Origin of the sequence: Streptomyces sp. NPDC001549 (genome assembly GCF_042894025.1) — a bacterium.
GTDB classification, from domain to species: Bacteria; Actinomycetota; Actinomycetes; order Streptomycetales; family Streptomycetaceae; genus Streptomyces; species Streptomyces kutzneri.
Genome location: NZ_JBIAVJ010000023.1, coordinates 1 through 54719, shown reverse-complemented (window position 1 = coordinate 54719; position 54719 = coordinate 1). Strand labels below are relative to the sequence as shown.

The window sequence follows — 54719 nt, the reverse complement described above, 5'->3', positions numbered from 1 at the left end:
CCAGATCCACCGGCCGGAGTGGGGCGAACTGCCCCTGGGCCCGTACGTCTTCCCGCGCCCCGCCTACGACGAGGCCCTGGCCGCACCGGTCCCGCTCGCCCGGGACCCGCTCGCCCCGCTGCTCGGGGCGGGGTAGCCCAAGACACCCCCTACGGGACCGAGAGCCGTACCTCCGGCAGGTGGCCGGTCGGGGATCCGGCCCGCGGCGGGTTCACTCCGGGGTGCGGGCCCCCGCGAAGGCCCGCCTGGCCGCGTCAGGCCGTACCGATGACCACCGTCGCGTACAGCTCCTCCGAGGTCACCGCCCGGACCGCGAGGCCCGCCGAGGTCAGGGCCGAGGCCGTCGACGGGCACTGGCGGGCGCTCGTCTCGATCAGCAGGTGGCCGCCCGGGGCCAGCCAGGGCAGAGCCCCCGCCGCCACCCGGCGGTGGATGTCCAGGCCGTCGGCCCCGCCGTCCAGGGAGACCAGCGGCTCGTGGTCCCGCGCCTCCGACGGCATGAGGACGATCTCCTCCGTCGGCACGTACGGGGCGTTGACCACCAGCACGTCCACCCGGCCGCGCAGCGAGGACGGGAGCGCCGCGTACAGGTCGCCCTCCCACACCTGCCCGCCGTACGGGGCCACGTTGCGCCGCGCGTACTCCAGTGCCGCCGGGTCGATGTCCGCCGCGTGCAGCTCCACGCCGCCCGGCAGTTGCGCGGCCACCGCCGCGCCCAGGGCGCCGACCCCGCAGCACAGGTCCAGCACCACCGCGCCGGGCCGGGCCAGTGCCACCGCCTCCCGCACCAGGAACTCGGTGCGCCGGCGCGGTACGAAGGCCCCCGCGCCGACCTCCATGCGCAGCCCGCAGAACTCCGCCCAGCCGACGACGTGTTCCAGCGGTTCGCCGCCCACCCGGCGGGCCAGCAGCCCCGCCAGATGGTCCGCGTCGGTGGCGGCCCCGGTCAGGAGCTCCGCCTCCTCCTCCGCGAAGACGCAGCCCGCCGCGCGCAGGGATTCCACAAGTGATGTCAAAGAGCTCAGTCCTCGGTTCTCGGCAATCGGTTCGCAGGCGTCCAAGGCGGTCAGAAGACGTCCGGGCACCACGGGCGGCGCGCGGTGCGGAACACCGCGTCCGCCAGCGCGGCCGCCCCCGGCCGTTCCTCCGTGACCCTCCCCAGCGCGGCCAGCCGCACCGCGGACGCGTCCCCCAGGTACAAGGAGCCCAGCTCGGCCACGTCCAGCCGCAGGTCCGCCGCCGCCTCGGTCCGCTCGCACACGCCGGTGCCCGCGTCCAGCCGGTAGCGGCCGGCCGCCGGCCCCGTCCCGTCCGTGACCTCCAGGACGAGCACCCCGGGCACCTCGTACGTCCGCGCGCCCAGCGCCCGTACGACGTCCAGCACCCGCACCCACATGAAGTCCGCGGCGGAGACGAGCCGGGCCGAGCGCGGGTCGGGCAGCACCTGCGGGGCGAGGTCGTCGGGGGCCCGGTAACCGGTGCGGACCTTCAGCACCCAGTCGATCGAGCACAGGAACTGCCACAGCGCCCGCTCCGCCTGCGGGGTGACCGCCAGCAGGTCCCTGACCTGCACGGTGTTCTGCGGAACCTTCGCGTCCGTCCAGTGGTCGTCGGCGCTGTAGACGGCGAGGCCGGCCACCTCCCCGTCCGCCGTCCGGTACACGGCGTGGAACTTGTCCTGGTAGGGGCGGTACGACCACTGCTCCAGGCCGGTCGCCATGCTCCACCAGCGCTCGTCCCGGTCCACGGCCCCCGGCGTGCGCGCCCGCAGCCGCTCGTGCAGCTCGGGCCCCACCCGCCGCAGCTCCTCGACGTCCACCAGCTCGATCCGCCCGCCGTCCACGGGCGCCGACAGCCGCCGGTCGAGCCCGGTGCGCGCTACGTCGATCTCCCACTCCACGAGGGAGGTGGCGGGCCCGAACCCGTACCGCCCGTAGATCGGGTACTCGGCGGCGACCAGCGTCGCGAGCGCGTCGCCGCGCGCCTCCGCCGCAGCGAACTCGGCGGCCATCATCCGGGTCAGCAGGCCCTGACGGCGGTGGGTGGGCAGCACGCCCACATTGGAGATCGCGGTGGCGCGGACGGCCGCCCCGCCGGGCACGGTCAGCTCCTGCGGGAAGGAGCGCAGGGCGGCCACGCAGCGACCGCTGTCAGGGTCGAACGCCCCCTGCATCCGGGAGAAGTCGCTGTACTTGGCGCGCAGGGTTATGTCGGCCTCGGTCACCCGAGAGGTGGTCAGGAAACCGGTGTGCACGGCGCGCACCCAGTCGGGGAGTTCGGATTCGGCGATCGGCCGGACGTCAGCACTCATAGCCGCCCACGCTAATCTGCCGACCGCCGCCGGTCGCCCGAATTTCTACGCCAGCAGGTCGTCCACCTGCGCCTCACCCTCCCGGTAGCGCCGGGTGATCTCCGCAGTGCAGTCGTCCACCGTGCGCTGGAGCTGCTGGCGGCGGCGCGAGACCTGCTGCTCGTACCGCACCAGCCGCCCCATCCCGTCGTGCAGTTCGCCGTCCGTACGGGCGCCCAGGTCCGAGAGCTCCACGTCGGACAGCATCTCCGCGGCCAGCAGCCGGTACTCCTCGCTGTGCGGGGTGCCGAGCGTGACGTGCCGGGCGGAGGCGCTGCGGCTGGAGGGGGCGTCGGCGAGGATCACCGAGAGCCGGTCCACCACCGGCGTCTCGGTGTCCGTCCGCCGGGCCAGCTCCGCCCGCAGGATGTCGATGCGGCCCTGGAGCAGTCTGCGCACGTAGCTCAGATCGGCCTCGTCGCGCTGCGCGTCACGGCGCAGCGCGCGCAGTTCCGGCAGTCCGAGTGCGGTGGTCGGGCTCGGCGGCCCCTGCGTCTCGGCCGTGCGCTGCGCGGGCGGTCTTACCGCGGCAGCTGCGACGGAAGCGGGTGATGCAGGTACGGAGGTACCAGAAGTATTCATACGAACGGGTCCGTCCCCTCGACCGGTGCGGCGCACCCGCACCGCCTGTGTGCATCGTGCCACTCCCCGTGGCCCCCACGCAGTCCCAGTCCACCCGATCGGCCCCGGACGGGTGCAAGCCTGGTACACAGGTGGTATGCGAGCAGTGGTGCAGAGGGTGGACGGCGCGAGCGTCGTCGTGGGCGGCGAGACCGTGGGCGAGATCGTCGGCGAGGGGTTGTGCGTGCTGGTGGGGGTGACCCACGACGACACCCCGGAGAAGGCGGAGCTGCTGGCCCGCAAACTCTGGTCCGTACGGATCCTGGAGGGCGAGAAGTCCTGCAGCGACAACGGCGCACCGCTGCTGGTGATCTCCCAGTTCACGCTCTACGGCGACGCCCGCAAGGGCCGCCGCCCCACCTGGAACGCGGCGGCGCCCGGCCCGGTGGCCGAGCCGCTGGTCGACGAGGTCGTGGCGCAGCTGCGCGCGCTGGGTGCGACGGTGGAGACGGGCCGGTTCGGCGCGGACATGCGGGTCTCGCTGACCAATCACGGCCCGTTCACCATCGTCATCGACATCTGAGGCAGCCGGGACAGCAGCCGGGACAGCAGCTGAGACCTCCGACCTCAGCGGTCAGGGCGCTACGACGACCTCCTGCGCGGCGGCCGTCTTCCCGGCCAGCAGCGGCGCGTCGACCGGCACGTTCCGCTTGACCAGCGCGAGCGCGATCGGGCCCAGCTCGTGGTGGCGGACAGCCGTGGTCACGAAGCCCAGCTGACGGCCCTCCTCCCCGTCCGAGGCGAGCCGCACCGGGGTGCCGTGCGCCGGGAGCAGCACCTCCGAGCCGTCCAGGTGCAGGAAGACCAGGCGGCGCGGGGGCTTCCCCAGGTTGTGGACGCGGGCGACCGTCTCCTGGCCGCGGTAGCAGCCCTTCTGCAGGTGCACGGCGGTGCCGATCCAGCCCAGCTCGTGCGGGATGGTGCGGTGGTCGGTCTCCTGGCCGAGCCGCGGCCGGTGCGCCTCGACGCGCAGGGCCTCGTACGCGAGCAGGCCCGCGGCCGGGCCGTGCGCGGCGGCGAAGGACTCCAGCTCGGCGCGGGGCAGGAAGACGTCCCGGCCGTACGCGGTCTCCCGGACGATGTGCTCCTTATCCTGGGCGACCTCGGCGATGGAGCCGGCCGACAGGTGCACGACCGCGAACTCCTCGGTGCGGTCGGCGACTTCGACACGGTAGAAGAACTTCATGGACTCCAGGTAGGCGATCAGCTCGCCCTGGGTGCCCGGCTCCACGTGCGCCCATGTGGTCTCGCCGTCGTCGACGAGGTAGAGCGCGTGCTCGATGTGCCCGTTGGCGGAGAGGATCAGCGCCTCGGTGGCCTGCCCGGCGGGCAGCTCGGTGAGGTGCTGGGTGAGCAGCAGGTGCAGCCAGCTCAGGCGTTCCGGTCCGCTGACGGTGACGACTCCGCGGTGCGAGAGGTCGACGAAGCCGCGCCCCTCCGCGAGGGCGCGCTGTTCGCCGTACAGCTCGCCGTAGTGGGCGGCGACGCCCTCGTCACGGCCTTCGGCCGGTACGGCGCCGGGGAGATGGAGCAAGGGGCTGCTGGTCATGGGACCAAGCGTACGACCCTGCTACGCCTGAGCGGCACGCTGCTTGGCGGCGCACTTGCGGCACAGACCGAAGATCGCGAAGTGCTTCATGTCGGTCTCGAAGCCGAAGGTGGTGCGGAGCTTCGCCGTGAACTCGGCGGCGATGTCCACGTCCGCCTCGATGACCTCGGCGCAGTCGCGGCAGACCAGGTGGATGTGGTGGTGCCGGTCGGCGAGGTGGTAGGTGGGCGCCCCGTGCCCGAGGTGGGCGTGCGAGACGAGCTTGAGCTCCTCCAGGAGCTCCAGGGTGCGGTAGACGGTCGAGATGTTGACCCCGGAGGCGGTCTTGCGCACCTCGGCGAGGATCTCGTCCGGGGTGGCGTGCTCCAGGGCGTCGACCGCTTCGAGCACGAGCTGGCGCTGCGGTGTCAGCCGGTATCCGCGCTGCCGCAGGTCGCTCTTCCAGTCAGAGCTTTCGGTGTCCACGCTGCTCCCCACCCGGCCAGTGTATGCGCGCGAAGGGGACCGCGGGCGATCCCGCGGTCCCCTTTCGCACAGCCTTGCGTACAGCCTTGAGTACAGCCTTGCGTGCAGCCTGTGGACTCAGCGGAAGAAGGCGATGCCGTCGTCCGGCATGTCCGGGAGGTTGCGCGCCATCTCGGCGACCTCCTCGGGCGTGACGACCTTCTTCAGCTGGGCCGACATGTACGGACGCAGCTCGACGTCCGGGGTCGCCTTCTCGCCGACCCACATGAGGTCGCTCTTCACGTAGCCGTAGAGCCGCTTGCCGCCGCTGTACGGGCCGGAGGCCGCAGTACGGGCGACCGCGTCGGTGACCAGGTCGATCTGGGGCTTCCGGTCGGCGAGCTCCCCGTACCAGACCTCGACGACGCCCTGGTCACGGACCATGACGATCTCGACCTTGCGGTCCTTGTCGATGCGCCAGTAGCCCGACTCGGACTCCAGCGGGCGCACCTTGTTGCCCTCGGCGTCGAGGACCCAGGTGTGGGAGGTGTACTCCAGGAAGTCCCGGCCGTCGTGGCTGAAGACGACTTCCTGGCCGAAGTTGCACTTCTCCTCACCGGGGAAGTCGAAGACTCCCGCACCCTCCCAGTTGCCGAGGAGGAAGGCGAGGGGGACGAGGCCCGGGTTCAGGTCGGACGGGATCTGGATCATGAATGGCTGCTCAGGCGATCTGTCGGAGGGGTTCCGGGGCGGTCTGCTGGGCGGATGCTCAGCGCTGACCCTGGTACAGCTTCTTGACGGCCAGGCCGGTGAAGGCCATGACGCCGACGCAGACCAGGACCAGCAGGGAGGTGAAGACTGCCTCAAGCACGGGGTGCTCCTCGGAATTCGTTCGGGGGGTACGGGCCGGTTCCCCAGCCTACTGGCCCGGGGCCGGGCGCACTGTGTGAGGTGGCCCGAAGCCCCGGTCCGGCCCCGGTCCGGCCCCGGTCCGGGGCCGGTTCCGGCCCGGCGGTCAGCTCAGCAGCTGGCTCTGCAGGATCACCGACTGGTGGAAGGTGACGGGGGCCACCTCGCCCTTGCGGGTCTGGATGACCATGCCCAGGACATCACCCGTCCGGAGGCACCCGATCTTGGTCTGCTCCTCGCCGAGGAAGGGCTTCACTTCCTGGTACACGCTGAGGTCGGTGCCGTCGAAGTTGGCCGCCCCCGGGAAGTCCAGCGTGGTGCTGTTCATCTGCGTGTTCTTGGCCTTGTTCCAGACGTCGTCCAGATCCAGGGCCGAAACGCCGTTGAACCGTGCGTTGGTGTCGCAGCCCTTGAACGCGTCCACGAAGCCCGACGAGTGGAAGCGCAGCAGGTACACGTGCGTCCGCGTGCCGTCCGGCGTCGTCCAGCCCCGGCCGGCGATCTGCCGCAGCCCGTCCCATTCCATGGACTGCTTCAGCTTCTCGCGGGCCTCGGGCGTGTACTCCTCCAGGAAGGCGTCGGCCGACACCACCCCGTCCTTGTCCGCCTTGACCGCGTCGTCGGCCTTGGCGCCCTCGGGAGCGGGCAGGAGCAGGCCGGTGAGCGGCGCGTAGTGCGTCCCGTCCTTGTTGTCCGGGCCCTGGGGCACCGGGGCGCCGGCGGGCAGCGCGGGCCGGGACAGCACCGGGAACGTCCAGCGGCCGTCGTCCTCCGTGGACAGGCCGGGGATGTCGGTGCGCTCGGGCTGGGTGATCCCGTACGCGACCCCCGTGCCGACGGCGGCGAAGACGGCGACGGCGGCGGTCCAGCGCAGGGCGGCGAACAGCCCCCGCCGGTCCTTGGGCGGGGCGGGCGGGGCAGCCCAGACGTTGGGCTCGGTCACGGCCTCGGCCTCGGCCTCGGCCTCGGTCACGGTCACGGCCTCGGTCACAACCTCCGGGGCCTCGGGGGCTTCCGGGGCCTCGGCGACCTCGGTGGCCGCCTCGGCCGCCTCCGGGGCGGGCGCGGGTGCGGGCGTGGGCTCGGCCTCGGGCGTGGGTACGGCGGCGGTGTCGGTCTGCTCGCTCACGCGGACTCTCCGGGGGACTTGAGGTGGTCGAGTTGCTGCTTGAAGAGGCCCACGGCGTCCTTCACCGCGAATCCCTCGGTCCCGTACATCCGGAAACTCACCATGACGTCTCCCTCGACGGCCAGGCAGTCGAGGGCTTCGATCTTTTCCTTCTTCTTGCCCTCCTTCTCGATGACGATGGGGTCCACCGAGCACTTGGCCTTGGGGTAGCCGTCCACCTTCGGCGCCTCGCCGCCGGTGCCGACGAGTTCGATGAGCTTGTTGGTGAACTCACCGAACTTGGCGAGCTCCGCGGGGTCGGCCTGGAGGAGCTCGATCTCGGCGGTCGCGTTCCCGTCCCCGTCCTTGCGGGAGTAGCTGCGTCCGGCCAGGCCCTTGAGCTTCAGGTCGGCGAGGGCCTTGTCCCGCTCGGCGCGCTCGCTGCTGGACAGACCCGTACGGGCTTCCTTGAAGCTCTCCAGCGCCCGCTCGCCCGACAGGAAGTAGTAGTTGCCTTCCTTGTCGATGTCGGGGCCGGGCCAGTAGTTGTCGGGCAGCGGCAGCAGTTTGCCCGTGAGCGCGTTCGGGGGCACGGCCGGCACGGGGGCCTGGGTGCCGCCCGTCGTGTGGTCCTCCGCCATCCAGTACCGCGTCGGCGAGGTCCGGTCCGCGTCCGCGAGCGCGGCCGCGGCGCCGACGCCGGCGCCCACGAGAACGACGACACCCACGGCCGCCGCCACCAGCTTGACCACCTTGCGGTTCGCCTTGGGCGCGGGACCGGCGGCGGCCTGCGGCTGCTCCTGCCCGGGCTGGGCCGCCGCGTCGGCCTCGGTCGGGGCCTCGGTCGGGGCCTCGGTCGGGGCCTCGGTCGGGGCCTCGGTCGGGGCCTCGGTCACGGCCTCCGTCTTGGCCTCGGTCACGTTCTGCTGCTCGCTCACAGCCGCTCCATCTGTCGCTTGACCAGCTCGACCAGGGCGTTCTCGTCGATCTCGCCGCGGTTGTTCGTGTACTCGACGCTCATCACGATGTCGCCGCGCCGGACGACGGCACGGGCCCCCAGGAGCGGGTGGTAGCCGGGCTCCTCGTGCGCCTTCGAGTCGATCCACAGGTGCCCGAAGTCCTCGGGAACACCCGGGACCTTCTTGCCCGCGTTGCCCGCGAACTTCTTGGTGGGCATGTAGTCCTCGATGCCCTTCTGGAAGTCCTCGGCTCCGTCGCGGTCGTGGAACTGGAGCAGGTTGATCTCGACGAAGTTCCGGTCGGACTCGGACCACTGCGCGCTGGCGAGGCTCTGGACCCGGCTGGAGATGAGGCCGCCGAGACCGCCCGAGGCATCCTCGAAGTACCCCGCGGAGAACATGTCGACGGAAGAGCTGCCCGAGAACTCGGTCTTCGCTCCGCCCGGAACGTCCAGCAGCTTCTTGGCCAGTTCCTCGTCCGCCTTGTGCCAGCGGTTGGCGTTGATCGAGCGCCGGGTCGTGGCGTCGCTCATCGCCTGCGGCTGCGGCGCGGCCATCTTCTGCTGGGCCAGCGGCGGCAGCGGGGTGGGCTCGCGGTGGTACTGGACCGCGTAGCCGGTGACCGTCCCGGCGACGACGCCGAGCGCGGCCGCGCCCGCGATCAGGAGAGCCGTGCGCCCCACCCGGCGGCGCGGGACCGAAGTGTCCGGCTCCGGTGCACTCTCCCCCTCATTCCGCTGCTCCGGGATGGTCTGTTCGTGTTCCAAAGGGGTCCCCCACAGGACTGCAGGCGCGGGTTGGTTACCCGCGCGTACCCCTTGACCCACACCGCGGCGGAGCAGTTGTACGAGCGAAGATCACATTCTCGTCTCGTGAGGTTTCAGTCCTCGTGACGCCGCTTTCCGTCCAGTTCGTCCCACCACTCGTCGGACTTCGGATCGCCCGAGGGGTCGTCCCACCAGCGGTCGTCGGGACCGCGCCGGTTGGCGATCATCGCGGCAACCGGCGGGATGACCATGGCGACCACGCACATGGCCACCGCGGCCTCGACCGACCACAGGCGCACGACGGCCCAGGCGGAGACGAAGAGGACCAGGCATCCGCCCATGAGCAGGAAGTAGGCGCGCCGGCGCCGGGCGTACATGCCTCCAGCGTAGGTCCGGCGCCCCCGCGCGCAAGGGCGCGGACGGCACGAAGGGCCGCACCCCGTTCCAGTGGCGTCCAACCCCCGGGGGTGCGGCCCTTCGGCCGTTCGATCAGGCGATCACATGTGCGGTGCTCAGACCGCGATCGCCACGTCCGTCACGCCGCCGGCCTCGGCGACGACCACGGCACGGTCCGCCTGGGCACCCGGGACGAGCGCCCGCAGCGTCCAGGAGCCGGTGGCGGCGTAGAAGCGGAACTGGCCGGTCGCCGAGGTCGGGACCTCCGCGGTGAACTCGCCGGTCGAGTCCAGCAGGCGGACGTAGCCGGACACCGGCTCGCCGTCCTTGGTGATCTGACCCTGGATGGCGGTCTCACCGGGCTTCAGCGTCGCGAGGTCGGGCCCGCCGATCTGTGCTCCACACATGTTCTCTGTCCTGTCCTAGAGAGTTCGTACTACGAGGGCGTCGCGTGCCCGGTCGTTCGTCTGGTTACTTGTTGGGGCCGAGCTCGATCGGCACGCCGACCAGCGAGCCGTACTCGGTCCACGAACCGTCGTAGTTCCTGACGTTCTCCTGGCCCAGGAGCTCGTGCAGCACGAACCACGTGAGCGCGGAGCGCTCACCGATGCGGCAGTAGGCGATGGTGTCCTTCGCCAGGTCGACCTGCTCCGCCTGGTAGAGGGCGGTCAGCTCGTCGTCCGACTTGAAGGTGCCGTCGTCGTTGGCGTTCTTCGACCACGGGATGTTGCGGGCGCTCGGCACGTGGCCGGGACGCTGCGACTGCTCCTGCGGGAGGTGCGCCGGCGCGAGCAGCTTGCCGGAGAACTCGTCGGGCGAACGGACGTCGACCAGGTTCAGGGAGCCGATCGCGGCCACGACGTCGTCGCGGAAGGCGCGGATCGAGGTGTCCTGGGCCTTGGCCTTGTACTCGGTGGCCGGGCGGTTCGGGACGTCGTTCCCGTCGACCAGGTCGCGGGAGTCGAGCTCCCACTTCTTGCGGCCGCCGTCGAGGAGCTTCACGTCCTGGTGGCCGTAGAGCTTGAAGTACCAGTAGGCGTAGGACGCGAACCAGTTGTTGTTGCCGCCGTAGAGGACGACGGTGTCGTCGTTGGAGATGCCCTTGGCGGAGAGGAGCTTCTCGAAGCCCTCCTGGTCCACGAAGTCGCGGCGGACCGGGTCCTGGAGGTCGCTCTTCCAGTCGATCCGGACGGCGTTCGTGATGTGGTTCTTGTCGTACGCGGACGTGTCCTCGTCCACCTCGACGATGACGACGTCGGCGTCGTTCAGGTGGGCCTCGACCCAGTCGGCGTCTACGAGGACGTCGCTGCGGCTCATGGTGTTCTCCTCCGGGGCAGTGTGCGGCGGGGCTGTGCTGGTAACGCGTACTGCGTGCCTGCGGGTGCGCTCGAGATCCTGCGCGGGGAGGCGTCAGGGGTTCAGGAGGCTGGTGCGGTCACGCGGGAAGGGCCGTGGGGCCGTCGTCCGGTCGATGGAGCGGATGCGCTCACAGTTCACATGGATCGACAGAGCATGGCGGCGACGCGACACAGGTCAACTGCCCGTCGCTTCGTGAGGTCCGCCTGCTGATGCTTCATAGCCATGGATCGTAGGGACGAATCAGCCGCCCTGTCACCGGCGTGTCATATAGCGAGACAGGATCGTCCGAATATTGGGATACGGGGACCCCGGGCGGCCGTCTCGCCGCCCCCGGGGCCTGCCGTGCGGCCCGTCCTTCTGCGGATCGGACCGCGCTGTCTCACGATCCGGCCACCACCACGTTCGTGCCGCCCAGCGTGAGGTGCACACCAGCCTCGTCCGAGGTCAGGGACGAGAGCTGGAGTCCGGCCGGCATGCCGCTGCCGAGATCGCGGTCGAAGTCGGTCCTCTTCCGGATCTCCTTCTCGACCAGCGGAACACCCCCGCCGGGCACCTCGTCGGCACGCACGCGGACGATCTTGCCGCCCTTTCCGCCCGGCGCGTCCTCAAGGGTGACGGTCGACACCACGCCGTGCGTCAGGGTCTTGCCGAAGACGTTTACGGTCGCGGTGACCTTCACCTTGCCCGGCGCCCCGCCGTAGGAGAGGGTCGCGCCGGTCTGGGAGGCCGCCGTCAGGTCGGCGTACGTGATGAGCGCGCTGCCCTCGGCCCGGTCGGCGGTGCCGCCGCTGTAATCACCGTTCAGCTTCACGCCCCGGAAGCTCGCGTCCAGCTCCGACAGCCGCGTCTTGCGGTCCTCGGCGGTGATCTCGACGCCCCGCAGCTTCAGGTCGACCCGGTCGAGGTCGCGGCTGAGCACCTGGGTCAGGAAGGGGAAGCCGTGGACCTCCACCTCCGAGGAACCGGCCAGGCCCTGCCGCGCCTGTATTCGGTCGGCCAGCCGGTTCTCGACGTAACTCGCAGCCCAGCGGTCCACGCCCACGAACAGGGCCCCCAGAACCACTCCGATGATCACAACGACGCGCAGGAAACGCACGTTCCCTCCCCCTACTAATCGGTACGTGCGTTCTAGTTGACCATGCCCGTCGTCAGGCAGGGATCAGCCCACCACCCGGCCGATCAGATACACGGCGGGGGCGGCCGCCGCGAGCGGCAGGGCCACACCGGCCGTCATGTGCACGAACTTCGACGGGTAGTCGTACGCCGCCACGCGCAGCCCGACCAGCGCGCACACCCCGGCGACGAGGCCGATCAGCGCCCCGCCCGTACCGACCGGGGTCAGCCCGCCGACCGCGATGCCCGCGCCGGCGGCCGCGGCCAGCGAGACGCCGACCGAGGGGGCGGTGGGCAGCGGCAGCGCACGGGCGAAGACGGCGACCGCGACGGCCGCGGCGCCGACCGTGGCGGCGGCGGAATCGGCCGCGAGATAGCCGGCGCAGATGATGGCGAGGGCGGCCGAGGCCACCGAGGCCATCAGCCCGTACATCCGCTCGTCGGGATCGGCGTGGCTGCGCAGCTGCAGGACGAGCGTGAGCAGCACCCAGGCGCCGAGGGTCCCGACGATCGCGCCGGGTCCGTGCATGGGGTCGACGGCGAGCACGGCCACGTCGGCGACGACGGCTCCGGCGAAGGCGAGGGCGATGCCCTGGCGGGCTGGCCACATGCCGTTGAGGCGGAACCAGCCGGCCGCTGTGAGGCCCTGCAGGGCGATCAGCGGCAGGAGCAGGGCGTACTGCCCGAGGGCGGCGGCCACGGCGAGCAGCAGCCCGAGGACCGCGGTCAGTATGGCCGACTGCGGACCGGGGTCGATGATCGGCGACCGGCCCTCGGCGCGCGCCTGGGCGGGGTCGACGGCGCGCAGCGTGTTGCCGGCGAGGGTGGGCGGGGACCAGGAGGTGATCTCCTGCGGCTCGCCGGGGGCCTCGGCCGGGTCCTCGCCCGGGGTGGCCGCCGCCTGGGGCGGCAGTCCCCCGGCTACCGCTGGGAGGTACCCCCGGGCGGACTGTCCGGCGGCGGGCGCGTCCACCACCGGCGGCATGTACGCGGTCTCCTCGACCGGCGGCGACTGCCGGGGCCGGTGCTGCTGGGGCTGCTGGTCGTGCCCGGGGCCCGGGTACGGCGGCAGGTAGGCCGTCTCGGCGCCCTGCGGCCAGTCCTGGACCGGAGCCCCGGCAGGGGCCTGGGCCTGGGCCTGGACCGCATCTTGGAACCAGCCCTCCGGAGCCACCGGCTGCTGCTGGTGCTCCTGCCGGGGCTGGTACTGCTGGTCGTGCCCGGGGCCCGAGTACGGCGGCAGGTAGGCCGTCTCGGCGCCCTGCGGCCAGTTCTGGACCGGAGCCGCGGCGGGCGCCTGGGCCTCGTCCCGGAACCAGCCCTCCGGAGCCACCGGCTGCTGGTACGGCTCGGGGGCCGGGGCGTAGCCGCCGGCGGCAGGGGTGGAGCCGTCCGGCCAGGGGCCCGGGGCGGCAGGGGCCGCCGGGGCCTCCTCGCGGAACCAGCCCTCGGGCGCCACCGGCTGCCCGGGCACCGCGCCCAGCGGCGGATGCACCGGCTGGTAGCTGGTGTCCCAGGTGTCGGACTGCCAGGTCTGGGTCCCGTACGGGTCCTCCTGCTGCTGGTGCTGCTGGTGCTGCTGCGCGTACTGCCGGCGCTGCTGTTCCTCAGGGGTACTCATCGGCTCCCGCTCACCCGCCCGCGAACGGCGGGAGCACCTCGACGGTGCCCCCCTCGGTCAGCGGGACGGAATCATGCGGGCGCTTGCCCACAGGCTCGTCGTTCACGAGGAAGGAGCAGCGCAGCAGGACCCGGGTCAGCTCCCCGGGGTGGCGCTCCCGCACGGCGTCGAGCGCCTCGGCCAGTGTGCCCGCCGAGTACGGCTCCTCCGCCGTCTTGGCCGCGGCCTTGGCCGCCGCCCAGTAGCGGATGGTTCCGGTTGCCACTGCTGCTCCTATCGTCGGCTCTCTACCGTCGGCCTCCATGATGGCCCCTCCCACCGCTGACCCCGGTGTGCCCCGACGCGCCGGGTGTGCGCCCGGGCGGCCCCGAGGTACCGGTCGGCGGGCCCCCGATCCGGTGAAACCTGGGCATACGCAGGGCGGGAGCGTGGCATGAACCACAGAAGTGGAAGAGGAAGAAGCCTCGGCCACGCATCGACGGGTGGGCTATTCTGCTTGGCGAGAGGATCCGGGCAACGTTGCCCCCGGGTCCTTTTGTGCTTTCAGCACGTTGAACGAACCGAGAACAGTGGTATCCATGCGGACCCCAGGGCGCGGGGACCGCCGGGACGCCGGGCAAGACGTACGAAGCAGTACCACGCATGTCCTCGACGGGACCGAGGAGGAACCGACGTGATGGACCAGCGAACCGTGCACCACCGTCCGACCCGGGCAGGTGGTCGGTCGTGAGCTCACTCCTGCTGCTCACCAACGCCCTGCAGCCGTCCACCGAGGTGCTGCCCGCCCTCGGCCTGCTGCTGCACAACGTCCGGGTCGCCCCGGCCGAGGGCCCCGCCCTGGTGGACACCCCGGGAGCCGATGTCATCCTCGTGGACGGCCGCCGCGACCTGCCGCAGGTGCGGTCGCTGTGCCAGCTGCTCCGCTCCACCGGGCCCGGCTGTCCGCTGATCCTGGTCGTCACCGAGGGCGGCCTGGCGGCCGTCACCGCCGACTGGGGCATCGACGACGTCCTCCTGGACACCGCGGGACCGGCCGAGGTCGAGGCGCGGCTGCGACTGGCCACCGGCCGCCAGCAGCTGGGCTCGGACGACTCTCCGATGGAGATCCGCAACGGCGACCTGTCGGTGGACGAGGCCACGTACTCCGCCAAGCTCAAGGGGCGGGTGCTGGACCTCACCTTCAAGGAGTTCGAGCTGCTCAAGTACCTCGCGCAGCACCCGGGCCGGGTCTTCACCCGCGCCCAGCTGCTGCAGGAGGTGTGGGGCTACGACTACTTCGGCGGCACCCGGACCGTCGACGTGCACGTACGGCGGCTGCGCGCGAAGCTCGGCCCCGAGCACGAGTCCCTGATCGGCACGGTCCGCAACGTCGGCTACCGCTTCGTCACGCCGGAGAAGGTCGAGCGGGCGGCGGCGGAAGCCGCGGCCCAGGCGGCGGCCAAGGCCGCGGCCCAGGCCGCCGCGCAGACGGCACCGCAGACGGCCGCGCAGACCACCGCGCAGCAGGCTTCGTCCGTCACCTGATCGGCCCAACGCGTTGTGAGCATCCACTCGGCAGGACGCCCTGCCCAGAGGTAGGTCACCCCGCGTAGACTGCCGCGCGTGGCCAAGGTGACGCGGGACGACGTGGCGCGACTTGCGGGTACCTCTACCGCCGTCGTGAGCTACGTCATCAACAACGGACCCCGGCCGGTTGCCCCGGCCACGCGCGAGCGTGTCCTCGCTGCGATCAAGGAGCTGGGCTACCGCCCGGACCGGGTCGCCCAGGCGATGGCCTCGCGGCGCACCGACCTCATAGGCATGATCGTCCCGGACGCCCGCCAGCCGTTCTTCGCGGAGATGGCGCACGCGGTCGAACAGGCCGCCGCCGAGCGCGGGAAAATGGTGCTGGTCGGCAACTCCGACTACCGCACCGAGCGCGAGGTCCACTACCTGCGGGCCTTCCTCGGCATGCGGGTGTCGGGCCTGATCCTGGTCAGCCAGGGCATGAGCGAGCAGGCCGCCAGCGAGATCGAGGCCTGGGACGCGCGGGTCGTGCTGCTGCACGAGCGGCCGGAGGCGATCGACGACGTAGCCGTCGTCACGGACGACATCGGCGGCGCCCAGCTCGCCACCCGCCACCTGCTGGAGCACGGGCACGAGTACGTGGCCTGCATCGGCGGCGTCGAGAACACCCCGTCCGTCGGCGACCCGGTCGCCGACCACGTCGAGGGCTGGCGCCGGGCCATGCAGGAGTCCGGCCGCTCGGTCGAGGGCCGGCTCATCGAGGCCCCGTACAACCGCTACGACGCGTACCGGGTCGCCCTGGAGGTCCTGGCACGGCCCGACCGGCCGACGGCCATCTTCTGCGCCACGGACGACCAGGCGATCGGTGTGCTGCGCGCCGCGCGCGAGCTGCGCATCGACGTGCCCGGGGAACTGGCCGTCGCGGGCTTCGACGACGTCAAGGAAGCCGCCCTCACCGACCCGCCGCTGACCACGATCGCCTCAGACCGCCCGGCGATGGCCCGCGCGGCCGTGGACCTGGTCCTGGACGACGGCCTGCGCGTGGCCGGCTCCCGACGGGAACGGCTGAAGCAGTTCCCGTCGGCGCTGGTGATCCGCCGCTCCTGCGGCTGCCGCTGAGCGCGGGTCACGCGTCCAGCGTGCACGGCATCAGCAGGGAGAAGGCGTCCTCGGTGCCGGGGCGCAGGAGCACCAGCGGGGCCTTGGGGCCGACGTACTCCAGCAGCATGTCGTCCCCGACGGCGAGCGCGTCGAGGAGGAAGGCGGGGTTGACCCCCACCCGGTCCCCGTCGACGCCGGAGCCGTAGCCGGACTCGAAGCCGGACTCGCAGGCGTCGTCGGCGACGGACACCGTGTCCGTCAGGACGAGGGCGCACCTTTCGCCGTCCTGTCCGGCCAGGCCCTGCCGCAGCGCCGGCACGTCCAGCGGGATGCGGCGGCCCTCGGGGAGCCGCGTCAGGCGGCGGTAGTCGGGGAACTCCTCGCCCAGGCCCTGCCCGGCGACCCGGTGGCCCTGCGTCTCCAGTTCGATCGCGTCCCCGTCGACGGTGAGCCGGGCCGGGGAGTCGCCGGTCAGCAGGGCCCGCATGGCGTCCACGAGCGGGGCGGGCACGGTCAGCTGGACGCGCTCGCCGCCGTGGCCGGTGGTGGAGGCGCGGGCCACGGCCATCCGGTAGCGGTCGGTGGCCACGACGTGCAGGTCTTCCCCCTCCACGTCGAAGAGGATCCCGCCGAGCACCGGCAGCTCGGGGTCGGTCCCGACGGCGAAGCGTACGGAGTCCAGCGCGGCCGCGAACTCCCTGGCGGGCACGGTCAGCCGGGCGGTGCGGGTGGTGGTGGTCATGGTGCTCTCCTTGGGTCCGAGTCGGGCGCGTACCGCGGAGAGCGCGCCGCGCGCATCGGCGAGCTCGCGTTCGAGCCGCCGCAGGTGCCCGTCCAGCAGCCGGGGCACCAGGCCGGTGTCCCCGCCGGACCAGGCCGCCAGGACCAGCCGGACGTCCGCGAGCGGCATCCCCGCCTGCCGGAGCCGGGCCAGCAGCCGGGCCTCGTCGAGCTGTTCGGGCGCGTACCAGCGGTATCCGGTCGCCGGATCCACCCGGGCGGGCGGCAGGACGCCCGCCCGGTCGTAGAAGCGCAACGCGCTCACGCCCAGCCCGCTGTCGCGGCCCATCTCGCCAATGCTGTGCATCTCGCTCTCCACACCCGTGACTCTGGGACCTCCACCAGGTCGAGGGTCAAGGCCGGTTCTCATGTCGGTCGCAGGCGGTTCTGTCGGGCTTCTCAGGCCTGACTCAGGAAGCTCTCATGATCTCCGGCCAGAGTCGTTGTCATGACCGACAGCTTCCGCCGCGAAGGCGAGTACCCGCAGGAGAACAGCCCGGCCCAGCACGCGCCGTTCGGCGAGGACTGGCAGCGCGGGCGGGACAGGCTGGCACAGGAGGCCGGAGCCGGAGCCGGGGCCGGGGCGGCGGCCTACCCGCCGCCGCCCTCGTACCCGCCGGCCGCGCCCGGCTGGCACGAGGCGCACCGGCCGCCGGTCATCCTGGGCGAGACGGTCCCGGCGGCCGCGGGCGGCGGCGGTGAGGGCGGCGGCCCTGGCCGGCCCGCCCACGCCGCGGCCCCCGCACCCCGTGCCAAGCGGCCCGTCGCGCTGCTGGCCGCCGTCGCGCTCGCCGCGGCCCTGGTCGGCGGTGGCACCGCGGCCGCCGTCCAGCAGCTGATGGACCGGCAGGCCGGCAGCACCGGCGGGGTCAACGGCACCAACGTCTCGCAGTCCAGCTCCGGCACCGTCGCCGGCGTCGCCGAGCAGGTCAGCCCCTCGGTCGTCCGGATCGACGTCCGCACCGGCTCCGGCCAGGGCACCGGCTCCGGCATCGTCCTCACCGCCGACGGCGAGATCGTCACCAACAACCACGTGGTGAGCGGCGCCGCCGAGATCCGGGTGACGATGAGCGACGGCAAGAAGTACCCCGCCAAGATCGTGGGCACCGACCCCGACAAGGACCTGGCCCTGATCAAGCTCCAGGGCGCCTCCGGGCTGAAGCCCGCCACGCTCGGCGACTCCGGCGGCGTCAAGGTCGGCGACCAGGTCGTCGCCATCGGCTCGCCCGACGGCCTCACCGGCACCGTCACCAGCGGCATCGTCTCCGCGCTGAACCGCGAGGTGAAGGTGCCGAAGTCGGAGCAGCAGGCCCCGCAGAGCCGGCAGCAGGGCGAGGACAGCTGGCCGTTCTCCTTCGGCGGCCGCCAGTTCAACGGGGACACCGGCTCCGACACCACCTCGTACAAGGCCCTCCAGACGGACGCCTCCCTCAACCCCGGCAACTCCGGCGGCGCCCTCGTCGACATGAACGGCCGGATCGTGGGCATGCCGTCGGCGATCTACTCCCCCGCCTCCGGCAACTCCGCCGCCGGCAGCGTCGGCCTCGGCTTCGCCATCCCGGTCGACACGATCAAGGCCGACCTGGACTCCCTGCGCAAGGGCGGCCCCGGCGGCGCGGGCTCCTCCGGTACGGGCAACGGTTCCGGCGCCGGCTCCGCCGCCAACGGCTTCGGCACCGGCTTCTGACCCACCCGTGCGAGGCTGGAGACGCCGTCACGTGCCGCACTCCACGGCCGACCACCACCCCTGGGAGACCCATCCATGAATCCCGCCGAAGGCGAAGCGCGGATCCTCGTCGTCGACGACGAACCGGCCGTACGCGAGGCCCTGCGCCGCAGTCTCGCCTTCGAGGGGTACGCCGTGCAGACCGCCGTCGACGGGCTCGACGCCCTCGACCGGGCGGCCTCGTACGCACCCGACCTGATCGTCCTGGACATCCAGATGCCCCGGATGGACGGGCTGACGGCCGCCCGCCGGCTGCGGGCCTCCGGCAGCGTCACACCGATCCTGATGCTCACCGCCCGCGACACCGTCGGCGACCGCGTCACCGGCCTCGACGCGGGCGCCGACGACTACCTCGTCAAGCCGTTCGAACTCGACGAGCTCTTCGCCCGCGTCCGCGCCCTGCTGCGCCGCAGCTCCTACGCCGCCTCGCAGGCCGCCGGCGAGAGCCACGAGGACGCCCTGACCTTCGGCGACCTGCGCATGGACCTCGCGACCCGCGAGGTCACCCGGGCCGGGCGGCCGGTGGAGCTGACCCGGACCGAGTTCACGCTGCTGGAGATGTTCCTCGCGCACCCGCGCCAGGTCCTGACCCGCGAGCAGATCCTCAAGACCGTATGGGGCTTCGACTTCGAGCCCAGCTCCAACTCCCTGGACGTGTACGTGATGTACCTGCGCCGCAAGACCGAGGCGGGCGGCGAGCCGCGCCTCGTCCACACCGTGCGCGGGGTCGGCTACGCCCTGCGCGCCGGCGAGAGCGGGCCGGAGTGAGGCCGGCGGCCAGATTCCGCGCGCTGCCGCTGCGCTCCCGCCTCGCCCTGCTGGTCACGGTGGCGGTGGCGCTCGCGGTCGCGGCCGTGGCGGCGGTGTCCTGGGTGATGGTCCGCACCCAGCTGCGCGAGCAGCTCGACCGCTCCCTGGAGGCGACGAACGTCGGCGCCGAGGTGAGCCGGACCCTGATGCAGAAGTACTGCCTCCCGCCGCCGCAGCAGGACCTGCAGCAGATCGCCGGGAACCTGAGCGCGACCGTCCAGATCGTCCTGCCCGACGGCAGCCACTGCTGGGTCGCCGGGCCGACCGCCCTGCCGGTGACCAAGGCCGACAAGGAGATCGCGGCGGGCAAGCGGGGCAAGACCCTGCAGACCGTGACGACCCCCGAGGGCGTCGAGATGCGCGTCTACACGATCCCGGTGGTGGTCCCCAACACCGGCGAGGTCTTCGGCGGCGTCTCCATCGCCAAACCGCTCGCCGATATCGACAAGCCGCTGTCCACCCTGGCCTGGGTGCTGCTCCTGGTCTGCGGCGTCGGAGCGGTCGGCGCGGGCGCGGCCGGCCTGTGGGTGGCCCGTGCGGGACTGCGGCCCGTCGACGAACTGACCGACGCGGTCGAGCACATCGCCCGCACCGAGGACCTGACGGTACGGATCCCCGACGCCGGAGACGACGAGATCGCCCGCCTGTCGCGGTCCTTCAACTCGATGACGGCGGCCCTCGCCTCCTCCCAGGAGCGCCAGGCCCAGCTGATCGCGGACGCGGGGCACGAGCTGCGTACCCCGCTGACCTCGCTGCGCACCAACATCGAGCTCCTCGCGCGCAGCGAGGAGACCGGCCGGGCCATTCCGCCCGACGACCGGCGGGAGCTGCTGGCCTCGGTCAAGGCGCAGATGACGGAGCTGGCCTCGCTGATCGGCGACCTGCAGGAGCTGTCGCGGCCGGACGCCGGAGCGGGGAGCCCGCTCCAGGTGGTCGCCCTGCACGAGATCGCCGGGGCCGCGCTGTCCCGGGCCCGGCTGCGCGGTCCGGAGCTGCGCTTCGACTCGGACCTGCGGCCCTGGTACGTACGGGGCGAGGCGGCCGCGCTGGAGCGGGCGGTGGTCAACGTCCTGGACAACGCGGTGAAGTTCAGCCCGCCGGGTGGCACGGTCGCGGTGACGCTGCGGGCGGGCGAGCTGACCGTACGGGACCACGGTCCGGGCATCCCGGCCGAGGACCTGCCGCACGTCTTCGAGCGGTTCTGGCGGTCCGAGCCGGCCCGCGCCCTGCCCGGCAGCGGGCTGGGCCTGTCGATCGTGGCCCGTACGACGGCGCGGGCCGGCGGCAGCGCCGAACTGCGGGCGGCGGCCGACGGCGGCCCGGGCACGGAGGCGGTGCTCCGCATCCCGGGGGCGCCGACTCCGCCGCCGTCCGATTTGTCAGTTGTGCCGGATCAGTGAGGCGACCAGGCCGGAGCGGGTGTTCGGGAAGTCCATCGGGACGATGCCGAGCCCGGTCCGGCCGACCAGCTCCCCGCCGTCGACGAAGGAGTGCACCTGCGGGTTCAGCCGGTCGGAGTTCCAGCGGGGCGGCATGTACGCCGCGGTGCTGACGTAGTTCACGAAGAGCTTGCCGGGCTGCTGGACGGCCTTGCGGAAGTGGTTCTCGATCCGGCCGCGCTTGGCGAAGGGCTCGGTGTTGTAGTCGTCCTGGATGTCGAAGACGTTGCCGTCGCCGTAGCGCAGGCCCGGCAGGCCGCCGTTGTCGGCGAGGAGGACCACCTTGCCGCGGGCCTGTCCCAGGGTGGGCAGGGTGCCGGCGATCCGGAACAGGGGCCGCCAGCCGCGGTTGTCCAGGTAGTCGTCGAAGACGGCGCGGAAGGTGGCGTCGCTCTCCCCGGAGTACTCCTGCTTGACGCGCATCAGGACGGTCTCGGAGGGGTGCGCGGCGAGGAAGTTCCAGCAGGCGACGAGGACGTCCCCGAACATCAGGTCCTGGAAGAAGGCCGCGTGGTGGATGGCGAATGAGCCGCCCGCGACCCGGCAGCGGATGTCGAGGAAGCGGATTCCGGAATCGAGCTGCTGGGCGATCGAGGTGTTCTGGCAGGCGACGTAGAGGCCGCCCTTGGTGGCTCCGGAGTCGTGGGTGCCGGGGATGGTCATGCGCTGGAGGGCGGTGGAGTCGCCGAGGCCGGCCATCCAGTCCTGGGTGCCGAGTGCGGCGGCCGAGGCGGGTGCGGCTCCCAGTCCGACGGCCGCGCCCGCGGCCAGTGCTCCGGCCAGAAACGCCCGCCGGTCCATGCGCGCTCTCGTGACCGTGCCCATGCCGATGCCCATGCCGATGCCCATGCCCGCCCCTTTGCCGACCCGGTGATGGCCGGATTATGGCGTGCACACGTCAGCTTTGCTACCTGTCGGTAGCGGTCAGCTTTCGAGCAGCTCGACCATGGACCGCAGCCCCTGGAGGAGCTCCCGGCCGTCGGGCGCCTGCTCCGGATCGGTCAGGGTCTGCACCATCACCCCGCTGAGCAGCGCGATGTGCATCGAGCCGAGGGCCCGTACGTCCGCCTCGGAGACCTCCTCCTGCGGCACCCCGCGCAGGGCCGCGGCCACCATCCGCCGGTTTCGGCGCTGCCCCTCGGCGAGGATCGCGAGCAGCTCGGGCGAGGACTGCGCGTGGACGAATGCCTCGACGGAAGCCAGCCAGAGCCAGCGCATCTCGCCGAAGTCGCGGATCTTGCGGTCCCAGGTGTCGGCGTAGCGCTCCCCCGGGGTCTCGCCCTCACCGGTGAGGCGGCCGGACCCCGCGGCCCACTCCTCCATGGCGGCGAACAGGGCCTGGTTGAGGAGGGCCTCCCGGGATCCGAAGTGGTAGCCGATCGCGGCCATGCTCACCTCCGAGGCCGTGGCGATGTCGCGCACGGTCGTGCGCAGGTAGCCCTTCTCCTCCAGGCAGCGCCGGGCTCCGGCCAGCAGGTCCTCGCGATTTCCCATGCGGGGATCGTAGCCGTGCCCCATTGAGGCAAGCGCCCAAGACAAACGTATTGCGCGCTTGCCCAAATCCTGGCAGGCTGCAGGCACCGGGAGATCGGAAGACCGGCGAAACGGGGAGGACCACCATGCAGCGCCACGAGATGAAGATCGACGACCGCACCCTGTCCTACGTGGACTCCGGCGGCACCGGCCGCCCACTGCTGGCCCTGCACGGCGGACTGTCCGAGGGCCTCGCCTTCGCCGGACTCGCCGCGCACCTCGGCGACGCCTGGCGGGTCATCGCCCCCGACCAGCGCGGCCACGGCAGCTCCGACCGGGCCCCGCACTACCGCCGCGAGGGCTACGTCTCCGACGCCGTCGCCCTCCTCGACCACCTCGGCCTGGACGCCCCCGTCGCCCTCCTCGGCTACTCCCTCGGCGGCCTCAACGCCTACCACCTCGCCGCCGCCCACCCCGACCGGATTTCCGCACTCGCCGACGTCGACGCCACCGTCGAGATCCACCCCACCACCGAGGGCCCCCTCTTCGACTTCCTGCACGGCATGCGGTACACCGCCCCCACCCGCGGGGAACTCCTCGAAGCCGCCGGGCCGGTGGGCGCCCAGTTCGTCGAGCAGGCCCTGCGCCCGCTCCCCTCCGGCGAGGGCTGGCGGCTGCCGTTCCACCCTCAGGACATGCTCGACTCCATCGAGGCCTGCCGGGGCGACCACTGGGACGCCTGGCTCGCGAGCACCTGCCCGGCCCTACTGATCCACGGCACCCGCAGCCAGGCCCTCACCCGGGCCGTGGCCGACGCGATGGTCGCCCGGCGCCCGAAGGCCTCGTACGCGGCCCTCGACGGCGACCACTTCGTACCGTTCACGGACCCGGACGGCTTCCACACCGCGGTCGGGACGTTCCTGTCCACCCTCTGATCCGCCTGATCCCCGCGCCACGGCGGTGCACCGGGAAATGCCGAAGGGGCGGCGGGCCCGTGGCCCGCCGCCCCCTCCGGGACTACCGCACGCGGTGCTACTTGATGACGGTGATCCGGTTCGCCGCCGACGGGGCGATCGGGGCCGCCGCCGAGGAGTTCTTCGTCAGGTAGGCGTTGAAGCAGTCCAGGTCGGACGCGCCCACCAGCTTGTTCTTGTGCTCCTTCAGGACGGTGAAGCCGTCACCGCCGCCCGCGAGGAACTCGTTCATCGCGACCCGGTAGGTCTTGGCGGGGTCGATCGGCGCGCCGTTCAGCTTCACCGAGTCCACGACGATGCGGTCCACGCCCGCCTTCGTCATGTCCAGGGTGTACGTGAAGCCCTTCGACACCTGCAGGATCTTCGGGTTCGGCCCGTTGACCGGACCGCTGACCTGCTGCTGGAGCGCGGTGATCAGCTGCGCGCCGGTCAGGTCCACGATGTTCATCATGTTGGTGAACGGCTGGACCGTGAAGGACTCGCCGTACGTCACCACACCGTCGCCCTCGTCACCCGAGGCCTTGTAGGCGAGGTCCGAGCGGATGCCGCCCGGGTTCATGACGGCCAGCTGCGCGCCGCCCTTGTCCGCCGGGGCGAGCGCTTCGAGCTGCGCGTCGGCGATCAGGTCGCCGAGCGGCTTCTCGGGCGCCTCGGAACCGCGGCCGGGGATGTCGGCCGAGATGAAGCCCTGCGGACGGTTGGCGATCGGGGCCGCCAGCGCCTTCCAGCGGTCGATCAGCTCGGTCATGTCCGGGGCCTTCGGCTGGTCCCGGCCCACGATCTTGTTCACCGGCTTCGGCGAGGTGACCGGCGTACGGACGATGTCCTTGGTCTGCCGGTCGTAGGTGAGGGTGGTGTCGGTGAACAGGCGGCCGATGGAGGCGGCCGAGGTCACCGTACGCGGGTTGCCCGCCGGGTCCGGGATGTTGCAGGCGTAGGCCTGGTGCGTGTGGCCGGTGACCAGCGCGTCGACCTTGGCGTCCACGTTCTTGGCGATGTCCACGATCGCGCCCGAGATGCCGGCGCCGGCACCCGGGACGTTGCAGTCGTAGTTGTACGCGCCGCTGGCGGGCAGGCCGCCCTCGTGGATCAGCGCGACGATCGACTTCACGCCCTGCTTGTTCAGCTCGGCGGCGTACTTGTTGATCGTCTCGATCTCGTCGCCGAACTTGAGGCCCTTGACGCCCTCGGCGGTCACGACGTCCGGAGTGCCCTCCAGGGTGACGCCGATGAAGCCGATCTTCACGTCCCCCTTCTTCCAGACGTAGGTGGGCGACATCAGCGGACGCTTGGTCTTCTCGTCCGTGACGTTCGCGGCGAGGTACTGGAATTCGGCGCCGGTGAACTCCTTGCCGTACTCGAAGCAGCCCTCGACCGGGTGGCAGCCGCCGTAGCCCATGCGGCGCAGCTCGGTCTTGCCCTCGTCGAACTCGTGGTTGCCGACGCTGGACACGTCCAGGCCGATCTTGTTCAGCGCCTCGATGCTCGGCTCGTCGTGGAAGAGCCCGGACAGCATCGGGCTGCCGCCGATCATGTCACCGGCCGCGGCCGTGACGGAGTACTCGTGGCCCTTGCGGGCCTCGCGCAGGCTGGTCGCGAGGTACTCGACACCGCCCGCGGGTATGGCCTTGGTGGTGCCGTCGGCCTGACGCTCGGTCACGGTGCCGGAAGAGCCCTGCGGGGGCTCCAGCGTGCCGTGGAAGTCGTTGAACGACAGCATCTGCACATCGACGGTCCGGCTCTTGGCCGCACCGCCACCACTCGCGGCACCGGCCGGAAGTGCGGCGGCGACCATGGCCCCGGCCCCGGCCGTGACGGCGAGGGCGGTGAGGGTCAACCGGCGGGTTCGGCGGTGCCGTTGTGGCGTCGCTGACATTTAGTCCCCTTATGTGACAGAGGTAAGACATGGGAGGTCCGCCGAAGCCTATGGTCAACGCGCGTAGCTCTACCAGGGGGTAGCGGTATCGCGTTGGTTACGCGCAGAAGAAGGACCGACCTCGCGCCCGCACTCCGCCCCTCCCCCGTGACGGTCGTAGGCTCGTGCCATGACTGACGCAGCAGCGGCCCTGGAGCCGGGACGGCAGATTCAGACTCTCGACGAGCTGACGGAGGAACAGGCGATCGCCGTACTCGAACTCATCGAGGACGCGGCGCGTACGGACGGCACCACCGCCGTGTCCGAACAGGGACGGCTCCAGCTGCGCGGCGGACCGCGCGAGGGCATCCGGCACTTCCTGCTCACCGAGGGCGGCCGGCTCTCCGCTTACGGGCAACTGGAGGACACCGACCCGGTGGAGGCCCCGGCCGCCGAGCTCGTCGTGCACCCGGCCCTGCGCGGTCGCGGGCACGGGCGGGCCATGGGCACGGCCCTGCTGGCCGCCTCCGGCAAGCGGCTGCGGGTATGGGCGCACGGCGGCAAGTCGGCCGCCCGGCACCTCGCGCAGGTCCTCGGCCTGACCCTCTTCCGCGAGCTGCGCCAGCTGCGCCGGCCGCTGGCCGGCGGGGACCCGCTGCCGGAGCCGGTGCTCCCGCCCGGGGTGACCGTACGGACCTTCGTGCCCGGCGCCGACGACGCGGCCTGGCTCACGGCGAACGCCGCCGCCTTCGCCCATCACCCCGAGCAGGGCTCGCTGACCCAGCGCGACCTGGACGACCGGATCGCGCAGCCGTGGTTCGACCCCAAGGGCTTCTTCCTCGCGGAGCGCGACGGCGAGCTCGTCGGCTTCCACTGGACGAAGGTCCACGCGGCGGAGCTGCTGGGCGAGGTCTACGTGGTCGGCGTCCGCCCGGGCGCCCAGGGCGGCGGCCTCGGCAAGGCCCTCACCGCCATCGGCCTGCGCCACCTGGCGGCCCAGGGCCTGCCGACGGCCATGCTCTACGTGGACGCCGACAACCCCGCGGCCCTGGCCGTGTACGAGGGCCTCGGCTTCACCACCCACGAGGTCGACCTGATGTACCGCACGGAAAGCTGACCCGTTCCCCCGCGCCGCCCCTTCCACCCCCGCCGGGCCAGACTCAGACCCGCCGGGCCAAATCCAGCCCCGCCGCCACCTTCAGCCCCGCCGGCGCTTGAGGCGCGGGGTCCGGGGGCGGAGCCCCGATCCTTCCGCCCCGCCGCCACCTTCAGCCCCGCCGGCGTTCGAGGCGCGGGGTCCGGGGGCGGAGCCCCGATCCTTCCGCCCCGCCACCACCTTCAGCCCCGCCGGCGTTTGAGGCGCGGGGTCCGGGGCGGAGCCCCGATCTTTCGGCCCCGCCGGCGATCGAGGCGCGGGTCCGGGCAGCGCCCGGACCCGGGGAACCCAAGGCCGAGCCCCCCGCAGGGGCCGCGCACGCCGGGGCGCACCGGCCCCCGCACCCCCGCCGGGAGGCGACTCGTGCGCCATCCGGACCCGGGAAGCCACACGCCATTAACCAGGCATTCAGACGCGCTTGCGACTCTCCCCCAATGCAGCCCCGACTCCGACTGACGGCCGACTCTTCCGACGTGCCTGTCCTCCCGCGTGCGCGGAAGAATGGAGTCATGAGCCACCAGCCCAGCGCAGGCCCCACCGAGGTCCCCGCCCAGCACCCGTCTCACACCCCCGCCGCCCCCGGCCGGTCCGTCACCGGAGCCCACGCCCGCATAGGTTCCATCTCGGCGCACCGCCCGCACGTCGACCTGGAGCCCGATCTCGACGCGGATCTGGACGCCTACGACGACAAGGACAGCGACGAGCTCCCGCCGGGACGCTTCCTCGACCGGGAGCGCAGCTGGCTCGCCTTCAACGAGCGGGTGCTGGAGCTCGCCGAGGATCCGACGACGCCCCTGCTGGAGCGCGCCAACTTCCTGGCGATCTTCGCGAGCAACCTCGACGAGTTCTTCATGGTGCGCGTGGCCGGCCTCAAACGGCGTATCGCGACAGGTGTCGCCACCCGTTCGGCCTCCGGCCTGCAGCCCCGCGAGGTGCTGGACCTCATCTGGACGCGCTCGCGCGAGCTCATGGCCCGCCACGCCGCCTGCTTCCAGCAGGACATCTCCCCGGCACTCGCCGAGGAGGGCGTCCACCTCATCCGCTGGCCCGATCTGACCGAGAAGGAGCAGGCGCGCCTCTTCACCCTGTTCCGCAACCAGATCTTCCCGGTGCTGACCCCGCTGGCCGTGGACCCCGCGCACCCCTTCCCGTACATCTCCGGCCTCTCCCTGAACCTGGCCGTGGTCGTACGCAACCCCGTCAGCGGCCACCGCCACTTCGCCCGGGTCAAGGTCCCGCCGCTCCTCTCCCGCTTCCTGGAGGCCTCCCCGCAGCGCTACGTCCCGCTGGAGGACGTCATCGCCGCGCACCTGGAGGAGCTGTTCCCCGGCATGGAGGTGCTCGCGCACCACATGTTCCGGGTGACCCGCAACGAGGACCTGGAGGTCGAGGAGGACGACGCCGAGAACCTGCTCCAGGCCCTGGAGAAGGAGCTCATGCGGCGCCGCTTCGGCCCGCCCGTGCGCCTGGAGGTCGAGGAGTCCATCGACCCGGGCGTACTGGACCTGCTGGTGCAGGAGCTGAAGGTCAACGCCTCCGAGGTCTACCCGCTGCCCGGCCCGCTGGACCTGACCGCCCTCTTCGGGATCGCCTCGCTGGACATCCCGGAGCTCAAGTACCCGAAGTTCGTCGCCGGCACCCACCGCGACCTCGCCGAGGTCGAGTCCGCGTCCGCGCCCGACATCTTCGCCGCCCTGCGCGAGCGGGACGTCCTGCTGCACCACCCGTACGACTCCTTCTCCACCTCGGTGCAGGCCTTCCTGGAGCAGGCCGCCGCCGACCCGGACGTCCTCGCCATCAAGCAGACGCTCTACCGCACCTCCGGCGACTCCCCGATCGTGGACGCCCTGATCGACGCCGCCGACTCCGGCAAGCAGGTCCTCGTACTCGTCGAGATCAAGGCCCGCTTCGACGAGCAGGCCAACATCAAGTGGGCGCGCAAGCTGGAGGAGTCCGGCTGCCACGTCGTCTACGGGCTCGTCGGCCTCAAGACCCACTGCAAGCTGTCGCTCGTCGTCCGCCAGGAGGGCGAGACGCTGCGCCGCTACTCGCACGTGGGCACCGGCAACTACCACCCCAAGACCGCCCGGCTCTACGAGGACCTCGGCCTGCTCACCGCCGACCCGCAGGTCGGTGCGGACCTCTCCGACCTCTTCAACCGGCTGTCCGGCTACTCGCGCCGCGAGACCTACCGCCGGCTGATGGTGGCACCCCGCTCGCTGCGGGACGGACTGATAGCGCGGATCGACAAGGAGGCCGCCCACCACAAGGCCGGCCGCCCCGCCTACGTCCGGCTCAAGATGAACTCGATCGTCGACGAGGCCCTCATCGACTCGCTCTACCGGGCCTCCCAGGCGGGAGTGCCCGTCGACATCTGGGTGCGCGGCATCTGCGCCGTGCGCCCCGGAGTCCCCGGGCTCTCGGACAACATCCGGGCCCGCTCGATCCTCGGCCGCTTCCTGGAACACTCCCGGGTCTTCGCCTTCGGCAACGGCGGCGAACCCGAGGTGTGGATCGGCAGCGCCGACATGATGCACCGCAACCTCGACCGCCGTATCGAGGCACTGGTCAGGGTCGCCGACCCGGCCCACCGCGCGGCACTGGACCGGATGCTGGAAACCGGGATGTCCGACGCCACCTCCTCCTGGCACCTGGGCCCGGACGGCGAGTGGACCCGGCACAGCACGGATGCGGACGGCCAGCCGCTGCGGCACGTACAGGAGACGCTCATAGACGCCCGGAGGCGCCGGCGTGGCTCAGCCAAACCATGACCCGATTACGGCGACGGCGGACGCAGGTGCCGTGCTCGGCGCGTACCTGCGCGCCCAGGCCACCGCTTTCCTGCGCGCGCTGCGCCTACACGATGAAGGCACAGCGAGCGGGGCCGCCGAAGGAAGCGACGCGGCGCGCAGCCTGCGGGGGGCTGCGCGCCGCATCAGCGGTTCCCTGGCCACCTTCCGGATGGTGACCGAGTCCGCCTGGGCCGACGGGCTGCGCACCGAGCTGGTGTGGCTGTCCTCGACCCTGGCCGACGAGCACGCGTACGCGGCCCGGCTGACCCGCCTGATGGACGCCCTGCACCGGCTGTCGGGGTCCCCGGAACTGCCGGCGCCGCGCGGCTCGGCCGGCGCGTTGACGGTGGGCTCGGCGCGGGCCGGCGCACTGCTGGAACGGCAGCTGACCCTGGCCCGTACGCGCGCCCACTCGGCCACCCTCCAGGCGCTCGGCTCCTCCCGCTTCCACGCGGTGGCGGACGCGGTGGCGGTGCTCGCCTCGGAGGTCCCGCTGGACGCGGTCGCGGCCCGGGGGCGGGTGGCGGAGGTACTCGTCCCGCTGGCCGCCGTGGCCGAAACCCGCCTGTCGGCGGCGGTCGCGGCGCTGCCCCCGGTCGACGGGGCCCATCCGTACAACGCGGACCACGACGGGCTCTGGCACGAGGTCCGCCGCCTGCTGCGGGTCCACCGGTACGCGCGGGAGGCGCTCGGCGAGGACGTGACCCGCCCGGCGGCCGCGGGCGAGGCCCTGGACCGCCACCGTGACGCGGCCGAGGCGGCGACCGCCTCGGCGACGGCGGCCCGCACCCCGCGCATCGCCCCGGCGACGGCCTACGCCCTGGGCGTCCTGCACGCCGACCAGCGCCACGAGGTCGAGGCGGCCCGTCTCGAATTCCAGCATCTCTGGCTTCCCGAGCCCGCGGTCACGCCGCGATAACGTGCGGATAACGGATGATGACGACTGTGTGCGACCGGCCCGGGACGCACCGGGTCGTCCGCCACGGTTCACCATCCGTTCACTCGGCCCGGTCGGCTGCTTCACCTGTTCTGCCTAATTTCGGTGATGCACGGAGCGAGTCGCCCGGAGGTCGAGCAGCTCAGCCGCGCACAACCGACGCAGTCCTCTTCGCACGCCGCCCCGATCCAGAAAGCGGCCGGCGGCTTCTGGAAGGAACACCCGAAAAGTGAAGCTTCAGCGCAAGAACATGCTTCGTGCCTCCGCCCTCGGCGCGCTTGTCGTGTCCGGCGCCCTGGTCCTCACGGCGTGCGGCTCGGACGACAACACCAAGACCGCCGACGGCTCGGCGAAGCCCTCCGCGGCCGCCGCGGGCGACATCAAGTGCGACGACGCCAAGGGCAAGCTCCTGGCCTCCGGCTCCTCCGCGCAGAAGAACGCGATCGAGCTGTGGATCAAGAACTACATGGCCGCCTGCTCCGGCGTCGAGGTGAACTACAAGTCCTCCTCCTCCGGTGAGGGCATCGTCGCCTTCAACCAGGGCACGGTCGGTTTCGCCGGCTCCGACTCCGCGCTGAAGCCGGAGCAGGTCGAGGAGTCGAAGAAGATCTGCACCGGTGGCCAGGGCATCGACCTCCCGATGGTCGGCGGCCCCATCGCCCTCGGCTTCAACGTCGCCGGCGTGGACAAGCTGAACCTCGACGCCGCCACGGTCGCCAACATCTTCAACGACAAGATCAAGAAGTGGGACGACGAGGCGATCAAGAAGCTGAACCCCGGCGTCACGCTTCCCTCCACCGCCATCCAGGCCTTCCACCGCTCCGACGACTCGGGCACCACCGAGAACCTCACCAAGTACCTCAAGGCCACCGCGGGCGACGCCTGGCCGTACGAGGCCGCGAAGAAGTGGGCCGCCCCGGGCGGTCAGTCGGCCTCCGGCTCCTCCAGCGTCGCCGCCCAGGTCAAGCAGGTCGACGGTGCGATCGGCTACTTCGAGCTCTCCTTCGCCAGCTCGCAGAGCATCAAGACCGTCGACCTGAACACGGGTGCCTCCGCCCCGGTCAAGGCCAGCGGTGAGAACGCCTCCAAGGCCATCGCCGCCGCCAAGATCGCCGGCACCGGCTCCGACCTGGCCCTCAAGCTCGACTACACCACCAAGGCCGAGGGCGCCTACCCGCTCGTCCTGGTGACCTACGAGGTCGTCTGCGACAAGGGCAACAAGGCCGAGACGCTCCCGACCGTGAAGTCCTTCCTGAACTACGCCGCCTCGGACGCGGGCCAGAAGGTCCTCCTCGAGAACGGCTACGCGCCGATCCCGGCCGAGATCAACACCAAGGTCCGCGAGGTCATCAACACCCTCGGCTAAATGCTGACCCCCGAGGTGTCGGCCGCCCCCGTCCGGGCATCCGACACCTCGGGGACCCTTCCCCTCCACCCGGGGGAATCCGGTGCACCGCCGCCAGGGGGCCTGCCCCCCACACAGACCGGAAAGACCATGGCTTCCACCACACCCACCCAGATAGACACGGCTCCGCCTGTCACCCGTAGCGGAGGATCCACCGGTCGCGCCGGTGACAAGATCTTCGCCGGGCTCTCCAAGGGCTCCGGCATCCTGCTCCTGGTGATCATGGCGTCGATCGCCGCCTTCCTCACCTACCGCGCCTCGATCGCCCTGTCGAAGAACGAGGGGAACTTCCTCACCACCTTCGACTGGAACGCGTCGGCCAACCCGCCCGTCTTCGGCATCGCCGTCCTGCTCTTCGGCACCGTCATCAGCTCGATCGTCGCGATGGCCATCGCCGTCCCGATCGCTGTCGGCATCGCCCTGTTCATCTCGCACTACGCGCCGCGCAAGCTGGCCGCGCCCCTCGCGTACGTGGTCGACCTGCTGGCCGCCGTGCCGTCGATCATCTACGGCATCTGGGGCGCCCTCTTCCTCGTCCCGCAGCTCAACGGCCTGAACCTCTGGCTGGACGAGTACCTCGGCTGGACGTACGTGTTCGAGAAGACCCAGGTCGGCGTCGCCCGCTCGCTCTTCACCGTCGGCATCCTGCTCGCGATCATGATCCTGCCGATCGTGACCAGCGTCAGCCGTGAGGTCTTCCTCCAGGTCCCGCGCATGAACGAGGAGGCCGCCCTGGCCCTCGGCGCGACCCGCTGGGAGGTCATCCGCATGTCGGTGCTGCCCTTCGGCCGCTCCGGCGTCATCTCCGCCTCGATGCTCGGCCTCGGCCGCGCGCTCGGCGAGACCATGGCGGTCGCGACCGTCCTCTCCCCGAGCTTCCTGATCTCCGGTCACATCCTGAACCCGGGCGGCGGTACCTTCGCGCAGAACATCGCCGCGAAGTTCGACGAGGCCAACGAGTTCGGCCGCGACGCGCTGATCGCCTCCGGTCTCGTCCTCTTCCTGCTCACCCTGCTGGTCAACGGTGCAGCCCGCCTGATCATCGCTCGCCGCAAGGACTTCTCGGGGGCGAACGCCTGATGAGCCACGCAATCCAGGACCAGCGGCCCACCCGGGCCCGCAAGTCCGCCGCCCCCGCCTCCCTCACCCGCGGCGGCCTGCCCCGCTGGGCCCCGGCCGGCATCGCGGCCCTCTCGATCGCCCTCGGCTGCGGCATCGGCCTCGCCTTCGGCCTCGACAGCAAGGTCCAGTGGGGTCTGCTCGCGGCACTGCTCTTCATCGCCGTCACGTACACCGCCAGCGCGGTGGTCGAGAACCGCCGCCAGGCCAAGGACCGTGTCGCGACCTCCCTCGTGTGGGTCTGCTTCGTCCTCGCCGTCATCCCGCTGCTCTCGCTCATGTGGACGACGATCAGCCGCGGCATCGAGCTCCTCAGCGCCAACTTCCTCAGCCACTCCATGAACGGCGTGACCAGCTTCGACGAGGGCGGCGGCGTCTACCACGCCCTGCTCGGCACCATCGAGCAGGTCGCCCTCGCCACACTGATCGCGGCCCCCATCGGCCTGCTGACCGCCGTCTACCTGGTCGAGTACGGCAAGGGCCGCCTCGCCAAGTCCGTCACCTTCTTCGTCGACGTCATGACCGGCATCCCCTCCATCGTCGCGGGCCTGTTCATCCTGACGACCTGGAACCTGATGCTCGGCTTCGGCCCGTCCGGCTTCGCCGGCGCCATGGCCCTGTCGATCCTGATGATGCCGGTCGTGGTCCGCTCCACCGAGGAGATGCTCAAGCTCGTCCCGAACGAGCTGCGCGAGGCCGCCCTCGCCCTCGGTGTGCCGAAGTGGCGCGTGATCCTCAAGGTCGTGCTCCCGACCGCCATCGGCGGTATCTCCACCGGTGTGATGCTGGCCGTCGCCCGCATCGCCGGCGAGACCGCCCCGATCATGCTGCTGGTCTTCGGCTCCCAGCTGATCAACGGCAACCCCTTCGAAGGCGCCCAGTCCTCGCTCCCGCTCTACATTTGGGAGCAGTACAAGGTCGGCAGTGAAGCCTCCTACGACCGGGCATGGGCCGCAGCGCTCGTCCTGATCGCCTTCGTCATGATCCTCAATCTGGTGGCCCGCGGCATCGCCCGCTGGAAGGCCCCGAAGACCGGTCGCTGACGCGACTTATGAAAGCGAAGTGACCCCTCATGGCGAAGCGAATCGACGTCTCCGGACTGTCCGCCTTCTACGGCACCCACAAGGCCATCGATGACATCTCGATGACCGTGGAGCCCCGCTCCGTGACGGCCTTCATCGGCCCCTCCGGCTGCGGCAAGTCCACCTTCCTGCGCACCCTCAACCGCATGCACGAGGTCACCCCCGGCGGTCGCGTCGAGGGCAAGGTCCTGCTGGACGACGAAAACCTGTACGGCACCGGCGTGGACCCCGTCGCGGTCCGCCGCACGGTCGGCATGGTCTTCCAGCGCCCGAACCCCTTCCCCACCATGTCGATCTTCGACAACGTGGCGGCGGGCCTGCGGCTGAACGGCAGCTTCAAGAAGTCCGAGCTCACGGACGTAGTCGAGAAGTCGCTCCAGGGCGCCAACCTCTGGAACGAGGTCAAGGACCGCCTGAACAAGCCCGGCTCCGGCCTCTCCGGCGGCCAGCAGCAGCGTCTGTGCATCGCCCGCGCCATCGCGGTCGAGCCCCAGGTCCTGCTGATGGACGAGCCCTGCTCGGCCCTGGACCCGATCTCCACCCTGGCGATCGAGGACCTGATCGGCGAGCTCAAGGAGCGCTTCACGATCGTCATCGTGACGCACAACATGCAGCAGGCGGCCCGCGTCTCGGACCGCACCGCCTTCTTCAACCTCTCGGCCGTCGGCCAGCCCGGCAAGCTCATCGAGCTCGACGACACGGACCGGATCTTCTCGAACCCGTCCGTCCAGGCGACCGAGGACTACATCTCGGGTCGCTTCGGCTAAACCACGAGACACCGTGCGGCTCCGCCGCACGGCAAGACGTCCTGCGGTGCTGCATGGCGGTGCCACCGCAAGGCGAAAGAAAGAAAAGGGCCGGCTCCCCCTGGGTGGGGGGAGCCGGCCCGCTTTCGTCCGGGTCCCCGGGGACCCTGGGCCCCGGGGACCCTGGGACTACACGAACGCCAGGTCCACGATCCAGAAGCTCAGCGCCGCGACCAGCGCCGCGGCCGGCATCGTGATGAACCAGCCCAGGATGATGTTCTTGGCGACGCCCCAGCGGACCGCGTTCACGCGCTTGGTCGCGCCCACGCCCATGATCGCCGAGGTGATCACGTGGGTGGTGGAGATCGGCGCGTGGAAGAGGTACGCCGAACCGAACATGATCGAGGCACCCGTGGTCTCCGCCGCGAAACCCTGCGGCGGGTCCAGCTCGATGATCTTGCGGCCGAGCGTACGCATGATGCGCCAGCCACCCGCGTACGTACCCAGCGACAGCATCACGGCACACACGACCTTGACCCAGACCGGGATCGGCGCGTCGGCGCTCTGCACGTCGGCGATGACCAGAGCCATCACGACGATGCCCATCGTCTTCTGCGCGTCCTGCAGACCGTGGCCGAGGGCCATCGCGGCCGCCGAGACCGTCTGCGCTATACGGAAGCCGTGCTTCGCCTTGTGCGGGTTGGACCGGCGGAACATCCACAGGATGGCCACCATCACCAGGTAGCCGATGACCAGACCGACCACCGGCGAGACGAACATCGGGATGACGACCTTGTCGAGGACCCCCGACCAGATCACCTCCGTCCCGCCGGCCAGCGCCGCGCCCACCATGCCGCCGAACAGCGCGTGCGAGGAGGACGAGGGCAGCCCGAAGTACCAGGTGATCAGGTTCCAGACGATCGCGCCGACCAGCGCCGCGAAGAGGATCCACATGCCCGTGGCGCCCGTGGGCGTCTCGATCAGGCCCTGGCTGACCGTCTTGGCCACGCCGCTGCCCAGGAAGGCACCGGCGAGGTTCATCACGGCCGCCATCGCCAGCGCCGCGCGCGGGGTCAGCGCCCGCGTCGAGACGGACGTCGCGATCGCGTTCGCCGAGTCGTGGAAACCGTTCGTATACGTGAAGCCGAGCGCGACACCGATGGTCACGACCAGAGCAAAGGTGTCCACGAGGTTCAGGACTCCTTGACCGCGATGGTCTCCACCGTGTTCGCAACGTGCTCGAACGCGTCGGCCGCCTCTTCGAGCACGTCGACGATCTGCTTGAGCTTCAGCACCTCGATGGCGTCGTACTTGCCGTTGAAGAGCTGGGCGAGCAGCTTGCGGTGGATCTGGTCGGCCTGGTTCTCGAGGCGGTTGACCTCGATCCAGTACTCGGTCAGGTTGTCCATCGTCCGCAGGTGCGGCATGGCCTCGGCGGTCAGCTCGGCCGCGCGCGCCAGCACCTCGATCTGCTGCTCGACACCCTTGGGGAGCTCCTCCACGTTGTAGAGGACGACGAGGTCGACGGCCTCCTCCATGAAGTCCATGATGTCGTCGAGCGACGAGGCCAGGTTGTAGATGTCCTCGCGGTCGAACGGCGTGATGAAGGAGGAGTTCAGCTGGTGGAAGATCGCGTGAGTGGCGTCGTCCCCCGCGTGCTCCGCTGCCCGCATCCGCTCCGCGATCTCGGCCCGGGCGGAGGAGTCCGCTCCGAGCAGTTCCATCAGGAGCTTGGAGCCCGTGACGATGTTGTCCGCGGATGCGGCGAACATGTCGTAGAAGCTCGTCTCCCTGGGGGTCAGACGAAATCGCACGTGAGGTCCTCGGGGTGCATTGGATTCGGTCAGGCTGATGCTAGGCGCATCCCCCGGCCACGGCTAACCGGCCGTTCCACAGTGTCCTCCATCGGGCAGAGTGGGGACCACGGACCCCTGCCCAGGACGACGGGGCCCAGTATCCTATACCCATGAGGGGTATGCGTTAGGCATGCCCCTCGTTCCGGACCACGGGAGGACGTATGACGACCATCGAGGCGGAGGGCTCCGGAGCCGTCCACGGCTATCACCACCAGAAGGACGAGCACCTCAAGCGGCTGCGCCGGATCGAAGGCCAGATCCGCGGCCTCCAGCGGCTCGTCGACGAGGACGTCTACTGCATCGACATACTCACGCAGGTCTCGGCGAGCACGAAGGCACTGCAGTCCTTCGCGCTCCAGCTGCTGGAGGAACACCTGCGGCACTGCGTCGCCGACGCCGCGGTGAAGGGCGGCACCGAGATCGACGCCAAGGTCGAGGAAGCCACCAAGGCCATCGCCCGCCTCCTCCGCACCTGACCGGCACCCCCAAGCCCCGCAGACCGCCCGCAAACCCAGCCCTCGCAAAACCCAGCCCCGCCGGCGCTTGAGGCGCACCCTCCAGCCCCGCCGGCATTTGAGGCGCGGGGTCTGGGGCGGAGCCCCAGCAGCGGCGCGGCACACGCACCTTCCACGACCCCCGCCGGGAGGCGACCGGCTACTGCCCGAGCAGGACCTCGTCGATCCGGTCCAGGCTGAGCCGCTCCTCCGCGGCCGCCGAGGCGGCGATGATCAGCTCACCACACAGCTCGATCTCGGCGAGAGCAACGTGGTCCTGCACCGTCGTACCGCCTGCGGGAGTCACGCGTGTCACCTCAATCTGCCACCGGCCACCGGCCGTCATCGGTCATACCGCACCGCACCACGCGCCGGCGCCCGGCTTCTCAGCGTAGGGAGGCCGTGCCGTCCCCCGCATGACACGGATGGACCATTTCCGGATACCGGGCCATGGCCCGATCGCGCCGCCCGCCCCTCGTCCGCCTCACTGGTCGGAGATCTTCCCGGCGTAAATGTCCCCGCTTGCGGGCAATACGACGGTCACCGGCGTCCCGAACCCGTACAGCAGCGTGGTCGACGACACATCGATCACGCCATTGTTGACGTACGTGAACCGGTGTCTGACCTTCCGCAAGCGCCCCTCCTCGTCCAGGTAGGCGTCAAACGGCACCGTGTCCGTGCTGAACCCTTTCGCCGCAGCCCGCAGCGCCCCCCGCACCTCCGGTGACGCGCTCCCCGCGGCCCGCCCGATGTCGGTGGTCCCCCGGTAGTGCCGCACCTTGGTGCCCGCCACCTCGGTCTCCCCCACGTACGTCACCTCCTGCGCGCCCCGCAGCAGCTCGGCCGCGACCAGCGGATCGGTGGCCCCGCCCGTGACCAGGTTCCCGTCGTTCAGGGTCGTCGTGTCGACCCGGACCCACTTGTCGTCCGGGACGCCCGCGCCGCGGTTCTTCATGTAGAGCGCGCCCGGCACGAGCAGCTCGGTGATGGGCCGGTGCTCGGCCTTGCCCTTCACATCGGCCGGGAGCATCACAAGGAGCTGGCCCATCCGCTTCTTGAAGTCCACCCCGCCCTCGCCGCGGATCGTGACCCGGGTGCCGCCCGTGGCCATCTCCATGGCCGTACGGGCCCGGGCACTGCCGGTCCTCGCCAGTGCGTCGGCGGCCCCGCGGACCACCGCCGCCGGATCCGCCGGAGTCCGGCCGTCGCCCGCGCCGCCCGCGCACCCGGTCATCGTCGTGACCGCCAGGGTGATGCCGGCGGCGAGCGCCGCCTCACCCGCACGCCCGCGCGGCCGCCTGTGCTGGTGATCCACCATCGCCTGCCAACCCCCAACGCATGACCGCTGATTGCCCGAGGCCCCCACCCGCTCCGTTTAACGAGGTCCGGGGTTTCCCGTCACGGGGCGCACCCTCCCCGCGCGCCGCCCGCCCCGGTACCGTGGACCTGTGGAACCGCACACCGAAGCGAGACTGGTCCCTCCGCTTGACTCCCTGCCGCTCCCGCGGCCGCACGCGCAGCCGGAGCCACCGGCCGGCCACACCACATCCACCGCCGACCGCGGATCGTTCTGCCTGGCCGTCTGTACGTGCGGCTGGAACGGTCCGGCCCGCCGCTCCCGCGACCTGGCCCGCAGGGACGCCGCCCGGCACACGGAGCCGTAGCCGGGAGGGGTAAGCCGTTCGGACCGCCCGGCTGGCCGGGGCGCGCCGCAGCGGATGCCCTTGATCCATGCCAGGTTCCGCAGCCCGCCTCGCGACCCTTCTCTGGGCCCTGCTCATCGTGTCCGCCCCGGCCGCCGCGGCCTGGGCCGGACCCGCGGGCTCGGCGGACAGCCCGGCCGACGTGGCCCTGGCCATCGGGCTCACCTCGGCCGCGGCCGCGGCGACCGGCTGGTGGCTGCGCTCCCGCTACCGCCGCGGCACCGACGGCGGTGATCCCTGATGCCCCGCGTCCGAACCCGGACCCGGACCCGTACGCGGACCCGTACGCGGTCGCGATCCCGGCCGAAGGCGGTGCGGATGTGCTTCGGGGCGGCGCTGCTGTGCCTGCTGGCGGCCGTGCTGCTCGCCGTATGGAATGCGTACGCGCAGAGCTGATCCCGGCCGCACCGCAACCCGTGTCAGGCGGCGAGGTCGCTCTCGTGCGTACGCTGCCCCGCGGGCGGGGTCTGTGCCTGCGGGAGGCCGACCGGCCGGGGCAGCGCGGCGTTCTTGGCCCGCACGAGCCGGCCACCGCGCCGGGAGCGGGCCACCGCCCGCACCACCGGGGTCAGCGCCGCCATGGCGAGCGGCGCGAGCACGAGCACCACCGCGGTACCGAGGGCGAGGCCGCCGATGACGTCGGTCGGGTAGTGGATGCCCATGTAGACCCGGCACAGGCCTTCGGCGAAGGCCAGCCCGATCCCCAGGAGACCGAACTTCCGGTTCGCCACGAACAGGCCTACGCCCAGGGCCATCGCGACGGTGGTGTGCCCGCTGACGAAGGAGAACTCGGTGCGCCCGAGCCCCCAGCCGAAGGCGGGGTCGAGCACTTGCAGGCCCTCGTGCTGGCGGAACGGCCGCGGCCGTCCCACGAATTCACGCAGCGGCACATTCACGAGCAGCGCCAGCCCGGCGGCCAGCGGGGCCCAGACGAGCGCGGCGACGGACTCGACGGCGGCGGCCTCGTCCTGCCGGCGGGCACCGCGCCAGCACCACAGGACCAGGAGCACCAGGGCCAGCAGGATCCCGTACTCCCCGGCCAGGCTCACGACCCGGTCCAGCCACGCCGGAGCGTGCCGGGCCGCTCCGTTGATCTCGTACAGCAGGCTGACATCCACGTTCGGCCCACCTGTTGTGAGTCCAGCCATGGTGATGCGGCCCCTTGCCCTTGCCGTGGTTCCCCTGTGGGACGCACCCCTGTGTGCGCCCCTCCGCCCCCCACTTGATCAACCCCCGCGCCCATGGAACGCCCGTTCTGGCTCCTACGTTCCATTCTCCACGCAATGATCACTCCAACGTTATCGAAGAGTGACCCATCGTCGCAGCTCAGGGCCTTGGCATCACGGAGAGTTGCTATGCGGCCGGACCGGCGCCCGAGCGCTCCGGAAGAGCCTCCGCACCATCCCTGGTCACGCGCGTCGCACCGAAGTAGTCCGGGGTGTCGATCTTGTCGAAGCGGATCACCGCACCGGTGTAAGGGGCGTTGATCATGTACCCGCCGCCCACGTAGAGCCCGACGTGCCGGATCTCCCGAGAGTTCGTCAGATCATCGGAGAAGAAGACGAGGTCACCGGGCAGGAGTTGATCGCGCGAAGGGTGCGCCCCGGCGTTGTACTGGTCGTTCGCCACGCGCGGCAGCTCGATCCCCACGGTCTCGTACGCGGCCTTGGTCAACCCGGAACAGTCGAACCGCCCGCCCTGATCGGGCGTCCCGTTGCCACCCCACAGATACGGCGTCCCGAGCTGCTTCTGCGCGAAGTAGATGGCCCCGGCGGCCTGTTGCGAGGGCGCCACCCGCCCGACGGGCCGCTCGAAACTCTTGGCCAGCGTGGTGATGGCCTTCACGTACCCCTGGGTCTCCTTGTACGGGGGCACTCCGCCGTACTTGATGACCGCGTACGCCCCCGCGTTGTAAGCCGCGAGCATGTTCGACGCGTCGTCCCCGGGCACGCTCGCCACGTCCTTGGCCAGCTCGCAGTCGTACGAGGCCGCCGAGGGGATCGCGTCGTTCGGGTCCCAGATGTCCCGGTCCCCGTCCCCGTCCCCGTCGATACCGTGGCCCGCCCACGTGCCCGGGATGAACTGCGCGATACCGCGCGCGTCCGCCGGACTCACGGCGCTCGGGTTCCAGCCGCTCTCGGAGTACAGCTGAGCGGCGAGCAGGGCCGGGTTGATGGCCGGGCAGAGATTGCCCCACTTCTCCACCAACGCCTGGTACTTGGCGGGTACGGCACCCTTTGTCAGCCCTACCGCGCGACCACCCGCGCCTGACCCCACGAGGCCTGCCGCCGCCGAGTACGTCCCCACGACGAGGAGCGCCACGAACGTCAGACACAGCCCGATCCCGATCCCGCCGACCATCCAGAATCTGCGCACCCGTCAACCCTCCCCCATAACCGTCACTTCAACGTGTGATTCGGCCGTGTCGCATGTCCTACTACCCCACTCGGAAGCCCGAACAGGCGATGCTCGCGTACTTCGTAGGATCATCCTCAACGTGGTAGAAGACCACCGTCCAGTCCCCAGGGTCGGCGGACAGGGGCACAGCGGGCCACGTCTTGCCCGCGGCGTGCATCGTGAAGTCGTCCGGGTAGGTGAGTGTCACGTCGCCACCCGACTTCCAATGCGTGTAGATGTCGACGGGCTTGCTCGTGTAGCCGACGGCCCGGTTGTCCATGGGGAAGGGCTTGCCCGTGGACGGCTCGATGTCGTGCGGGGACTTGACCGCCACGGACACGTAGTACGGATCCGGCGCGGACTGGCCCATCTCCGCGTATTTGATCCGCATCTCGACGGACGCGGTCCTGCCCGGCTTCCCGTTGACGCTGGTGGTCGACACCGCCGACTGGAAGCCCGCGCCCGGAGACTTCTCCTCGGCCGGCTGGTTGCACTGGCCGACCCCCCGAACGGCCAGGTCCAGGTCGGGGGAGCCGCTCCACACGTAGCGCGAGATCTGGTTGTTGTCGATGTACTCGGCCGGTGGCTTGGCCGCACCCTTGGAACCGGTGGCCGCGGGTGGCTGCCCGCCCTGCGCCGCGGGCGGCGTGGCCGTGGCGCCGCCCTTGTCGGCCCCCTCCCGCGCAGCGGCGCCGCCACCGTTGCCGCCACTGCCACTGCCACTGCCACTGCCGTCGAACGGGATCAGCTTCCAGGCCGTCAGGGAGAGCACCACCGCCACGGCCACCCCCGCGCCGACCATGGCGCCGCGCCGCAGCCCCGCACCCCGCGCGGCCCGCGGCGCCTGCTCGACCGCCGTCGGGACGTACGGGTGACCCGGCCCCTGCGTCCGCATCTCGTGCACCGGTACGGCCTCACCCAGCGCACCGAACCCGAGGTACACCGGATCGTCGATCAGCGCGTCCCGGACCCCGCACCGGGCGATGACCTCACGCAGGCCCGGCCGCACCGCCGGATCCTTCGCCACGCACGCCTCGATCAGCCCCGCCAGCCCCGGCTCCACCCCGGCCACGTCGACCGGCTCGTGCACCGCCCGGTAGCTCACCGTCGTCGCCACACCCGTACCGAACGGCGGCCGCCCGGTCGCCGCGTACGCGAGGGTCGCGCCCAGCGCGAAAACATCCGCCGCGGCCCCGGCCTCCGCGCCCAGCAGCACCTCCGGCGCGGTGTACCCCGGCGTCCCCGGGGCCTGCCCGTCCTGCGTGAGAGCCGTCTCGCCGACGCCCCGCGCGATGCCGAAGTCGATGAGCTGCGGCCCCTGCGCGCCCAGGATGACGTTCTGCGGCTTGAGGTCCCGGTGCGTCACCCCGTACGCGTGCACGCTCGCCAGCCCCTCCGCGAGGGCCGCGAACAGCCGCCGGCAGGTGTCCGCGGGCAAGCCACCGCGCTCCGCCACGGCATGACCGAGCGTCGGGCCCGCCACGTACTCGGTCGCCAGCCAGTACGGCGCCGCCGCCAGCGAGGCGTCGATCAGGTTCGCCGTGTAGGCCGACCGCACCGCACGCACGGTCTCGGCCTCACGCCGGAACCGGGCCAGCGCCTCCGGATGCCCGGTGATCTCGTCCCGGATCACCTTCACGGCGACCAGGCGCCCACCGGGCGACCGCCCGAGGTACACCTGCCCCATCCCCCCGGCACCGAGCCGGGCCAGCAGCGCATGCGCCCCGATCTGCGCGGGGTCGACGTCTCTCAGGGCATCCACCGGCACGAGCCTGCCACACCGACTCCCGTGCCACGGAGCCGGGTTGACGCGAAGGGCCGGCTAGGAGCGGGGCGCCACGAAAAGACTCTGCGCGCTCCGCCCGATGGGCCCCTTCTCGTCGTGCAGCCGCGCGTCCGCGAGCCCGATCCCGGCGGCGTCCACACTCGTACGGGCCTCCACGCACGCCCACTCGCCCACCGGATGGCGGTGCAGATGGACGGTCAGGTCACCGTTGATGAAGACGTACCGCCCGAAGTCCATCACCGAGCTGATCCCGTTCCCCGAATCGGCGGCGATCAGCACCCGGTCCAGCGGCCTGGTCTCCTCCCCGGCGACGAGCGGCACCTTCATCCGCATCCAGCAGGTACCGGGACCCAGTTCGACGAAGGCGCCCTCGGTGAACCGGGTCTCCATGGCCGAGTGGTAGCCGGTCTCCCACGGCACCGGGAAGAACGGCGTCACCTCCACCTCCCCGGGCGGCGGCAGCTGCGGCCCCGGGACCACGGCCGGCACGGTCTCCTCCGCGACCCGGATCCGCAGGGCCCGCGCCAGCATCACGGGCGCGCCGCCCGCCGGCGCGAGGGCCGCCTCGACCACCTCGGTCCCGCGGCCGGCCCGCAGCACACTGGTGGTGATCTCCAGCTCGCCGATCGGCACCGGCCGCAGGATCTCGTACGTGATCCGGGCGATCCGCATGTCCGTACGCGCACCCGGCCGCTCCTCGACGGCCCGCCCGAGCAGCGCGGCCGGCGGCCCGGCGTGCTGCGAGCCCGGGTCCCACGGCCCCCGCGTGTTCTCGGTGGCCAGGAAGCGCCCGGCGCCGACCCTCTCGAAGAATCCCTCGTACCCCTCGGCAGCACCCATACCGTCCACGCTACCGACAGGTAACCCCGGCCACCAGCCCCTGCGATCGACTCAGCGAGCGAACCCCAGCCCCACCCCCAGCCCCACCAGCACCGACCCGATGGCCCGGTTCAGCGCCTTCTGCGCCTTCAGCATCCGGTCACGCAGCCGCGAGACGGAGAAGAACAGCGCGACCGCCCCGAACCAGCCCAGATGCGCCGCCGACATGAACAGCCCGTAGCCCACCTGCTGCCACACCGGGGTCTCCGGATTCACCACCTGCGTGAACGTCGACACCACGAACAGCGTCGTCTTCGGGTTGAGCACATTGGTCAGGAAGCCCGACCGCATCGCCCCCAGCCGGGTCAGCTGCGGCTTCGACTCCAGGTCCACGGTCACCTCGGCCCGCGCCCGGAAGGTGCGTATCCCGATCCACACCAGATAGGCCGCACCCGCCAGCTTGATCGCGGTGAACAGCGCGGTGGACGAGGCGATCAGCAGACCGACCCCGAGCATCGTGTAGGAGACGTGGACCAGCACGCCGGCCGCGACCCCGGCGGCGGCGAACAGCCCGGTGGGGCGCCCGTAGAGATAGCTGTTGCGGACCACCATGGCGAAGTCGGCACCGGGACTGATCACGGCGAGGAGGGTAATAACAGCAACTGCGATCACTTCTGTCGTACGGGGATGCTCACCGCCTCCGCCCCGTGGATCAAGACCCCGAGCACCCGGAGCGACGGGGGACAATGGACGGCGTGCCGAACCACCCCGCCGCCGACCTCCCCGCGCTCCCCGTCCTGCAGGCCGACTGCGCGAACTGCTTCGCGCTCTGCTGCGTGGCGCTGCCCTTCGCCAAGTCCAACGACTTCGCCATGAACAAGCCCGCCGGAACTCCCTGCAAGAACCTCCGGCAGGACTTCCGCTGCGGCATCCACACCCGGCTGCGCGACAAGGGCTTCCAGGGCTGCACCGTCTTCGACTGCTTCGGCGCGGGGCAGCAGGTCTCCCAGGTCACCTTCGGCGGCCGCGACTGGCGCACCCACCCCGGCACGTCCCGCCAGATGTTCGAGGTCTTCCCGGTACTGCGGCAGCTCCACGAGCTGCTCTTCTACGTGAGCCAGGCCCTGGCCCTCCCGGCCGCCGCCCCGGTCCACGCGGACCTGCGCCGGGCCCTGGCGGAGACCGGGGAATGGACCCGCGCCGACGCGCAGGCCCTGGCCGACCTGGACGTCGGCCCCCTCCGCCAGCAGATCAACACCCTGCTCCTGAAGACCAGCGAACTCGTACGGGCGAAGGTGCCGGGCCGCAAGAAGAACCACCGCGGCGCCGACCTGATGGGCGCCCGCCTCTCCGGAGCCGACCTGCGCGGCGCGAACCTCCGCGGCGCCTACCTGATCGCCGCCGACCTCACCCGCGCCGACCTCCGCACGGCGGACCTGATCGGCGCGGACCTCCGCGACACCAACCTCCGCGGAGCGGACCTCCGCGACGCGATCTTCCTCACCCAGCCCCAACTGAACGCAGCCCAGGGCGACCCCACCACCCACATCCCCCCCACCCTCACCCGCCCCACCCACTGGACCTGAGCCCCGCTCTTCCAGCCCCGCCGGCGCTTGAGGCGCACCCTCCCAGCCCCGCCCGGCGCTTGAGGCGCGGGGCCTGGGGCGGAGCCCCGCTCTTTCAGCCCCGCCGGCGTTTGAGGCGCGGGGCCTGGGGCGGAGCCCCAGCAACGGCGCCGCACCCGCCCCACCTCGCACCCCCGCACCCCCGCACCCTCACACCCGCGCCAAAAACCCCCGCACGGCAGCGAAGAACCCCTCCGGGTCCCCGACCCGCACCGCATGCCCCGTCGGCAACTCCACCAACCGCACCCCCGCCCTCCGCACCGTCATCTCCCGCGCATGCTCCGCCGACAGCACCCCGCTCCGATCCCCCCGCACCAGCAGCGTCGGCTTCCGCACCCCCAGCCAGTCCCCCCAGTGGTCCCCGTTCAGCCCCCGCTGGGACTCCACCATGTCCTCCACCTCGAACGCGGTCCCCCACCCGTCCGGATACTCCTGCAGGGACCCCTCCAGGTGCGGGGCCGCACTCCCCACCCCCGCCAGGAACCCGGCCCGGGTCGCGGCCCGTCTCGGCCACTCCCGCGCGAACGACAGATCGCCGTCGACCACCGCCCCGATGTCCTCGACCACCACCGCCCGCACCAGATCCGGCCGCCGCGCCGCGAGCTGGTACGCGTTGACCCCGCCCAGCGAATGCCCCAGCACCACCGCCGGCCCCAGCCCCAGCTGCTCCAGCAGGGCCGCCGCATCCGCCACGTACCCGTCCCGCGTGTACTCCGCCGCCCGGTCGGACCTCCCGTGCCCCCGCTGGTCCAGGGCGATCACCCGCCACGCCGGACCCACCTCCTGCGCCAGGCGCTCGAACGCTCCCGCCCCCGCCACGAAGTGCCCGTGCAGCGCCAGCAGCGGAGCCCCCGGTCCCCCGAAGTCCGTATAGGCGAGCCGCCGCCCGTCCTGCGTCACCATCGCCCCCGGCAACGGCCCCAGCTTGTCGATGACCCGCTGCCGCAGCAGCTGGTACTCCTCCCACCGCCTGCGCAACCGCCCGCCCGGCCGCTTCACGATCCGCCCCGGCGTGATCGTCTCCCCCCGCCGGAACTGCTCCCGCGTCAGATCGATCCGGATACCCCCGGGCATCAGGTTCCACCAGTGGTAGCCCTCCTGCCGACCGTCGTGGAACACCTCGCCCAGCATCAGGTCCCCGCCCACGAGGTCCTGCACCACGAGGGCGGTGATGTCACAGTGCCCCCAGCCCGGATTCTCCGGAGTCCAGGGGATCTTCGTGATGTCGGAGGGCTCACAGGTCTCGGCCGACCATCCCGCCCGGATGGCCGCCTCGAGGTCCGCGAGAGTCCATGGAGTCGTCATGCTTCCCAGCCTGCCGCACCCCACTGACAACCCCGCCGACAACCCACCGCCACACCCATGCGCACCGATGAAACGACTGAAGGAGCATCGGACGCATGTCGGCGGGCCGGCCCAACGACACGCCATGCCATTGCTCCGAACGGCGGCCCCTCACCCCACCCCCCGTACGTCGAGACGACAATCATTGCCCGGCGTCACCCCCCGTGATACACAGAGTGACCGCATGTTCTCGCGCGTACACACCGCCCCTGCCCAGGTCAGAGCGCGGAAGCGGAGCGCGGGCCGCGAGATCGGGTAAAGAGAGCCGTCAAGTCGACGACGGCGGCGGTTTCATCAGCGAAGATAGTGCGTAACCCCTGCCGTCGGGCAAGGGGCTTCCGGAACTACCCATACAGGGGCGGTGAGTTACATGATCCTGGCAGCCGAAAAGGGCGACATCACCACCATCATCGGCGGAATCGCCCCGAACTGGGGGCCTTTCGGCAGTCTCGGCAACGAAGCGAAGGTCATGATCGAGGTGGTCATGGCCGTCGCGATCCTGCTCTGCCTGGGCATCGCCATCTGGGGGGCGGCCAAACAGCGCATCGGAGCGACCGCCCTGCGCGACACGTTCAGCGCGGAACAGGGCAAGGGCCTGATCGTGGCCGGGCTGACCGGAGTCTTCATCATCGGCTCCCTCGGAACGCTGTTCACGATCGTCTACGGGATGGCCGTCTAGCCGGGTCGCGCGCCGGGCCCCGTAGCCGATGACGCATCACCACACCACATCCACGCGGGAACCAGCGCTACCGTCGTACGACGCGGAGGGGGCGGACAGGCAATGAGCAACGACGACCAGTACGGCGGCGCCGGCGGCTACGGCGAGGTCGGCGGCACCGGCCAGACCCGCACCCGCCTCCCGGACGCCCCGGCCGACCCCTACGGCCCCACCCGCCGCACCCCGCGCACCTCCCGCAGCCTGATCACCGTGGTCGGCGTGGTGGTCCTGCTGATCGCGGCCATCGCCTTCGCCAACTCGGCCCCGGACACCCGGTCGGACCCCGCCTCGGACAAACCCCCGACGGACTCCTCCACGGCGGCCACGGACCCGGTGACGGGCACATCGGCAGGCATCCCCAAGGGCTTCGCCCACGACGAGCAGGGAGCCCAGTCGGCCGCCGCCAATTTCGCGGTGGCGCTGGGTTCTGACGGCATGTTCAAGAAGAACACCCGGCACACCCTGGTGGACGGAATCTACGCACCCGACGTGGCATCCCGCATGAAGGGCCCGCAGGACGAGGCCTACTCGGCCGACTTCCTCGCGAAGCTGGGGCTCGACGCCAACGGCAACGCCCCGCAGGGCAGCACCTTCGTCACCCGTACCGTCCCGATCGGCACCCGTGTGGAGAGCTACACGCCGACCACGGCCAAGATCGCCGTCTGGTACACCGGTCTGATCGGCATGTCCGGCCCCAAGTCCACCGACCCGGTGCGGACTCTCTGGAAGACCTGGACCTTCGAACTGAGCTGGATCGGCGAGGGCTGGAGAGTCACCGACGACACCCAGCAGGACGGGCCCGCCCCGGTTCCCGGCGATGTCCCTGTCTCGACGTCGGACGACATGAGCAAGGCCATCAAGGAATTCGGGGGATTCACCTATGCCCGCTAGCCTCCGGCTCCCCGCCCGGCTGGGCCTGATCGCCTCCGCCCACCTCTCCGTGCTGGCCCTGGCCACCCGCGCACAGGCCGCTCCCGTGCCGACGCCGACACCGACCGCCACACCCCAGGCGACCGCTGACCCCTGCGCGCTGCTCGACGGCCCCTCCAAGCAGTACTGCCAGAGCGGAACGGGCACATCCGGCGGCACCCCTGGGACAGGACTGGCACCCAGCGACGGCGGAGACGCCCTCAACCCCCTCGCCTCCCTCGCCCGCGGCTGCGCCGACGCCGCCTCCTGGATCGTCACCAAGCTCAGCGAAGCGGTGAAGGGCTCGGCCGAGGTCGACTTCACCAACCCCGCCTTCCTCAAGCAGTACTCCGTCGTCTTCGCCGCCTCCACCATCCTCACCCTCGTCCTCTGGCTCTTCGCCGTCGCCAAGCGCGCCGTCCGCGGCGTCCCCCTCACCACCGCCATGTCCGAAGCCATCGGCTTCCTCTGGCTCACCGTCCTCGCCTCCGCCTTCACCCCCCTGATCCTCTACACCGTCGTCTCCGCCACCGACGGCGTCACCGAGGTCATCGCCTCCGCCACCGGCGGCCAGACCGACGTCTTCTTCGGCTCCTTCTCCGAAGCCCTCAAGAAGGGCGACGACATCGGCGGCGGCCCGATCATGCTGATCGTCGTCGCGCTCGTCACCGTCCTCGCCGCCGGCGTGCTCTACCTGGAGCTGTTCATCCGGGCCGCCCTCCTCTACGTAGGCGCCCTCCTCGGCGTCGTCGTCTACTCCGGCCTCGTCGACCGCAACCTCTGGGGCCACGTCCGCCGCTGGGCCGGCATCATGATCGCCGTCATCCTCGTGAAGCCGGTCATCGTCATCGTCCTCGGCCTCGCCGGCGCCCTGACCGGCGAAAAGGGCCCCAACGCCTTCTCCGCCGTCGTCACCGGCCTCGCCATCATCCTCCTGGCGATCTTCGCCTCCGCGATGATCTACCGCTTCGTCCCCGGCTTCGGCGACGAGATCGCCTCCGCCCGTTCCAACCGCAGCAAGGCCACCGACGGCGCCCAGGCGGCCGCCGTCATCAGCTCCCCGGCCTCCCTCGTCTCGCAGGGCATCAGAACCCACAGCAGCCGCGGCGCCCACCGCGGCGGCGACGGCGGCGGCAACAACGCGCCCCGCCCCGCCAACCCCATCTCCGGAGGCGTGGCCGCCCACAGCAGCCGACCCACCTCCGGCGGCGGAGCCGGCGGCGGATCTGTCCCCTCCGCCGCACCCCCGCCCCGCACAGGTTCGAGCACGAGGAACACAGGAGGTGACGGGCGTTGACGACCCAGTCCCACCAGCTGCACCCGGTCGCGCCCCGCCGCACGTATCTCATCGGCCGGGCCCGGCCGAACGCGATCGTCGGCAAGAACCGCGAGACCGGCGAGATCGCCCTGATCATCGCCGGGGCGTTCTTCGGCATGATGAGCGGACTGCTCGTCCCCGACCTCACCCTGCGCATCGTCAGCCTCGCCGGCTTCCCCATGATCGCGCTCGCCGCCGTGTACGTCCCGTACAAGGGCCGCACCTTCTACCGCTGGTTCGAGATCAGCCGCAGCTACAAGCGCACCCTGCGCCGCGGTACGACCTACCGCTCCGGCGCCATGGAAGCCGGCATCCGCGGCTCCGACGGCCGCGAGGTCGAGGTCGGACCGCCCCCCGGCATCGGCCGGATCAACTGGCTCGCCGCCCCCTTCGGCCCCGACGAGATCGCCGTCCTCCTGCACGCGGACCGCCGCACCGTCACCGCCGCCATCGAGATCGAGGGCCCCGGCGTCGGCCTGCGCGACAGCGAGGACCAAGAAGCCCTCGTCGACCGCTTCGGCACCCTCCTCAAGCACGTGGCCAACGGCGACGGCTTCGTCACCCGCCTCCAGATGCTCGCCCGAACCCTCCCCGCCGACCCCGACGCGCACGCCAAGGACGTGGCCCAGCGCGGCGACACCCAGGCCCCCGGCTGGCTCCGCGACTCCTACGACCAGCTCCAGTCGATGGTGTCCACCTCCTCCGAGCAGCACCGCGCGTACCTCGTCGCCTGCATGCACTACACGCGCGAACTCGCCGCCGAGGCCAACGCCATCGCCCGCGCCGGCACCCCCCACAAGGGCCGCAAGCTCGACCGCGACGCCGGCCTCGCCATCGTCATGGCCCGCGAGCTCACCGACATCTGCGCCCGCCTCGCCGAGGCCGACATCCGCGTCCGCCAGCCCCTCGGCCAGGGCCGCCTCTCCTCCCTCGTGCACTCCATGTACGACCCGGACCACCCCATCGACCACATCCAGGCCATGACCAAGCGCAACGCCTGGCCCGCCGAGCTCGACGCCGTGGAGCCCACCTTCCTCCAGGCCAAGACCCGCGAGTCCTCCACCCGCGCCCCCTGGTGCCACGCCACCGCCTGGGTCAAGGAGTGGCCGATGACGCCCGTCGGCGTCAACTTCCTCGCCCCGCTGCTCGTCCACACCCCCGACGTGATCCGTACGGTCGCCGTCACCATGGACCTGGAGCCCACCGAGGTCGCCATCGAGCGCATGCTCACCGAGAAGACCAACGACGAGGCCGACGCCTCCCGCGCCGCCAAGATGAACCGGACCGTCGACCCCCGCGACATCGCCGCGCACGGCCGGCTCGACCAAAGGGGTGAAGATCTCGCCAGCGGTGCGGCGGGAGTCAACCTCGTCGGGTACATCACGGTGTCCTCGCGTTCGCCGGAGGCCCTCGCCCGCGACAAGCGGACGATCCGCGCCTCCGCCGGCAAGTCCTACCTGAAGCTGGAATGGTGCGACCGCGAGCACCACCGCGCCTTCGTCAACACCTTGCCGTTCGCCACCGGCATCCGACGCTAGCTGGAGGGAAGTGCCGCCCATGCGAGATCCCATGTCCGCCCTGACGGACGCCTTCACCAGCTTCCTCTTCGGCAAAGTCGAAACCACGCGCCTGCCCGTCCGCACCTCCACCGGGCAGGCGCAAGCCGTCTACCTGCCCACCGCCGCCCCCGGACTCGGCGACTCCGGCGTCATCATCGGCCGCGAGGTCTACAGCGGCAAGGGCTACATCTACGACCCCTTCCAGCTGTACGGGCAGCAGCTCCCGGCCCCCCACTGGCTGGTCCTCGGCGAATCCGGAAACGGAAAGTCAGCCCTCGAAAAGACCTACGTCCTGCGCCAGCTCCGATTCAAGGACCGCCAGGTCGTCGTCCTCGACGCCCAGGGCGAGGACGGCGTCGGCGAGTGGAACCTGATCGCCCAGCAGCTGGGGATAACCCCCATCCGCCTGGACCCCGTCGCCGCCAACGACGACGGGATCCGCCTCAACCCGCTCGACCCGGCCATCACCGCGACCGGGCAGCTCGCGCTGCTCCGGACCATCATCGAGGTGGCCATGGGCCACGGCCTCGACGAGCGCGCCGGCTTCGCCCTCAAGGTCGCGCACGCCTACGTCGTCGACACCATCCGCGACCGCCAGCCCGTCCTCACCGACATCGTCGAGCAACTGCGCCACCCCGAGGCCGAATCCGCGCACGCGATGAACGTCGACATAGACGATGTCCGGGCCTGGGGCCTCGACGTCGCGCTCGTCATCGACCGCCTCGTCGACGGCGACCTGCGCGGCATGTTCGACGGCCCCACCACCGTCGGCATCGACCTCGACGCCCCCCTCATCGTCTTCGACCTCTCCCACATCGACCGCAACTCCATCGCGATGCCGATCCTCATGGCGATCGTCGGCGTCTGGCTGGAGCACACCTGGATCCGCCCCGACCGGAAGAAGCGCATCTTCCTGGTCGAGGAGGCCTGGCACATCATCAACAGCCCCTTCGTGGCCCAGCTGTTCCAGCGCCTGCTGAAGTTCGGCCGCCGCCTCGGCCTGTCCTTCGTCGCCGTCGTCCACCACCTCTCCGACGTCGTCGACGGCGCCGCCGCACGCGAAGCCGCGGCCATCCTCAAGATGGCCTCGACCAGAACCATCTACGCCCAGAAGGCGGACGAGGCCCGAGCCACGGGCCGGGTCCTCGGCCTGCCCCGCTGGGCGGTGGAAATCATCCCGACCCTCACGCCCGGCATCGCGGTCTGGGACGTCAACGGCAACGTCCAGGTGGTCAAACACCTGATCACCGAAGCCGAACGCCCCCTCGTCTTCACCGACCGCGCCATGACCGAGTCCTCGACGCCCACCCGCCTCCCCGCCGACATGCTCGCCGCCGAACTGGAGGCGGAGGAAAGGGCCCTGTCCATCGAACGCCGCCGCGGCGGCCCCGGATCCGCGACCACGGTGGCCTGACCATGCACGAGGCACGACGTACGGCGCCCCCCGCCCGCGGCGGCGGCATCCCGGACGGCCTGCTGGTCGGCCTCCTGGCCTTCCTCCTGGGCCTCGCCGTCCTCGTCTGGTCGGCCACCGGCCTCGCGGCCGTCCTCGCGCACGGCACCTGGCCCGACACCGTCACCTTCACCCGGACCCCGGGGGCCGTCCGCGCCCTGATAGCGCAACCGCACGACATCCCCGCCGCCTGGCCGGACACCGACCCGGCGGCCCTGTCGGGCTGGGGCCTCTTCTGGGGCCTGTTCGTCAGCCAGCTCCTGGTGATGTTCGTACTCACCGTCTTCGCCATCGGCGTGATCGCCCGCACCAAGTCCCGCCGCGCCCTGGCCAAACACCTCACGGAAAACCCGCCGGCCCCGGCGGCCACCGCTCCAGCGCCGGCGGCCGCTCCAGCCCCGCCGGCATTCGAGGCGCGGGGGTCCGGGGGCAGCGCCCCCGGCGGCTCGCCCGCACCAGCCGCCACCGTCCCGGCAGCCACCGCCCCGGCGGACGAGGCCTACCGCTACGGCTTCGGCTACGCCCCCCAGCCGGCAGCAGCCGCAACCACCCTCCCGTCCACCGAAACCGCAGCGAACGGCATCGCCTACGGCGGCCCGAACGACCGCCTCCGCACCGCCACCCACCGCATCGGCGAGATCGAGGGGGCGGCCCTCATCGTGACCTCCTCCCCCACCCTCTGGGCCGAGACCAAGGACGCCCGCGCCAAACTCGGCCCGGTCCTCCTCTACGACCCCTCCCACCTGTGCGACACACCGGCCCGCATGCACTGGAACCCGGCCGAGGGCTGCGCCGACCGCGACACCGCCGCCGCCCGCGCGATCGCCCTGCTGGCCCCCGTACGCCCCCAGGCCCGCATCGACGCGGCGGTGGCCGACACCGCGGAAACCCTCCTGCGCAGCTGGCTCCAGGCCGCCGCCCTGGACGACCGCCCGTTCAAGCTGCTCCACCGCTGGGCCCAGGGCAACAGCGCCCAGGACCCGGTCCGTGTCCTGCGCACCCACCCCCAGGCCGCCCCCGGCGCGGCCGGCGAGCTGGAGAGCGCCCTCACCGCCCACCCCGAACGCCGCGAGCTCGCCCAGAGCCTGACGGCCCGTGCCCTGTCCTGCCTGACCTCGATCCACATCCGCGAGGCGTGCAACTCGAACCGAGCCGATGCCCTCGCCCTGGCATCATTCGTCGCCGAAGGGGGCACCCTCTACCTGGTGGGTGAAGCTCTGGAGGATCCCCGTACCCACCCGGGTGCGATGCCCTTGCTCACCGCACTCGCCTCGCACGTGGTCGAGCACGGCCGCCGCATGGCCGCACGGTCATCCCACGGTCGGCTCGACCCACCACTCTCCCTGGTGCTGGACGACGTGGCCGCCGTGGCCCCGATCCCCCAGCTCCCGGAACTCCTGACCGACGGAACGCTCCCCCTGCTCGCCCTGTGCCGCAGCCGCGAACAGGCCCGTTCCCGCTGGCCGGAAGCCACCCTCCGCTAGAGGGCCGCTCCCCACGTGTCCGTGTCCGAGACGTACACGGACGCACAATGGTCGAACCAGAGCCCTCCGTACGGCAGATCCCTGACCATCGCCGGGATTCCGGGCTCGAACCGCAGCACGGTCAGCGTCTTCCACCCATGGGGGATGTGGTCCCAGGCGTGCCCGTACTGCTGGGTGACCGCGACGACGGTGGTGGTCACCCGCTCGGCGTCCTTCGCGTCGTCACGCCGGAAGCAGCACGCGTACCGTCTTCCCACCGGGACGTCCGCGTAGTTGTACCCGAGGAACACGGCTGCCTCGTTCGCCGCCAGCGGCGGAAGCCCCTGGCCGAAGGCCGCCAGAGCTGTCCCGTCGGCATGGCACTCGACCGACAGGAACCGCTCCTCGACCGGTGCGTCCTCCTCCTTCCTCACACGCCCGCGCCGGGCCCGGCCGGCCGCGCGTAGACGTACTCGCGCTCCTTGGCGCCCGTCTCCAGCGGTATCAGCAGACCGCTCGGCTCGAAGCCGTACCGCCGGTAGAAGCGCTCCGCCCTCGCGTTGTCCTCGTGCACGAACAGCCGCAGCCGCTCGGTCGCCGGCTCCTCCAGCGACCAGGCCCAGTCGAGCCCGGCGTCGAACAGCCTCTCCACGAGCCCGCTCCCCCGCTGCTCGGGCCGTACGAACACCCCGACCACGTGGCCCTGCTGCTGCTCGATGGGCTCACCGAAGTAGTCGGTGCCACCCTGCGCCTCGATGAGCACGGTCACGGACCCGACCCACCGCCCGTCAGCGGCCTCGGCGATGAACTGCCGGGCACCCCGCCCCTCGGCAGCCCCCGCGGCACGCTGCTGCCAGTACTCGTCGCCCTGGGCGAGCGCCCGCTCCTCGGTTTCCAGGAAGGCAACGGCCGCGTCCGGATCCCGGAGCGCCACCAACCGCAGCTCCTTGACTTTCTCCCACTCGTCGCCCCGTACGGCCCTGATCACATAGTTATCGCTCATGCCGGGGATCTTAACGACGGAACCACCGCCGGCTCACCTGCGTTTTGCGGCTCTGTACTCCGCACACCGCACTCAGCCCGTGAACGCAGAAAAGCCCCGCACCGAGCCCGTAAGGGCTGGTGCGGGGCTTCCGCAATGATTGTTCGGCGGCGTCCTACTCTCCCACAGGGTCCCC

Annotated in this window: 58 protein-coding genes (1 of these 58 running past the window's edge); 26 read left to right on the top strand and 32 right to left on the bottom strand. The window is 71.4% G+C overall.

All coding sequences use genetic code 11. From position 1 onward, the window contains the following. Positions 1–136 carry the 3' end of a hypothetical protein gene (locus ACFY04_RS31120; protein ID WP_389121838.1) on the top strand. The gene continues 413 nt to the left of window position 1, outside the view, so only the last 136 of its 549 coding nucleotides appear in the window; the start codon falls outside the window, past its left edge; the stop codon is at positions 134–136. Positions 137–254: 118 nt separating this feature from the next. Here ACFY04_RS31120 and ACFY04_RS31115 read toward each other — a convergent pair whose 3' ends face one another. The 3 genes from ACFY04_RS31115 to ACFY04_RS31105 are packed head-to-tail and all read right to left on the bottom strand — an operon-like array spanning position 255 to position 2932. Beyond that, a complete protein-coding gene (locus ACFY04_RS31115; RefSeq protein ID WP_389122012.1) occupies positions 255–1025 on the bottom strand; it encodes a putative protein N(5)-glutamine methyltransferase in 771 nt (256 codons plus the stop codon). A 41-nt stretch (positions 1026–1066) separates the two neighbouring features. Then, positions 1067–2311: a GNAT family N-acetyltransferase gene (locus ACFY04_RS31110; RefSeq protein WP_389121837.1), complete on the bottom strand. Its 1245-nt coding sequence runs from the start codon at positions 2309–2311 to the stop codon at positions 1067–1069. Positions 2312–2356: 45 nt separating this feature from the next. Continuing rightward, a complete protein-coding gene (locus ACFY04_RS31105) occupies positions 2357–2932 on the bottom strand; it encodes an AmfC protein (RefSeq protein WP_389121834.1) in 576 nt (191 codons plus the stop codon). 136 nt (positions 2933–3068) lie between these two features. On the opposite strand from ACFY04_RS31105, the gene dtd reads away from it, so the two are divergent. Further along, entirely contained in the window at positions 3069–3494 is a 426-nt protein-coding gene (gene dtd, locus ACFY04_RS31100; protein ID WP_030011201.1) for a D-aminoacyl-tRNA deacylase, read from the top strand. Positions 3495–3545: 51 nt separating this feature from the next. On the opposite strand, the gene ACFY04_RS31095 is transcribed toward dtd, so the two are convergent. From ACFY04_RS31095 to ACFY04_RS31035, 13 genes are all read right to left on the bottom strand, one after another. Then, positions 3546–4520 (bottom strand): YgfZ/GcvT domain-containing protein, encoded by a 975-nt coding sequence (locus ACFY04_RS31095; RefSeq protein ID WP_389121832.1) that lies wholly within the window; start codon positions 4518–4520, stop codon positions 3546–3548. 21 nt (positions 4521–4541) lie between these two features. Next, positions 4542–4997: a Fur family transcriptional regulator gene (locus tag ACFY04_RS31090; RefSeq protein WP_301369596.1), complete on the bottom strand. Its 456-nt coding sequence runs from the start codon at positions 4995–4997 to the stop codon at positions 4542–4544. A gap of 105 nt (positions 4998–5102) precedes the next feature. Next, positions 5103–5675, bottom strand: a complete 573-nt coding sequence (locus ACFY04_RS31085) for an FABP family protein (RefSeq protein ID WP_389121829.1) — start codon at positions 5673–5675, stop codon at positions 5103–5105. A gap of 304 nt (positions 5676–5979) precedes the next feature. Continuing rightward, the gene (locus ACFY04_RS31080; RefSeq protein ID WP_389121827.1) at positions 5980–7002 is read right to left on the bottom strand and encodes a hypothetical protein; all 1023 of its coding nucleotides are present in this window, start codon (positions 7000–7002) and stop codon (positions 5980–5982) included. Next, positions 6999–7919 carry a hypothetical protein gene (locus ACFY04_RS31075; RefSeq protein ID WP_389121826.1) on the bottom strand — a complete coding sequence of 307 codons (921 nt, stop codon included), beginning with the start codon at positions 7917–7919 and terminating at the stop codon, positions 6999–7001. The genes ACFY04_RS31080 and ACFY04_RS31075 overlap by 4 nt, the downstream gene beginning before the upstream one ends. Continuing rightward, on the bottom strand, positions 7916–8707 hold the full coding sequence (locus tag ACFY04_RS31070; protein ID WP_389121824.1) for a hypothetical protein: 792 nt from the start codon (positions 8705–8707) through the stop codon (positions 7916–7918). The genes ACFY04_RS31075 and ACFY04_RS31070 overlap by 4 nt, the downstream gene beginning before the upstream one ends. Positions 8708–8820: 113 nt before the next feature. Beyond that, on the bottom strand, positions 8821–9084 hold the full coding sequence (locus ACFY04_RS31065; RefSeq protein WP_052875676.1) for a DUF3099 domain-containing protein: 264 nt from the start codon (positions 9082–9084) through the stop codon (positions 8821–8823). Positions 9085–9219: 135 nt separating this feature from the next. After that, on the bottom strand, positions 9220–9510 hold the full coding sequence (locus ACFY04_RS31060; protein ID WP_030011783.1) for a DUF1416 domain-containing protein: 291 nt from the start codon (positions 9508–9510) through the stop codon (positions 9220–9222). Positions 9511–9574: 64 nt separating this feature from the next. Beyond that, the gene (locus ACFY04_RS31055; protein WP_389121822.1) at positions 9575–10420 is read right to left on the bottom strand and encodes a sulfurtransferase; all 846 of its coding nucleotides are present in this window, start codon (positions 10418–10420) and stop codon (positions 9575–9577) included. Positions 10421–10596: 176 nt separating this feature from the next. Next, positions 10597–10680: a putative leader peptide gene (locus tag ACFY04_RS31050; protein WP_350206375.1), complete on the bottom strand. Its 84-nt coding sequence runs from the start codon at positions 10678–10680 to the stop codon at positions 10597–10599. Positions 10681–10841: 161 nt separating this feature from the next. Further along, complete coding sequence (locus ACFY04_RS31045; protein WP_389121820.1) at positions 10842–11558, bottom strand: DUF2993 domain-containing protein; 717 nt, start codon at positions 11556–11558, stop codon at positions 10842–10844. A 63-nt stretch (positions 11559–11621) separates the two neighbouring features. Next, entirely contained in the window at positions 11622–13196 is a 1575-nt protein-coding gene (locus ACFY04_RS31040) for a hypothetical protein (protein WP_389121819.1), read from the bottom strand. A 10-nt stretch (positions 13197–13206) separates the two neighbouring features. Then, the gene (locus tag ACFY04_RS31035; RefSeq protein ID WP_030387258.1) at positions 13207–13461 is read right to left on the bottom strand and encodes a MoaD/ThiS family protein; all 255 of its coding nucleotides are present in this window, start codon (positions 13459–13461) and stop codon (positions 13207–13209) included. 461 nt (positions 13462–13922) lie between these two features. Between ACFY04_RS31035 and ACFY04_RS31030 the strand changes: the two genes are divergently transcribed. Together ACFY04_RS31030 and ACFY04_RS31025 are read left to right on the top strand one after the other, a co-directional pair. Then, complete coding sequence (locus tag ACFY04_RS31030; RefSeq protein ID WP_389121817.1) at positions 13923–14720, top strand: response regulator transcription factor; 798 nt, start codon at positions 13923–13925, stop codon at positions 14718–14720. Positions 14721–14798: 78 nt separating this feature from the next. Continuing rightward, positions 14799–15821 carry a LacI family DNA-binding transcriptional regulator gene (locus tag ACFY04_RS31025; RefSeq protein ID WP_314254132.1) on the top strand — a complete coding sequence of 341 codons (1023 nt, stop codon included), beginning with the start codon at positions 14799–14801 and terminating at the stop codon, positions 15819–15821. Between the two features lie 7 nt (positions 15822–15828). Here the strand turns inward: ACFY04_RS31025 and ACFY04_RS31020 are convergent, their stop codons facing one another. Continuing rightward, the gene (locus ACFY04_RS31020; RefSeq protein ID WP_389121816.1) at positions 15829–16890 is read right to left on the bottom strand and encodes a MerR family transcriptional regulator; all 1062 of its coding nucleotides are present in this window, start codon (positions 16888–16890) and stop codon (positions 15829–15831) included. A gap of 141 nt (positions 16891–17031) precedes the next feature. Between ACFY04_RS31020 and ACFY04_RS31015 the strand changes: the two genes are divergently transcribed. The 3 genes from ACFY04_RS31015 to ACFY04_RS31005 all read left to right on the top strand — a co-directional run bounded on the left by ACFY04_RS31015 (position 17032) and on the right by ACFY04_RS31005 (position 20519). Then, positions 17032–18270 (top strand): S1C family serine protease, encoded by a 1239-nt coding sequence (locus ACFY04_RS31015; RefSeq protein ID WP_389121813.1) that lies wholly within the window; start codon positions 17032–17034, stop codon positions 18268–18270. A gap of 75 nt (positions 18271–18345) precedes the next feature. Beyond that, positions 18346–19077: a response regulator transcription factor gene (locus ACFY04_RS31010; RefSeq protein WP_389121811.1), complete on the top strand. Its 732-nt coding sequence runs from the start codon at positions 18346–18348 to the stop codon at positions 19075–19077. Next, entirely contained in the window at positions 19074–20519 is a 1446-nt protein-coding gene (locus ACFY04_RS31005) for an ATP-binding protein (protein WP_389121808.1), read from the top strand. The genes ACFY04_RS31010 and ACFY04_RS31005 overlap by 4 nt, the downstream gene beginning before the upstream one ends. On the opposite strand, the gene ACFY04_RS31000 is transcribed toward ACFY04_RS31005, so the two are convergent. Further along, positions 20499–21407, bottom strand: a complete 909-nt coding sequence (locus tag ACFY04_RS31000) for a phosphatidylinositol-specific phospholipase C (protein WP_389121805.1) — start codon at positions 21405–21407, stop codon at positions 20499–20501. The two genes, ACFY04_RS31005 and ACFY04_RS31000, sit on opposite strands and share 21 nt — an antisense overlap. A 75-nt stretch (positions 21408–21482) precedes the next feature. Continuing rightward, positions 21483–22052: a TetR/AcrR family transcriptional regulator gene (locus ACFY04_RS30995; RefSeq protein ID WP_389121803.1), complete on the bottom strand. Its 570-nt coding sequence runs from the start codon at positions 22050–22052 to the stop codon at positions 21483–21485. A gap of 125 nt (positions 22053–22177) precedes the next feature. Here ACFY04_RS30995 and ACFY04_RS30990 point away from each other — a divergent pair, with 125 nt between their 5' ends. Further along, positions 22178–22966, top strand: a complete 789-nt coding sequence (locus ACFY04_RS30990) for an alpha/beta fold hydrolase (RefSeq protein WP_389121800.1) — start codon at positions 22178–22180, stop codon at positions 22964–22966. A gap of 97 nt (positions 22967–23063) precedes the next feature. On the opposite strand, the gene ACFY04_RS30985 is transcribed toward ACFY04_RS30990, so the two are convergent. Further along, complete coding sequence (locus ACFY04_RS30985; RefSeq protein ID WP_389121799.1) at positions 23064–24881, bottom strand: bifunctional metallophosphatase/5'-nucleotidase; 1818 nt, start codon at positions 24879–24881, stop codon at positions 23064–23066. A gap of 169 nt (positions 24882–25050) precedes the next feature. Here ACFY04_RS30985 and mshD point away from each other — a divergent pair, with 169 nt between their 5' ends. The 7 genes from mshD (at position 25051) to pstB (ending at position 34118) form a co-directional block, all read left to right on the top strand. Then, the gene (gene mshD / locus ACFY04_RS30980; protein WP_389121796.1) at positions 25051–25977 is read left to right on the top strand and encodes a mycothiol synthase; all 927 of its coding nucleotides are present in this window, start codon (positions 25051–25053) and stop codon (positions 25975–25977) included. 548 nt (positions 25978–26525) lie between these two features. Then, a complete protein-coding gene (locus tag ACFY04_RS30975; RefSeq protein ID WP_389121795.1) occupies positions 26526–28787 on the top strand; it encodes an RNA degradosome polyphosphate kinase in 2262 nt (753 codons plus the stop codon). After that, complete coding sequence (locus ACFY04_RS30970; RefSeq protein WP_389121793.1) at positions 28768–29727, top strand: CHAD domain-containing protein; 960 nt, start codon at positions 28768–28770, stop codon at positions 29725–29727. Before ACFY04_RS30975 ends, ACFY04_RS30970 begins: the two co-directional genes overlap by 20 nt. 247 nt (positions 29728–29974) lie before the next feature. Continuing rightward, complete coding sequence (pstS, locus tag ACFY04_RS30965; RefSeq protein WP_373045644.1) at positions 29975–31111, top strand: phosphate ABC transporter substrate-binding protein PstS; 1137 nt, start codon at positions 29975–29977, stop codon at positions 31109–31111. A gap of 129 nt (positions 31112–31240) precedes the next feature. Continuing rightward, positions 31241–32230 (top strand): phosphate ABC transporter permease subunit PstC, encoded by a 990-nt coding sequence (pstC, locus tag ACFY04_RS30960; protein WP_389121790.1) that lies wholly within the window; start codon positions 31241–31243, stop codon positions 32228–32230. Then, complete coding sequence (gene pstA / locus ACFY04_RS30955) at positions 32230–33312, top strand: phosphate ABC transporter permease PstA (RefSeq protein ID WP_389121788.1); 1083 nt, start codon at positions 32230–32232, stop codon at positions 33310–33312. Before pstC ends, pstA begins: the two co-directional genes overlap by 1 nt. A gap of 29 nt (positions 33313–33341) precedes the next feature. Continuing rightward, positions 33342–34118, top strand: coding sequence for a phosphate ABC transporter ATP-binding protein PstB (gene pstB / locus ACFY04_RS30950; protein ID WP_383201001.1), 777 nt, complete (start codon positions 33342–33344; stop codon positions 34116–34118). Between the two features lie 168 nt (positions 34119–34286). On the opposite strand, the gene ACFY04_RS30945 is transcribed toward pstB, so the two are convergent. Then, the gene (locus tag ACFY04_RS30945; protein WP_389121786.1) at positions 34287–35285 is read right to left on the bottom strand and encodes an anion permease; all 999 of its coding nucleotides are present in this window, start codon (positions 35283–35285) and stop codon (positions 34287–34289) included. A 5-nt stretch (positions 35286–35290) separates the two neighbouring features. Next, positions 35291–35911 carry a DUF47 domain-containing protein gene (locus ACFY04_RS30940; protein ID WP_008742369.1) on the bottom strand — a complete coding sequence of 207 codons (621 nt, stop codon included), beginning with the start codon at positions 35909–35911 and terminating at the stop codon, positions 35291–35293. A 203-nt stretch (positions 35912–36114) separates the two neighbouring features. Here ACFY04_RS30940 and ACFY04_RS30935 point away from each other — a divergent pair, with 203 nt between their 5' ends. Continuing rightward, positions 36115–36429, top strand: a complete 315-nt coding sequence (locus tag ACFY04_RS30935; RefSeq protein ID WP_030009310.1) for a metal-sensitive transcriptional regulator — start codon at positions 36115–36117, stop codon at positions 36427–36429. Between the two features lie 178 nt (positions 36430–36607). On the opposite strand, the gene ACFY04_RS30930 is transcribed toward ACFY04_RS30935, so the two are convergent. Next, positions 36608–36793 carry a hypothetical protein gene (locus tag ACFY04_RS30930; protein WP_373045639.1) on the bottom strand — a complete coding sequence of 62 codons (186 nt, stop codon included), beginning with the start codon at positions 36791–36793 and terminating at the stop codon, positions 36608–36610. A 138-nt stretch (positions 36794–36931) separates the two neighbouring features. Beyond that, complete coding sequence (locus tag ACFY04_RS30925; RefSeq protein ID WP_389121784.1) at positions 36932–37765, bottom strand: hypothetical protein; 834 nt, start codon at positions 37763–37765, stop codon at positions 36932–36934. Positions 37766–37895: 130 nt separating this feature from the next. Between ACFY04_RS30925 and ACFY04_RS30920 the strand changes: the two genes are divergently transcribed. From ACFY04_RS30920 to ACFY04_RS30910, 3 genes are all read left to right on the top strand, one after another. Further along, entirely contained in the window at positions 37896–38111 is a 216-nt protein-coding gene (locus tag ACFY04_RS30920; RefSeq protein WP_389121783.1) for a hypothetical protein, read from the top strand. A gap of 67 nt (positions 38112–38178) precedes the next feature. Next, complete coding sequence (locus ACFY04_RS30915; RefSeq protein ID WP_389121780.1) at positions 38179–38391, top strand: hypothetical protein; 213 nt, start codon at positions 38179–38181, stop codon at positions 38389–38391. Continuing rightward, on the top strand, positions 38391–38546 hold the full coding sequence (locus tag ACFY04_RS30910; RefSeq protein WP_389121777.1) for a hypothetical protein: 156 nt from the start codon (positions 38391–38393) through the stop codon (positions 38544–38546). The genes ACFY04_RS30915 and ACFY04_RS30910 overlap by 1 nt, the downstream gene beginning before the upstream one ends. 23 nt (positions 38547–38569) lie before the next feature. On the opposite strand, the gene ACFY04_RS30905 is transcribed toward ACFY04_RS30910, so the two are convergent. The 5 genes from ACFY04_RS30905 to ACFY04_RS30885 all read right to left on the bottom strand — a co-directional run bounded on the left by ACFY04_RS30905 (position 38570) and on the right by ACFY04_RS30885 (position 43791). Further along, on the bottom strand, positions 38570–39298 hold the full coding sequence (locus ACFY04_RS30905) for a phosphatase PAP2 family protein (RefSeq protein ID WP_389121775.1): 729 nt from the start codon (positions 39296–39298) through the stop codon (positions 38570–38572). Between the two features lie 205 nt (positions 39299–39503). Then, on the bottom strand, positions 39504–40511 hold the full coding sequence (locus tag ACFY04_RS30900) for an NlpC/P60 family protein (RefSeq protein ID WP_389122011.1): 1008 nt from the start codon (positions 40509–40511) through the stop codon (positions 39504–39506). Positions 40512–40587: 76 nt separating this feature from the next. After that, positions 40588–42309 (bottom strand): serine/threonine-protein kinase, encoded by a 1722-nt coding sequence (locus ACFY04_RS30895; RefSeq protein ID WP_389121773.1) that lies wholly within the window; start codon positions 42307–42309, stop codon positions 40588–40590. Positions 42310–42369: 60 nt separating this feature from the next. After that, positions 42370–43173 (bottom strand): thioesterase family protein, encoded by an 804-nt coding sequence (locus ACFY04_RS30890; RefSeq protein WP_389121771.1) that lies wholly within the window; start codon positions 43171–43173, stop codon positions 42370–42372. 51 nt (positions 43174–43224) lie between these two features. Beyond that, complete coding sequence (locus ACFY04_RS30885; protein WP_389121770.1) at positions 43225–43791, bottom strand: LysE family transporter; 567 nt, start codon at positions 43789–43791, stop codon at positions 43225–43227. Positions 43792–43898: 107 nt separating this feature from the next. Between ACFY04_RS30885 and ACFY04_RS30880 the strand changes: the two genes are divergently transcribed. Then, positions 43899–44738, top strand: coding sequence for a pentapeptide repeat-containing protein (locus ACFY04_RS30880; RefSeq protein ID WP_389121768.1), 840 nt, complete (start codon positions 43899–43901; stop codon positions 44736–44738). Positions 44739–44927: 189 nt separating this feature from the next. Here ACFY04_RS30880 and ACFY04_RS30875 read toward each other — a convergent pair whose 3' ends face one another. Beyond that, entirely contained in the window at positions 44928–46082 is a 1155-nt protein-coding gene (locus tag ACFY04_RS30875; protein ID WP_389121767.1) for an alpha/beta fold hydrolase, read from the bottom strand. A 409-nt stretch (positions 46083–46491) separates the two neighbouring features. On the opposite strand from ACFY04_RS30875, the gene ACFY04_RS30870 reads away from it, so the two are divergent. From ACFY04_RS30870 to ACFY04_RS30845, 6 genes are all read left to right on the top strand, one after another. After that, entirely contained in the window at positions 46492–46800 is a 309-nt protein-coding gene (locus ACFY04_RS30870) for a hypothetical protein (protein WP_008742356.1), read from the top strand. 102 nt (positions 46801–46902) lie between these two features. Beyond that, complete coding sequence (locus tag ACFY04_RS30865; RefSeq protein WP_389121766.1) at positions 46903–47730, top strand: hypothetical protein; 828 nt, start codon at positions 46903–46905, stop codon at positions 47728–47730. Next, positions 47720–49045 carry a hypothetical protein gene (locus ACFY04_RS30860; protein ID WP_389121764.1) on the top strand — a complete coding sequence of 442 codons (1326 nt, stop codon included), beginning with the start codon at positions 47720–47722 and terminating at the stop codon, positions 49043–49045. The genes ACFY04_RS30865 and ACFY04_RS30860 overlap by 11 nt, the downstream gene beginning before the upstream one ends. Next, entirely contained in the window at positions 49042–50604 is a 1563-nt protein-coding gene (locus ACFY04_RS30855; protein WP_150258076.1) for an SCO6880 family protein, read from the top strand. Before ACFY04_RS30860 ends, ACFY04_RS30855 begins: the two co-directional genes overlap by 4 nt. 19 nt (positions 50605–50623) lie before the next feature. After that, on the top strand, positions 50624–52039 hold the full coding sequence (locus ACFY04_RS30850; protein WP_389121761.1) for an ATP-binding protein: 1416 nt from the start codon (positions 50624–50626) through the stop codon (positions 52037–52039). A gap of 2 nt (positions 52040–52041) precedes the next feature. After that, positions 52042–53562, top strand: a complete 1521-nt coding sequence (locus ACFY04_RS30845) for a type VI secretion protein (protein WP_389121759.1) — start codon at positions 52042–52044, stop codon at positions 53560–53562. Here ACFY04_RS30845 and ACFY04_RS30840 read toward each other — a convergent pair. Together ACFY04_RS30840 and ACFY04_RS30835 are read right to left on the bottom strand one after the other, a co-directional pair. Further along, positions 53559–53975 (bottom strand): hypothetical protein, encoded by a 417-nt coding sequence (locus tag ACFY04_RS30840; RefSeq protein ID WP_389121757.1) that lies wholly within the window; start codon positions 53973–53975, stop codon positions 53559–53561. The genes ACFY04_RS30845 and ACFY04_RS30840 overlap by 4 nt on opposite strands. Further along, positions 53972–54544: a GNAT family N-acetyltransferase gene (locus tag ACFY04_RS30835; RefSeq protein WP_389121755.1), complete on the bottom strand. Its 573-nt coding sequence runs from the start codon at positions 54542–54544 to the stop codon at positions 53972–53974. Before ACFY04_RS30835 ends, ACFY04_RS30840 begins: the two co-directional genes overlap by 4 nt. Positions 54545–54719 lie beyond the last annotated feature (175 nt).

What these genes read in the sequence shown, in the direction of transcription:
- ACFY04_RS30870 (WP_008742356.1), top strand. Translation starts at nt 46,492, where the DNA reads ATGATCCTGGCAGCCGAAAAGGGCGACATCACCACCATCATCGGCGGA.
- ACFY04_RS30845 (WP_389121759.1), top strand. Translation starts at nt 52,042, where the DNA reads ATGCACGAGGCACGACGTACGGCGCCCCCCGCCCGCGGCGGCGGCATC.
- ACFY04_RS30910 (WP_389121777.1), top strand. Translation starts at nt 38,391, where the DNA reads ATGCCCCGCGTCCGAACCCGGACCCGGACCCGTACGCGGACCCGTACG.
- ACFY04_RS30985 (WP_389121799.1), bottom strand. Translation starts at nt 24,881, where the DNA reads ATGTCAGCGACGCCACAACGGCACCGCCGAACCCGCCGGTTGACCCTC.
- ACFY04_RS31010 (WP_389121811.1), top strand. Translation starts at nt 18,346, where the DNA reads ATGAATCCCGCCGAAGGCGAAGCGCGGATCCTCGTCGTCGACGACGAA.
- pstB (WP_383201001.1), top strand. Translation starts at nt 33,342, where the DNA reads ATGGCGAAGCGAATCGACGTCTCCGGACTGTCCGCCTTCTACGGCACC.
- ACFY04_RS30915 (WP_389121780.1), top strand. Translation starts at nt 38,179, where the DNA reads ATGCCAGGTTCCGCAGCCCGCCTCGCGACCCTTCTCTGGGCCCTGCTC.
- ACFY04_RS30990 (WP_389121800.1), top strand. Translation starts at nt 22,178, where the DNA reads ATGCAGCGCCACGAGATGAAGATCGACGACCGCACCCTGTCCTACGTG.
- ACFY04_RS30995 (WP_389121803.1), bottom strand. Translation starts at nt 22,052, where the DNA reads ATGGGAAATCGCGAGGACCTGCTGGCCGGAGCCCGGCGCTGCCTGGAG.
- ACFY04_RS31060 (WP_030011783.1), bottom strand. Translation starts at nt 9,510, where the DNA reads ATGTGTGGAGCACAGATCGGCGGGCCCGACCTCGCGACGCTGAAGCCC.
- mshD (WP_389121796.1), top strand. Translation starts at nt 25,051, where the DNA reads ATGACTGACGCAGCAGCGGCCCTGGAGCCGGGACGGCAGATTCAGACT.
- ACFY04_RS31000 (WP_389121805.1), bottom strand. Translation starts at nt 21,407, where the DNA reads ATGGGCATCGGCATGGGCATCGGCATGGGCACGGTCACGAGAGCGCGC.
- pstA (WP_389121788.1), top strand. Translation starts at nt 32,230, where the DNA reads ATGAGCCACGCAATCCAGGACCAGCGGCCCACCCGGGCCCGCAAGTCC.
- ACFY04_RS31050 (WP_350206375.1), bottom strand. Translation starts at nt 10,680, where the DNA reads ATGAAGCATCAGCAGGCGGACCTCACGAAGCGACGGGCAGTTGACCTG.
- ACFY04_RS31065 (WP_052875676.1), bottom strand. Translation starts at nt 9,084, where the DNA reads ATGTACGCCCGGCGCCGGCGCGCCTACTTCCTGCTCATGGGCGGATGC.
- ACFY04_RS30875 (WP_389121767.1), bottom strand. Translation starts at nt 46,082, where the DNA reads ATGACGACTCCATGGACTCTCGCGGACCTCGAGGCGGCCATCCGGGCG.
- ACFY04_RS30975 (WP_389121795.1), top strand. Translation starts at nt 26,526, where the DNA reads ATGAGCCACCAGCCCAGCGCAGGCCCCACCGAGGTCCCCGCCCAGCAC.
- ACFY04_RS30835 (WP_389121755.1), bottom strand. Translation starts at nt 54,544, where the DNA reads ATGAGCGATAACTATGTGATCAGGGCCGTACGGGGCGACGAGTGGGAG.
- pstC (WP_389121790.1), top strand. Translation starts at nt 31,241, where the DNA reads ATGGCTTCCACCACACCCACCCAGATAGACACGGCTCCGCCTGTCACC.
- ACFY04_RS30850 (WP_389121761.1), top strand. Translation starts at nt 50,624, where the DNA reads ATGCGAGATCCCATGTCCGCCCTGACGGACGCCTTCACCAGCTTCCTC.
- ACFY04_RS31020 (WP_389121816.1), bottom strand. Translation starts at nt 16,890, where the DNA reads ATGCACAGCATTGGCGAGATGGGCCGCGACAGCGGGCTGGGCGTGAGC.
- ACFY04_RS31105 (WP_389121834.1), bottom strand. Translation starts at nt 2,932, where the DNA reads ATGAATACTTCTGGTACCTCCGTACCTGCATCACCCGCTTCCGTCGCA.
- ACFY04_RS31055 (WP_389121822.1), bottom strand. Translation starts at nt 10,420, where the DNA reads ATGAGCCGCAGCGACGTCCTCGTAGACGCCGACTGGGTCGAGGCCCAC.
- dtd (WP_030011201.1), top strand. Translation starts at nt 3,069, where the DNA reads ATGCGAGCAGTGGTGCAGAGGGTGGACGGCGCGAGCGTCGTCGTGGGC.
- ACFY04_RS30900 (WP_389122011.1), bottom strand. Translation starts at nt 40,511, where the DNA reads ATGGTCGGCGGGATCGGGATCGGGCTGTGTCTGACGTTCGTGGCGCTC.
- ACFY04_RS31095 (WP_389121832.1), bottom strand. Translation starts at nt 4,520, where the DNA reads ATGACCAGCAGCCCCTTGCTCCATCTCCCCGGCGCCGTACCGGCCGAA.
- ACFY04_RS30860 (WP_389121764.1), top strand. Translation starts at nt 47,720, where the DNA reads ATGCCCGCTAGCCTCCGGCTCCCCGCCCGGCTGGGCCTGATCGCCTCC.
- ACFY04_RS30930 (WP_373045639.1), bottom strand. Translation starts at nt 36,793, where the DNA reads ATGACGGCCGGTGGCCGGTGGCAGATTGAGGTGACACGCGTGACTCCC.
- ACFY04_RS31040 (WP_389121819.1), bottom strand. Translation starts at nt 13,196, where the DNA reads ATGAGTACCCCTGAGGAACAGCAGCGCCGGCAGTACGCGCAGCAGCAC.
- ACFY04_RS30880 (WP_389121768.1), top strand. Translation starts at nt 43,899, where the DNA reads ATGGACGGCGTGCCGAACCACCCCGCCGCCGACCTCCCCGCGCTCCCC.
- ACFY04_RS31015 (WP_389121813.1), top strand. Translation starts at nt 17,032, where the DNA reads ATGACCGACAGCTTCCGCCGCGAAGGCGAGTACCCGCAGGAGAACAGC.
- ACFY04_RS30925 (WP_389121784.1), bottom strand. Translation starts at nt 37,765, where the DNA reads ATGGTGGATCACCAGCACAGGCGGCCGCGCGGGCGTGCGGGTGAGGCG.
- ACFY04_RS30890 (WP_389121771.1), bottom strand. Translation starts at nt 43,173, where the DNA reads ATGGGTGCTGCCGAGGGGTACGAGGGATTCTTCGAGAGGGTCGGCGCC.
- ACFY04_RS30905 (WP_389121775.1), bottom strand. Translation starts at nt 39,298, where the DNA reads ATGGCTGGACTCACAACAGGTGGGCCGAACGTGGATGTCAGCCTGCTG.
- ACFY04_RS31110 (WP_389121837.1), bottom strand. Translation starts at nt 2,311, where the DNA reads ATGAGTGCTGACGTCCGGCCGATCGCCGAATCCGAACTCCCCGACTGG.
- ACFY04_RS30865 (WP_389121766.1), top strand. Translation starts at nt 46,903, where the DNA reads ATGAGCAACGACGACCAGTACGGCGGCGCCGGCGGCTACGGCGAGGTC.
- ACFY04_RS31085 (WP_389121829.1), bottom strand. Translation starts at nt 5,675, where the DNA reads ATGATCCAGATCCCGTCCGACCTGAACCCGGGCCTCGTCCCCCTCGCC.
- ACFY04_RS30935 (WP_030009310.1), top strand. Translation starts at nt 36,115, where the DNA reads ATGACGACCATCGAGGCGGAGGGCTCCGGAGCCGTCCACGGCTATCAC.